Genomic DNA, 57,103 nt, shown 5'->3' with positions numbered 1-57,103 from the left:
GCAAAACACAACCGTTGATCGCAACACCGAACCGGGACCGCCGCAATCGCAGAACGGTAACTGAGGTTTCAGGTTTCGTTGACCGCAACCCGCAATTGCTGGACGGTAAATACGCCGAAGTAATTTACCGCGAATATGTCGAAAGCGCGACTTGGAAAAGTACGATTGAACAGGTTACAGCGACAGAGGGCGCTGACGCGGGTCAATAATACGCACGAAATGGGCGACATCGTCGCCCATTTCCCTACAATTGGTTCTTTTGCGCCCAATTCTCGCCCAACTTCAAAGCGATTTTGTGAACAATAGGGTGACCTGCGGCCAAATTTGACCGTATCGGGGCGACAGCACATCAAACTGGCGGATTTCGTTCATATGACATGCTGAGCCCTCACGACGAGGATAATGTTTATGACCAGCGCGACGCCGCAAGATGACAATACTGCAATTTTGGCCTGCACAATCAGCCGGGATGTCCAGAATTTCGATCTTTTGATCGAAGATATGGAAGCCATTTTAGGCGAACGATGGGGTGACCTGGGATTTGCAGAAGCATTGGCCTTTTTCAGCCAACCCGAGGCCGAAACACTTGAGTTTGTCGCGTTGGCGATCGATGGCGAAGATGAAGACAACCTCTCTTTGATGGGTGAGATCATCACTCAGGCCAAAGAGAAGAAAATCAAAGTTGTTCTAATCGCTGAAGACGTCACTCCCGCCTCGCTGCATCAATTGCTGCGCAAAGGCGCTGACGAGTTTGTCCCCTACCCCTTGCCTGAAGGCGAGTTGCAGGAAGCCATCGAGCGTATGAAGCAACCCGATCCGGTTGCCATGGCCCAGGCCGCTGCGGTCCCCCTTGCAAAAGGGGATTCGAAAGAAGGCGCTTTGTTTGTCGTTCAAGGACTGGCCGGCGGCGTCGGTTCTACCACCATGGCCGTCAATTTGGCCTGGGAACTTTCCTGTGTGTCCGACAAGGATGCCCCCACTGTCTGTTTGATCGACCTCGATCTGCAGTACGGTACTGTTTCCACGTATCTGGATCTGCCACGTCGCGAAACAGTGTTTGAAATGTTGTCGGACACCGATTCGATGGACAGCGAGGTGTTCTCGCAAGCCCTTCAAACATATGAAGAAAAGCTTCAAGTCCTGACATCGCCTTCCGACATGGTGCCGCTGGATCTTATCACACCTGAAGATATCCAGCGCGTCATCGACATGGCGCGCACGCATTTCGATTACGTCATTGTCGACATGCCCAAAACGCTGGTCCTGTGGTCCGAGACGGTCTTGCAGGCGGCGCACGTGTATTTCGCCATGATTGAGTTGGATATGCGATCTGCACAGAACGCTCTGCGCCTAAAGCGCGCGCTACAGGCCGAGGAACTGCCCTTCAACAAATTGCGTTTCGCGCTGAACCGGGCGCCAAAGTTCACCGACTTGAATGGAAAAAGCCGTGTAAAGCGAATGGGCGAAAGCTTGGGGATCTCAATCGACCTGCAATTGCCCGACGGGGGCAAGCCAGTCATGCAAAGTGGCGACCACGGTCTGCCATTGGCAAATTCTGCCGCCAAGAACCCGTTGCGCCGGGAAATCGCCAAGTTAGCGAAATCGCTTCACAGCCTTGGTAGCAGCAGCGCCGAAGAAGCAGCTTAACATCTTCGCAAAGGGGTACCTGCCGTGTTTTCAAGATATAAAAAACAGCCCGCTGCACAGCCGGTTAAAGCTCCGGCAAAAGCCACTGAACCGGCAGCGCCCGTCGCAGAGGCTGCGCCCACAACAACGGCAGTTGCACGCAAACCCCATAAGAAGAAAGTTGGCGAGTTCGCCGGATCTGACCGTGATCGCAAGCGTAAAGAGCGGCTGGGCGAGATCAAAATCGAACTCCACCGGGAATTGTTGGAAAACCTGAACCTTGCCGCTTTGGAAAACGCTGGCGAAGCTGAATTGCGTGCAGAAATTAGCGCAATCGCAAGCGAGGTTCTGGAAACAAGAAACATTGTCCTTAACCGAGAAGACCGGTCGCAGCTGAACAAAGAGCTGTATGATGAAGTGACCGGCCTCGGCCCGCTTGAAGCTCTGCTCCAGGACGATACGGTCAACGATATTCTTGTGAACGGCCCGCAACAGATCTTTGTGGAACGTGAAGGTAAGCTGGAACTCAGCGACATTACCTTCAAAGATGAAAAGCACCTGATGCGGATCATCGACAAGATCGTGTCTGCCGTGGGCCGTCGTGTTGATGAATCAAACCCTTATGTTGACGCCCGTCTGGCTGATGGGTCGCGTTTCAACGCCATGGTGCCCCCGGTTGCGGTTGACGGCTCTCTGGTTTCGATTCGTAAGTTCAAAAAGGACAAGCTGGGCATCGACGACCTGGTCAATTTCGGTGCGTTCACCGAAGAAATGGCCGCGTATTTGCAAGCGGCGGTCTCGACCCGTCTGAACGTGATCGTATCTGGCGGTACCGGTTCTGGTAAAACCACCACGCTTAACGCCCTGTCCAGCTTTATCGACGATGCCGAACGTATCCTGACCATCGAGGACACGGCGGAACTTCAGCTGCAACAGACCCACGTGGGTCGGATGGAAAGCCGCCCGCCCAACGTCGAAGGCAAAGGTGAAGTCAGCCCTCGCGACTGTTTGAAAAACGCCCTGCGTATGCGCCCCGACCGCATTATCGTGGGCGAGACGCGTGGCGCCGAGGTGATCGACATGTTGCAGGCCATGAACACGGGCCACGACGGTTCGATGACCACGATCCACGCCAACTCGGCGCGTGACGGGATTTCGCGTCTCGAGAACATGATCGCGATGGCCGGGATCGAAATGCCGATCAAAGCAGTGCGCAGTCAGATCTCGTCCGCTGTGAATCTGATCGTGCAGGCCAGCCGCTTGCAGGACGGTTCGCGCCGCATGACCTCAATCACCGAGATCACCGGCATGGAAGGCGACGTCATATCAATGCAGGAAATCTTTCGTTTTCAACGTGTCGGCCTGACACCGGACAACAAGATTATCGGACATTTCACAGCAACCGGCGTGCGCAGCCACTATTCGGAACGCTTCCGTCTGTGGGGCTTTGACCTGCCAGCGTCGATCTACGACCCAACCGCAATGTAGGAGAACCGGGTATGCAATTGCCTATGGAGGCGATCATCTATGTCGCCATCTTTGTGGGGGTCCTTGCCCTGGTTGAGGGCATCTATCTTGTTGCCTTCGGCAAATCCATCAGCCTGAACAGCCGGGTTAACCGACGTCTAGACATGCTGGAGAAGGGTGCCGGGCGCGAACAGGTGCTGGAGCAGCTGCGCAAGGAAATGCAGCAGCATATGAAATCGCAGAGCATCCCTCTGTATTCGCTGCTTGCTGACAAGGCGCAAAAGGCGGCAATTGCGTTCTCTCCGCGTCAACTGATCATGATTATGGCCCTAGTGTCTGGGATGGCCTTTGTCGGCCTAAGCATCGGCACCGCGACGGATACGACTCTGCGCATCGCAATTTCCATCGCTATCGGCATCGGTGGCGTCTACGCCTGGGTCAACCACAAAGCCAAGAAACGTATGGGCATGATTGAAGAACAGCTGCCTGATGCGGTTGAACTGATGGTACGCTCTCTGCGCGTCGGAAACCCGTTTGTTTCGACAATTCAAGTGGTTGCAAACGAAGTCCAAGACCCTTTGGGCACTGAGTTCGGCGTTATCGCCGACGAATGTGCCTATGGCCGCGAGGTCGGCGAGGCGCTGAAAGACATGGCTGAACGCCTGGACAATCAGGATTTGCGTTTCTTGGCCGTGGCTGTGGGCATTCAACAACAATCAGGCGGTAACCTAGCTGAGATTCTGGCAGGTTTGGCACAGGTGATCCGCGCGCGCTTCCGCCTGTTCCGCCGCGTGAAAGCCATCACTGCCGAAGCGCAGTGGTCAGGCAAGTTCCTGTCCGGCTTTCCTGTCGCCTGTTTGATTTTCATCTTGGTCAAAGACCCTGGATACTACGACGACGTTATGGACCACCCTTGGTTTATCCCCGCGTGTTTCGTCGTCGGCATACTTCTGACGCTGAACCTGATCGTCATGAAGATCATCACCAACATCAAGGTCTGAGGAAAGCCAATGGAATTTCTGACGCGCATCAATGACCTTTTGACCCAGAACCTGGGTGAATTCGGACCCCTCATAGCTGTAGGCGTCCTCGGCTTGCTTCTGATTATCGTGGCCGTGTTGCTGATGGTGAATCAGCCTGAAGACCCGCTGAAGAAGCTGCAGCGGTCGAACGCTGCCCCTAAAAGGCAGCCCAAGGACAAGAAAGAGCGTCTGCGCAATTCCGGCCGCAACGAACAGCTTGAGAAATTCGCGAACTTCCTTGAGCCCAAGAACGAGGAGGAGTATTCGGCGGTCGAGCTGAAGCTGCGTCAGGCCGGGTACCGATCAAAGGACTCGGTGCGTTTCTTTCATTTTGCGCAGTTTGCGCTTGGGATTGCTGGCATCATGGTTGGCATTCTCTTGATCACAGTTTTGGCCGGTGATCAGGAGTTCACCGGTCAACAGATGATGATCCGGGTTTTTGTTCCCGCCGCAATTGGCTATTTTGCGCCCAAGTACTGGATCACACGCCGCGTGGCCGAGCGGCAGGAAGCGATCACCGCAGGCTTTCCAGACACGCTTGACCTGATGTTGGTCTGCGTCGAAGCTGGACAATCTCTGGATCAGGCCATCGTGCGTGTCGCCAGCGAAATGAGTTCCTCTTACCCGGAAATTGCCCAGGAGTTCGAAATCGTCGCCCATGAAATGAAGGCTGGTAAGGACAAAGATAATGTTCTGCGGGACTTTGGCACGCGGTGCGGGGTGCAGGATGTGACCTCTTTTGTAACCGTTATGATCCAATCGGCCACATTCGGTACATCGATTGCCGAAGCTCTGCGGGTTTACGCCGGCGAGATGCGCGATAAACGGGTCATGCGCGCCGAAGAGGCTGCGAACAAGTTGCCGACCAAGATGACTCTTGTCACAATGATGCTGACAGTTCCGCCACTGCTGATCATTCTGGTCGGCCCGTCGGCAAACGTCATTTCGAGTTTTGGTCGCTAGGGCGGATAGAACCCTATGAAAGCTGAATTCTGGTGCTTCCCTGTGGGGTTTCGCCGTATCCTCAAAGCCACCATGGTTTGCGCCGTGGTGGCTTCCTGCACGGAAGGGGTGTCCCCCGATGCACTGGATGCGCCAGGCGTCGATAACAAGGGGCAAGCTGAAGACAGCATAACGGTCGGAAACAGGTTGATGGCCGCCGGGGAATACGAACTGGCATTGGAATCCTTTTCCCGCGCGGCACTGGATCAGGGTATGACAACGCAGGTCCTGACCTCTTTGGGAACAGCCAATCTTGGCTTGCGGCGCTTAGGCCAGGCCGAAAAACTCCTGCGACGCGCGGTCGAAGATGAGCCGGATTGGCCCGTCGCCTGGAACAATCTCGGCGTCCTGTTGATGGAAAAACAGGAATACCCCGAGGCCGCGCAGGTTTTTCAAAGGGCATTTGCACTGGACAATGGCGAAAGTGACGCAATCCGGGACAATCTGCGCTTAGCTCTCGCAAAAATGGAAAATCCTGTTAATACTGCTCCTCAAGAACAAGAATACACACTGGAACAGCAGGGCGACGGGCAATTTACGCTCCGCAAGATCCAGAATTGAGGAAAGAGCAGTAAAGGACGCAAAAAATGCGCCAGCAATTCTTGATTCCGACTGTCATTGTCAGCGGTCTGGTCCTTTCGGCCTGTGCAAAGGAAACCGAAGAGGAAAAGGTTGAACGCACCTTTCAAGAGGTGAACGTCATTGACGAAACCAATCTGAACGAAGTTCTGCTAAGCGCCGCCGACCCGAATGAGGCCGTGACCTATTTTCATGGGGCCGCGCTCAAGAATCCGGACCGGATCGATCTTCAGCGAGGGCTGGCCATTTCGCTGGGCCGAGCCAAACGGACGACCGAGGCCGCAGCCGCCTGGAAACGCGTGACAACGATGAAGGGCACGAATACCGCGGACAAGGTCGAGTATGCGGATGCGCTGGTGCGCAGTGGTGATTGGACGCAGGCAAAGACCGTTCTGGATTCAGTTCCTCCGACATTCGAGACCTTCAAACGCTATCGCCTTGAAGCAGTGGTCGCGGACTCCCGCAAAGATTGGAAGCGGGCCGATCATTTCTATGAAACAGCCATCGGTTTGACCACCCGTCCGGGCAGCGTGATGAACAATTGGGGTTATTCGAAGCTGACCCGGGGCCAATATGCCGAGGCCGAGCGCCTGTTCTCCGACGCTATTCGTCAGGACAATTCTCTGTTCACCGCCAAGAACAATCTGGTTCTGGCCCGTTCAGCGCAGGGCAACTATAACCTGCCCGTCGTTCCAATGACACAGGTCGAGCGTGCCCGCTTGCTGAATACGATGGCGATTTCTGCGGTCAAGCAGGGCGATGTCACAACCGCCAAGAACCTGTTCCGCGAAGCCATTTCCACCCACCCGCAGCATTTCGACGAGGCGGTGCGTTCGCTTCGCGCGCTTGAAGGGGCCTGATACATGCACATCCCCGCAGCCGCTGCGGCCTGGTTTCTGCCGTTCGTGCTGCCGATTTGCTTCTACGTTGCTTTCACCGATATGCGTGAAATGCGGATCAAGAACCATGCCGTCTATGCATTAGCATTGGTCTTTATTTTGGTCGGCCTGATTGCGATCCCGCCCTGGTCCACGGGCTGGCTGGGCGGTCATCTTGGTCCGTATTCCGTGTCGTTGCCTATTTATGTCTGGCAGCTGCTTCATATCGTTGTTGTCTTGCTTTTGGGCATCATCCTGAACGCGTCAGGTGCCATGGGTGCCGGCGACGCAAAGTTCATGGCCGCAGCATCAGCCTTTGTCTGGCTGGGTGATCTCAAGGTGATGGTAATGATCTTGACCGCCTGTATTCTGGCCGCTGTTATCACACACCGACTGGCCAAACACACCCCTCTCCGGGCCATCGCACCACATTGGGAAAGCTGGGATCGCGGCAAGCAGTTTCCAATGGGGCTGGCTCTGGCTGGAACACTGGCCATGTATTTGATTTTGGGTACTGTTCTCGGATCGTAAACTATCATCAGCACGCCTTGCCATTGCCTTTGTCCCGCCACAAAGCTGGGTCATTTTTCCTCCAAACCGCCCACTTTCGGGCATTTGGCGTGACATTTTGATGAACGAGCAACGCGCATGAATATGCAGACTTCCTCTGTTATGGCCCCCCCTACCCCCAAGGGATTGGGTGAAATGAGACTTCCGCTGGTAATGATGCGGGACATTCTGCTGAAGACCGTCTTCCGCAAAAACGCCAGCACCGTTTCCGAAATCGCAGAGGCAATCTGTCTGCCCGGTTCGGTCACGCAAGAGCTGGTCGACATCGCACGCGACCAGAAGCTGCTTGAGGCGACCGGGACACTGAATGCCAACAGCGGCAACGAGATGGGCTATCAGTTGACCGATGCAGGCAAAGCCCGCGCGTTGGACGCGTTGAGCCAGTCAGAGTACTTCGGCGCGATGCCCGTGCCGCTCGATGTTTACCGCGAACAAGTCAAACGCCAGTCGATCCGGAATATTCAGGTCACACGGGAACAACTGGTTGGTGCAATGGGTCATCTGGTTCTACCCGACAGCCTGCTGGACCATCTGGGCCCTGCGGTCAGCGCCGGCCGGTCGATTCTGATGTATGGCCCTCCGGGCAACGGTAAGTCCTCGATCTCGAACGGTATCCGCGACGCGCTGGGGGACAATGTCTATGTGCCTTACGCCATTGAATATGCGGGTCAGGTGATCACGGTCTATGACCCGATCGTGCACACCGCGATCGAACAGGAGCCCGATGATCCCAATAGCCTGCGCCGCCGCAAACGTTTCGATTCGCGTTATGTGCAATGTGAACGACCCACGGTTGTGACCGGTGGTGAACTGTCGCTGAGCATGCTGGATCTGGTCTACAACCCGACCGCCCGAACTTATCAGGCCCCGTTGCAGTTGAAGTCGACCGGCGGCATCTTCATCGTGGACGACCTTGGCCGTCAGGCCGAACCGCCGCAGGCTCTGGTCAACCGTTGGATCGTTCCGCTGGAAGAGAACAAGGATATCCTCGGTCTGCAATCGGGTGAAAAGTTCGAGGTGCCCTTCGACACGCTTGTTATCTTCTCGACCAACTTCCACCCGAACGAGATCTTCGACCAAGCCGCCCTGCGCCGGATCTTCTTCAAGATCAAGATCGACGGCCCAAACCAGGAAAACTTCCTGAAGATCTTTGCCATGGTGGCCCGCAAACGCGGAATGCCGCTGGATGAGGCAGCACTGGTGCACCTGCTGAAGGTCAAATACCCGACCATCAACAACATCTACGCCAACTATCAACCGATCTTCCTGATCGATCAGATGATCTCGATCTGCGAGTTCGAAGGCATCCCCTATCAGATGAGCCCCGACCTGATCGAGCGCGCTTGGGCCAACATGTTCGTAAAAGACGAGAAAATCGTCAAATAGCGCCCTGCCAATTCCTTCTTTGGGCGAGTAATCTGTGTTCATGACGCAGATTCCCGCTTCGATTGGCGCTTGGTTTTCCTCTAAAGGCTGGTCCTTCCACCCGCATCAACAAGAGATGTTCGACCGGGCGCATGACCAAGCGACCTTGCTGATCGCCCCGACCGGCGGCGGCAAGACTATGGCCGGGTTTCTGCCCTCTCTGGTGCAGCTGGCTGACGGTGCCCATAGCGGATTGCATACGATCTATGTTTCACCGCTTAAGGCGCTGGCGGCCGATATCAAACGTAACCTGCGTTCTCCGGTGGACGAGATCGGCCTGCCAATCCGGATCGAGGATCGCACCGGTGACACTTCGGCCACGCAAAAGAAACGTCAAAGGGTCGACCCGCCCCATATCCTGCTGACCACACCTGAAAGCCTCGCACTGCTGACTTCGTACGAAGATGCTTCACGTATGTTCGATGGTGTACAGCGGATCATTGTCGATGAAATCCATGCTCTGGCCGAAAGCAAACGCGGCGATCAGTTGATGCTGGCTTTGGCGCGACTGCAACACCTCAACCCCGATCTACGTCGCGTTGGCTTGTCGGCCACTGTAGAAGACCCTGATGCAATTGCCCGCTTTCTGGCCCGCCACCCGGATCCCTGCCAGATCGTGCAGGCAGATCCCGGCCCAGACCCGGATATCCGTATGTTGGAAACGGTCGAGATGCCGCCCTGGTCCGGCGGTGGCGCAGCTTATGCAATCCCGGCGGTGCTGGAGCAAATCCGGCAACACAAAACCACGCTGATTTTTCACAATACGCGCGCGCAAGCTGAGATTTTTTTTCACAACCTGTGGCTGGCCAATGAAGACGGCCTGCCCATTGGCATCCATCACGGCAGCCTCGACCGCCAGCAACGCGAACGGGTCGAGGCGGCGATGGTCCGGGGGGATTTGCGCGCCATCGTCTGCACCGGTTCTTTGGATCTGGGCATCGACTGGGGCGATGTGGATCTGGTAATCCAGATCGGAGCACCCAAGAATGTCAAACGTCTGGTGCAACGGATCGGGCGGGCCAACCACCGCTATAACGCGCCTTCCAAGGCGCTGCTGGTGCCTGCCAACCGATTTGAAGTGGTTGAATGCGTCGCCGCGCTTGAGGCCGCAAAGGCCCATGATCTTGACGGAGAACCCCGCGGCCCCGGCCCCCGAGACGTCTTGTGTCAGCACATCCTGATTGCCACCTGTGCCGGACCGTTTGACGCCGACGATCTGTACGTCGAAATGACAGCTGCGGGGCCTTATGCGCATCTGACCCGGCCCGAGTTTGACGCATGCGTCGATTTCTGTGCCACCGGCGGTTACGCCCTGAGGATATATGACCGCTGGCAACGGCTGCAAAGACGTGCGGATGGCAAGTGGCAGTTGCGCGATCCACGTGCAGCGTCGCGCATTCGTATGAATTTAGGAACGATTCAGGACACGGACGCCCTCAAGGTACGCCTGAAGCGCAGCCGGGGTGGCAAGCCGTTGGGAGAGGTCGAAGAAGCTTTTGCAGCCTCGCTGACGCCCGGCGACACTTTTTTGATCGGCGGGCAAATCGTGCGGTATGAAGGCCTGCGTGAAATGGTGGTTGAGGTCAGCCGTCGTGCCGATCGCAAGCCCAAGATCGCGACCTTCTCGGGCACGAAATTTGCGACTTCCACCCAGCTCAGCGACCGTATTCTGCGCATGTTTGCCCAAAAGGATTGGCCGCAATTGCCACCACATACCGCGGAATGGTTGGCCTTGCAGCGCCAGATCTCGCGCCTGCCTCAGCGCGACCGTCTGCTGATTGAGAGCTTTCAAAGCGACGGTCGGGAACATCTATGCGTATACGGTTTTGCCGGTCGCAACGCGCAGCAAACACTGGGTCTGCTACTGACCAAACGGATGGAGGATACCGGCCTGGCCCCGATGGGCTTTGTTGCGACAGATTACGCAACGCTTATCTGGGGGCTGGATGCGGTCACCGATCCTACACCATTGTTTCAACGCGACGCGCTGCGCGACGGGCTGGACACTTGGTTGGCTGGCAACGCCGTCATGAAACGCACATTTCGCGCCTCTGCCACCATAGCGGGTCTGATCGAACGCAACACGGCCGGGCAACGCAAAAGCGGGCGGCAGGCTACTTTTTCATCGGATATTCTGTACGATACCCTGCTGAAACACGACCCGGATCACTTGCTTATGCAGATCACCCGCGAAGAAGCCATGCGCGGACTGGTCGATTTTGGTCGGATTGAAACGATGCTGGACCGGATCGGCGACCGCATTGATCTGCTACGGCTGGATCGCATCTCACCCCTGTCCGCCCCACTGTTCCTTGAGGTCGGAAAAGTGCCGGTCAAAGGCGCGGCAGAGGAACGCTTGCTGGCCGAAGAAAGCGCGCGCCTGTTGCAGACAGCCGGGCTCGATCAGCTTTGATCCTCTTGCGTCGGGCATAAAAACACGCCAAGAACGGATCATGAACGTGTGCGAGTTTTCCTTTGCAGGTCAGCGCCTCGGCGCTTTACCTTCCGGTGCTCTGTGGTGGCCCGAGCGCCAGTTGCTTTGTATCTCAGACCTGCACTTGGGTAAATCCGAACGTATGGCGCGGCGCGGTGGGCCTGCATTGCCCCCCTACGACACCCGAGAGACGCTGAATCGGTTGGCGAGTGACTTGGAGCGCACCAACGCCGAAACTGTACTGTGTCTGGGTGACAGCTTTGACGACCTTGAAGCCGCGCAAGCGTTGCCTACAACCGAAAAGCTTCGGATCGCGGCCTTGCAGGCCGGACGCAAATGGATATGGATCGAAGGTAACCACGACCCCGGACCGATTGAGCTGGGCGGCACCCATCTATTCGAATGGCGCTGCGGTCCAATGGTCTTTCGCCATATCGCAGAGGACCAAGCGCAAGGAGAGGTTTCCGGCCATTATCATCCAAAAGCGCAGATCAGGGTAAAAGGGCGGCACATTTCACGACCCGCCTTTTTGTTAGATAAAAAACGGCTGATCCAGCCTGCCTACGGTGCTTTCACGGGTGGGTTGCGCAGTTCTGATCAAGTTCTAGCGGATCTCATGGACCAGAACGCCATGGCTATTCTGACCGGCCCGCACCCGCAGATGATACCGATGCCGCGCTAGCGTCAGATCAAACCGTCCTGTTCCAACATCGGTTTATACTTGCGGCTGACCGGAACCAGATCGCCGTTGACCAGCTTAAGAAAGGTCTTGCCGCCTGTTTTCTCGACACCCACGATCGCGGCGTCTGTCACCCAATGTGAGCGATGCGAACAATGGCCCGGAACCAGCTCCATCTCGGCAATGGCGTCCGTGAACCGCGACCGGAGTGTGAATATCCCATCCGAGGTCACTACATCCACGTTATGATCCCGCACGGTAAGGCGATAGATCTGACCGTCAAAGCCGGGTGGAAGGCGTCTGACAAGGCGTGGCTGCTCTGCCTTAGGCACGGCTGCTTTCGCAGTGGTTGGGTCATTGCGTTGCACAAAAACCAAGCCTGCGGCCAGCAGCGCCCCATAGACGGCAACCGTTTGCGCACCCGGAGCCATCTGCCCCCCAAACGTAAACAGAATCCAGGCCAACAACCACAGCGAGGGCGTAAACAACGCGAGGATCAACCCAGCGTAAGCCAGATCGCGAAGGGGAATTCTTAACAAAGCAGGATTGTTTTGCATGAGTTTTCGGGCCAGCCCCGTCACCGTAAGTGCAAGAACCATGACCCCGGTCCAAAACAGAAGCCGCAACCCAAAGCTCAGTTCAAACGCAAGAAAGGGCGGAAACGCATATGCCAGCAAGGGAAGGAATACCACGCCCGCTGTCACTCGATGCGGAGTACATGCACTTCGTATCGCACTTAGTTTTGACGTCATACTGCTTTTGAATGTGCTTAACCCAAGCGCGAACGGCACTAAGGCATTGTGACCTGTAAACAAACGAGAAAACAGGAATATCACGATTTTTCAAGCTGTAAAACCCTATCCGGGTTCGTGGCCACAACGTCTCTGGCCAGCCGGGCCAGTCATAGTGACCCCGCGCGCAGTGTCGGGCCGATTGGAACGGCCCGACCTGAGGTGTTTATGCCGTCAAGCCTTCAGGCTCTGGCAGGCCGTTTGAGCGGCAGCAGGCGGTCAATGTGTTGGCCAGCAGACATGCGATGGTCATCGGACCTACGCCACCTGGAACCGGAGTGATCGCACCCGCGCGCTCAGCCGCGCTGGCGTAATCCACGTCGCCGACCAGCTTGTTCTTGCCGTCGCGCTCGATGCGGTTAATACCCACGTCGATCACCGTGGCACCTTCCTTGATCCAGTCACCCGGCACCATCTCAGGACGGCCTACAGCGGCTACAACGATGTCAGCACGGCGCACGACGTCGGGCAAGTCCTTGGTGCGCGAGTGTGCGATGGTCACCGTGCAGCTGTCACCCAGCAAAAGCTGCGCCATTGGCTTGCCCACGATGTTCGAGCGGCCGATTACAACTGCGTCCATGCCCGACAGCGAGCCATTGTGGTCGCGCAGCATCATCAGACAGCCCAGCGGTGTGCAGGGCACCATCGATTTCTGGCCGGTGCCCAGCAGGCCCACGTTCGAGATGTGGAAGCCATCGACATCCTTGGCCGGGTCGATTGAGTTGATCACCAGATCTTCGTTCAGGTGCTTGGGCAGCGGCAGCTGAACCAGAATGCCATGAACGGCAGGGGCGTTGTTCAGTTTGTCGATCAACGCCAGCAGATCCTCTTCCGAGGTCTCCACATCCAGCTTGTGCTCGTATGAGTTCATACCGACTTCGACAGTCATCTTGCCCTTTGACCGGACATAGACTTGGCTGGCCGGGTCTTCGCCGACCAGAACCACGGCCAGGCCGGGGGTGATGCCGTTTTCTTCTTTCAGCTTTGCGACCTGATCGGCCACTTGCCCGCGTACTTTCGCGGCAAAGGCTTTACCGTCGATAACCTGAGCTACCATTCTTCGATCCCTTCTTTCAAAAAACAGATCGGGCGCACAAAGCGCCCGATCAGTCAGTCGATGCCAATCACGCGCTCTTCGCGCGCAATCGACCAGTCAATCAAAATACGCCACAGCTTTTCAGCCAGATCCGGGTCCATCCCCAGCGCGTCCGAGCTTGCGCGCACACGTTGCACCACCTCTTCGACGCGGGCCGGTATTCGGGCCGGAAGGCCCTCTCCCGGCTTAAGCTGGGACGCGCGGTCGATATAGCTGGCGCGTGTCACCAGCATCTCGATCAGTTGGCGATCCAGCTTGTCGATCTCAACCCGCAGGTCCTGCATCGTGTTACAGTGCTGGGGCGGTGTCAGAGTGGGCATTATCATCTCCTCATGGCCCGGGAATGAATCCCCGGACCACGAGATGGTTCAAAAAGCGGCTTAGAACAAGCCCTCGATCTCACCTGCGTCGTTAAGGCAGATGGTTTCAGCAGCCGGTTTGCGAGGCAGACCAGGCATGGTCATGATCTCACCGCAGACAACCACGATGAAACCGGCACCTGCGGACAGGCGAACCTCACGCACCGGAACCGAATGGCCGGTCGGTGCGCCGCGCAGGGTCGGGTCGGTCGAGAAGCTGTACTGCGTTTTCGCCATGCAGACCGGCAGATTGCCATAACCTGCTTCTTCCCACTCGCGCAGCTGGTTGCGGATCTTGTTGTCGGCCAGAACCTCGTCCGCGCGATAGATGCGCTTGGCGACAGTTTCGATCTTCTCGAACAGCGGCATGTCGTCGGGGTAGATCGGCGAGAAGTTGGCGCTGCCACCTTCAACGATTTCCACAACTTTCTCGGCCAGCGGAGCGGACCCTTCCGAGCCCAGTTCCCAGTGACGTGACAGAACCGCCTCGACGCCATGCTCGGCACAATACTCGCTGACTGCCTGCACCTCGGAATCGGTGTCGGTGACGAAGTGGTTGATGGCGACGACAACCGGTACACCGAAGGACTTCACGTTCTCGATGTGACGGCCCAGGTTGGCACAGCCCGACTTGACCGCGTCGACGTTTTCCGCACCCAGATCAGCCTTGGCAACGCCGCCGTTCATCTTCATCGCGCGTACGGTGGCGACCAGAACAACAGCCGACGGTGCGATGCCCGCCTTGCGGCATTTGATGTTCATGAACTTCTCGGCACCAAGGTCGGCACCAAAGCCAGCTTCGGTCACAACATAGTCAGCGACTTTCAGCGCGGTCTTGGTTGCGATAACCGAGTTACAGCCATGCGCGATGTTCGCGAAGGGCCCACCGTGGACAAACGCCGGGTTGTTTTCCAGCGTCTGCACCAGATTCGGCTGCATGGCATCTTTCAGCAGAACAGTCATCGCGCCTTCGGCCTTGATGTCGCGGCAATAGACCGGGGTTTTGTCCCGGCGATAAGCAACGATGATGTCGCCCAGACGCTTTTCCAGGTCTTTCAGGTCATTGGCCAGGCACAGGATCGCCATAACTTCCGACGCCACGGTGATGTCAAAGCCAGTCTCACGCGGGAAGCCGTTCGAAACACCACCCAGAGACGCCGTGATCTGACGCAGGGCGCGATCGTTCATGTCGACCACCCGACGCCATGCAACGCGGCGTACGTCGATCTCGGCTTCGTTGCCCCAATAGATGTGGTTGTCGATCATCGCCGACAGAAGCGAGTGAGCCGAGGTGATGGCGTGGAAGTCGCCGGTGAAGTGCAGGTTCATTTCTTCCATCGGAACAACCTGTGCGTAACCGCCACCTGCAGCGCCACCCTTCATGCCGAAGTTCGGGCCAAGCGAGGCTTCGCGGATACAGATCATCGCGTTCTTGCCGATGCGGTTCAGGCCGTCACCCAGACCAACGGTCGTGGTGGTTTTACCTTCACCTGCCGGGGTTGGGTTGATCGCGGTCACGAGGATCAGTTTGCCGTCTTCACGGTCCTGAACCGAGTTGATGAAGTCCTGGCTGACTTTGGCTTTGTCGTGGCCATAAGGCAGCAGATCCGCAGAGTCGATGCCGATCTTGGCACCGATTTCCTGAATCGGCTTTTTGTTCGCTTCACGAGCGATTTCGATGTCGGATTTGTAGCTCATTGGCCGGGGTCCTTGATTGAATACCGTGCATAGCCGACGCAGAACGCCGGCGCTGCGCATCCATACCCTTGTGTACAATCTCAATAGCCATGGATTCCGACATTCTGGTGTCGTGAAGCGTCGTAAGGCCGCTTCAGGGGTTTCTAATCGGAAACCAAAGCGGACAAAGGAGCCCAGTCGGGCTGATCGGGAACAAATAAATTCAACTGATCTCCCACCTGAACACGTCCGGGACGTTCGACCCAGCCGGTGATGCCCCGACGCCCAACCGCCGAAGGTTTGAACGCAACGCCGTGCCCGGGCTGATCCGCCTCGATTTCGCGCCCTGGCAAAACGCAAGGCGCGTTTTCCATGTCCACGGTTATCGTCAGACCACCGCTGACCTGCAAACGCGACGACGGGGGGATATGTGAAAAATCAGGAATACCCTTTAGTACGATTGACGCGCCGAGATATGAAGGGGCCAACACGTCCAGACCTATCTCTTGCGCGATCTGGTCAAGCTCTTCCGCTGACAGAACCGACAACTGACGTACGTTACGGATTTCCGTTCCTGTGGGATAGAGGTTCTTGACCCGCACGCAGGATGCTCGATTGAACCCCGCGTGCCGTTCTCCTGACGCTCCGTCAAAATCTAAATCCAATGCCTGGACCGATTCAGCCCGTAGCGACTGCCCGGCAAGGACATAACCCAGCCAGACCACTTCGCCTACGTATTCCGTTTCACGCAAAAATGGCATTCCCGCATCCCTTTTCCGCTGGAGTTCAATGGGCATAATGCCCAGCAAACGCCTGATGAAAAGAGAAAAGACCCGAGCCTTGGCTCGGGTCTTTGGTACCTATGTGGTCGGTTCAGGCTCCATCCCGCCGTCGGGCGGTGATTTCTTGGCCTTTGTCTTGGGAATGGCCGTGACACTGGGCGCGCTGCCCTCATCCGGTTTGTCGCCTTCGTCGTCGCCTTCGGTCGGCGATTCGCCATTCATGACGCGCTTGATCTCCTCACCGGTCAGAGTTTCATACTCCAGCAGGCCCTGTGCCAAACGCTCCCATTCCTCATTCTTTTCGGTGAGAATCTGATGCGCGCGCTCATATCCTTGCTGGATCAGGCGCTTAACCTCTTCCTCGATCATTTCCTTCGTGTTGGCGGAAACCGAGAATCCGGCGGTATTGCCTGAATAGCCCTCATGCGCCTCGGCATAGTCGATATTACCGACCTTGTCGGACATCCCCCAGCGCATCACCATGGCGCGCGACAGCTGGCTGGCCTGCATGATGTCACCAGCCGGACCGTTCGAAACGTGATCTTCACCGTATCTGATAACTTCGGCGGCCTTACCGGCCATCGTCATTGCCAGCTTTTGCTCGCACTCATCGCGGTGGTAGTTCAACTGATCCATCTCAGGCAGGCTGACAACCATGCCCAACGCACCGCCGCGCGGAATGATCGTCGCCTTGTAGACCGGATCGCACAGCGGCAGGGACATACCAACAACGGCATGGCCAGCTTCGTGATAGGCAGTCTTTTCTTTTTGGTCCTGTGTCAGAACCATCGAGCGCCGCTCGGCCCCCATCATCACCTTGTCTTTGGCGTTCTCGAAATCTTCCATGGTGACAAAGCGACGACCAACGCGGGCGGCCATCAGCGCGGCCTCGTTCACGAGGTTGGCCAGATCAGCACCCGAGAAGCCCGGCGTCCCGCGCGCGATGATGCGAAGGTCGACATCGGGACCAAGCGGTGTCTTGCGCGCATGCACGCCCAGGATCTTCTCACGACCTTTGATGTCCGGGTTACCAACAGTCACGTTGCGGTCGAATCGGCCCGGACGCAGCAGCGCGGGGTCCAGAACGTCCTTACGGTTGGTCGCGGCCAGAATGATCACACCTTCGTTGGCTTCGAACCCGTCCATTTCTACCAGCAACTGGTTGAGGGTCTGTTCGCGTTCATCGTTACCCCCGCCATAACCGGCACCACGATGGCGGCCCACGGCGTCGATCTCGTCGATAAAGACGATACAGGGCGCATTCTTCTTGGCCTGCTCGAACATGTCGCGCACTCGGCTCGCACCGACACCCACGAACATTTCAACAAAATCGGAACCCGAAATGGTGAAGAACGGCACACCCGCTTCACCCGCAATCGCGCGAGCCAGCAGCGTCTTACCGGTACCCGGAGGGCCAACCAGCAACGCGCCTTTTGGGATCTTGCCGCCAAGACGGCTGAACTTCTGCGGGTTGCGCAGGAATTCAACGATCTCTTCCAGTTCTTCCTTGGCCTCATCAATGCCGGCCACGTCATCAAACGTCACACGGCCATGCTTTTCGGTCAGCATCTTGGCCTTGGATTTGCCAAAGCCCATCGCGCCGCCTTTGCCGCCGCCCTGCATCCGGTTCATGAAATAAACCCAGACGCCAATCAGCAGCAGGAAGGGCAGAAGCGTGATCAGGAAGGATTGGAAGCCTGACTGCTGTTGCTTGACCGCTTGAACAGGGATGTTCTCGTCGATCAGCAGCTTTGTTACCTCGGCGTCGGTCGGTTTGATCGTGACATAAGTTGCACCGCTTTCAGTGGAGTAGCGAATCTGCTCGCCATCCAATGTCACGTTCTTGACTTCACCGCTTTGCACGGCGCTGACAAAGTCGGAGTAAGTTCTTTCGTTGCTCTGAAGCGTTCCGCCTGATCCACTGAACAGATTGAACAGTGCCAGAATAAGCAGAAACAGAACGACCCAAAACGCGATATTGCGAGCGTTGCCCAAGGAAAATCTCCCAAAAGTTCCGGCAGGTGAGAAGCTGCCAAGTTACTTCTTAAAATAGAGAGGATTGTGGTATGTTCAATGCGATAAAAAAGATGCGTAGAACTCAGGCCATTCCGGTGCAATGTCGGCCTGCCATCCGTTCGCCAGGCCCGCAAGCGGAGCAGCCAGCACCGATTCGCCCTTCCAGACAGCAGGCGTTGCGCTCAGAGCAAGTCGGGGGCGTCCCGTTTCGCGCCATTCCGGCACCTGTCGCAACCCGTCATCGCCCAAGGCTCGGATTTCAGCACCGACAGTTGCGGGCCCGCTGACGCTCCATTTTCCATCCCATACGTCGCCGGGTGCGATCATCTGGTCCTGCACGGCCTTAAATTCCCTGCAAATCCAAACACTCTCACCTTTTGGAACCAATAGACACCCAGCAACCGACCCGGCCCGTCCTTTCGCCAAAGCATCCATCGCTTGCCCGACCGCGGCCTGACGTGGGGGATATCCCTGTCCCGCGATCCAGGCGAGAATCCCAACCAGAACACGGCGGCGGATTTCTTTGGGCAGCGCGGAGAAACCGACCCTGTCCACCTTCACGTCACTTTGAACAACCTGCGCCACGTTCCGCGCGGATTCCTGCGCAAAAACCCCTAACGCCGCATGTGCCTGCGCCAGATTGTCCGCCACTCGAGACAATGAAAGCGCATCAATTCCCAAGGGTTCGAGGCCGCACAAGGCGTCACGCGCCTTGATCCGGTCGAAACGTGTGTCCTGATTCGAAGGATCTTCAACCCATGACGCGTTGTTCTCAATCAAGTAGGCACGCAGGGCGTCTCGGGTCATCCCCAGCATCGGACGCAGCAGTGTCAGGCCGTCCAGTTGACGACTTGCCGACATGCCGGACAGGCCCGTGACACCAGAGGATCGCCCCAAGCGCATCAGCAGAGTTTCCGCCTGATCATCTGCTGTATGCCCCAAGGCGATGGCACCAATTCCACGGTCTCTTGCCCAGTTGCTCATTAAGCTATACCGCGCCTGTCGCGCTTGATCCTGCATGTTGCCGGCCCCGTCCCAGCCCGCCCAACGCAACGTCTCGTGCGACAGACCCAAGGCAGAGGCCTGCCGAGATACACTCTCAGCCTCCTGTGCAGCCTCGGGCCGCAACCCATGATCAACGGTAACGATAAAAAGAGTAGTCATTTGGGTCTGTGCGACCTCATGCAACAGATGCATCAGGGCCACGGAATCCCCGCCGCCCGAGACCGCTACACCCAATTTGCGCGGCAAGTTTTCGGGCAACCGGGCGCGAAGTTCTTCAAGCAACTTGTCGGAGTGACGGCTCAAGAACACCCCAACGCGGACATCTCTTGCGTGGCATTGGCAAACGCCGGTGCAGAAGGAAAGCGCACACCAACTTCGTTGAGCGTGATGCAGGCCTGATCGGTCTGCCCCAGACGCCCCAGCGCTGCGCCCAGTTCATACAAGGCCTCTGGTGCAAATGCGCCCTCAGAATCGCCAGTGAAGCTGGCCAAAAACGCACGTGCCGCTTCGCGAGTATCGCCAAGACCTTCCAGCGCATGACCACGTTTCAGATTAGCCTCTGGGGCAAGGGGACTGCCGGGATAGGATGTTTCGAATTGCGCAAGCAGGTCAGCCGCAGTCTGAAAATCGCCATCATCCAAAGCTTTTGAGGCTGCGTCAAAATCCTCACGCTCACCAACGGCCAACTCACCCTGATCCGATGACGGGGGTGTTACAACGTTTACCGGACCTGTTTCCGTGGTCGCTGCATCACCACCCAGCGTTGAGGTCTCTTCCAGCGTCGACAAATCTCCGCCTTCCAATTCGACTAGCCGGAACTCCAGATCACCAATGCGGTTGGTGCCGTCGGTAACAATATTCTGCACCCGCTGGTTCAACTGTTCTGTTTGACGGGTCAGGCGCTGCAATTCGGCTTCAATGGCATCGACCCGTTCCAGGATCGAACTGCCGGACAGGTTCGGTGCGGGCGATCCCGTGGTGGAAAACTCGCGCTTCAGACGCTGAATCTCCACATGCAACACAGTCAGCTCCTGACGAATATCCGCCAGAGTCTGCTGATCCTGTGCCTGTGCAACACCAGCAGTCGTCATGACCGCCGCCAAAACCCATCCTGTAATACGCATCGTCTTACCCCAGAGTTGAACCGGTCAGCACAGTCACCGCGCGGCGGTTCTTGGAATAACATTCCTCAACGCTGCAAATCTCGATCGGACGTTCCTTGCCATAGCTGACAGTGTTGAGGCGGTTACCCGCAACTCCACGCGAAATCAGGTATTCGCGCGCGGCGTTCGCCCGGCGCGCACCCAGCGCCAGGTTATATTCCCGCGTGCCCTGCTCATCTGCGTGCCCTTCGATGGTGGCCACAAAGTCCGGATTGGCCAACAGCCATTCCGCCTGCCCTTGCAGCATGGTTTGCCCCTGCGGCGACAGGGTCGACTGATCAACAGCGAACAGAACACGGTCGCCAACAGTCTGCTGGAAATACGCGGGCGAACGCGGGTCGCTCGGCGAACCCGGTACGATTGCGCCGGTTCCACCTGCACCACCGCCCCCCAATGCGGAGGGGTCATTGTTTGCACAGGCAGCGATCACACTCAGCGCGCCCAGCGCCAGGACTTTGCTCAATACGTTCATTTCAAGTGCCTCGTGTTTTGATTATTGCCGCCTGTCTACCACAGGCGCGATTCGTTGTGAACTTTGCTGCGATCAATTCTGCAAGGGCCCCCATGACGGGTCGCTGCCACCATCCGGCGTGCGCACCGGGCGCAGGTTTCGACCCGATATATCCACAGAATACAGCGAGGCACGGCCGCTCGCCCCCTGCGTTTCGCGGGTGAACATGATGACGCGGCCATTGGGCGACCAGGTGGGGCCTTCGTCGAGGAACGATGCCGTCAATAACCGCTCTTCCGACCCGTCTGTTCGCATGACGCCAATATGGAACCGGCCTTTGTTCTGCTTGGTAAAGGCGATCAAGTCGCCGCGCGGTGACCAGACGGGTGTGCCATAGCGCCCCGCGCCAAAGCTGATCCGCGTCGCCTCACCCCCGTTTGCGGGCATCACATAAAGCTGCGGCGTGCCGGAACGGTCGCTCTCAAAAACAATCAGACTACCATCCGGGGAATAGCTGGGCGCTGTCTCGATCGCGGGAGTGTTGGTCAGGCGCGTGCTTTGACCCGAGGCCAGATCCATCTTCCACAGATCCGTGTTACCGCCCTGAATAAGCGAGTACACGATCGATCGCCCATCCGGCGAGAAGCGGGGCGAAAAGCTCATAGTGCCGTCCTGGGTTTTGAGTTCCTGCCGTTTGACGCGTCCTACATCCAGAACATAGATGCGTGGGCTACCGCTTTCGTAGCTGGTATAAAGCAGCCGGTCGCCTGTCGGCGAAAAGCGCGGTGCAAGCACGATGGCAGAACTGTCAGTCAGGTACTGCACATTCGCACCATCATAGTCCATGATTGCCAACCGCTTGAGGCGCTGATTCTTGGGGCCGCTTTCCGACACAAAGGCTACGCGGCTGTCGAAATAGCCACCTTCGCCCGTGATCCGGCTATAGACCTGATCAGCCACCTTATGCGCCATACGGCGCCAGCCTTCGGTCGTGCCTGCCAGTTGCAGGCCAGTGCCCAGTTCTTGCCCCGAGAACACATCCCAAACACGGAACCGGACCGTCAATCGCTTGCCCGAGACATTGACCGCTCCGGTGACCAGCGCATCGGCATTTATCGCTTTCCAATCGGCGAATTGAACCGGCGCCTCAAAACTGCTGACCCGACTGATGAACGCATCCGATGAGATTTCACGGAACAACCCCGTCCCGGTCAGGTCCTCCGCCACCACGCGCGAAATATCCTGCGCATATTGCGCGGCAGAGGGGCCATCGGGCACGAAATTGGGAACCGCAAAGGGCAAAGGTTCGATAATACCCTGATCCAGCTCCAGTCGCAGAGGGCTGTTCTGGGCATAAACCGGCGCGGACATCAGCGTCAGGCCGACAAAGAGGCTGGTCAGAAGTTTCATCATTTGATCCGCATCCTCTCGGGATTGAATGTAATCTCAACATCCTGCCACTGAGCGTATTTGTCAGCAGGCAGGTCATATCCTTTGGCCCCGCAGCGTAAAATTGCGCGCCGGGCGGCCTGATAAGCCTGATTGGCAGCACCAGAGGACCCGCCGGAACTGTCCAGCATCCGAATACTGCCATCTACAACTGTACCATCTCGGTTCAGCGAAAACGCGACAACAACCACCGTACTCAGCGCATCCGTAGACAGTGAACCCACGTTCCAGCACCTGGACACGGCCAGTCGCATTGCATCCTTCTCACCGCTGGTGAGCGGAGGGCCCGAGGGCTCGGTGCCAGCACCCAAAGCCTCAGCCAAGGCGTCGTTGATCGCGGTCTCATCAGCCTGCGCCTCAGGTTCCGGAGCCGCCTCGGGCGTTTCTGCAATTTCCGGTTCGGGTGGCGGACTGGGCCGGTTGGGGCGCGTGCGCGGGCGAGGCGAACTGAGCAGAGGCTCCTTAGTCTCTTCCGCTTCGGTTACAATCTCAGGCGCGGCCTCTTCCGGTGCAGTCTGGTCTTGCTGCTCCTGCTGCACCTCAGCACCCTCATCCAAGGACACAGGAGGTGATTCAAACTCATCCGGCTTTGCCTCGGGCGGTGCAGGAGCAATCGCTTCGGGCGCGACACGGTCAGCGGGACGTGGCTGCGCCTCGGGTTCTGGCTGCACGGGCTGTGCAACAGGTTCCACCTCCGGCTCGGTCAACGAGGGCGGTTCTTCCGGAAGCTCGGGCTCTGGCGGGGCTTCGACGATAACGGGCGCGGGTTCAGGGTCGGGTTCTGCAGGCACCACGGGTTCGGAGCGCGGCTGTTCCTCAACCACCGGCTCCGGCGGTCTGGTTTCGGCCTGCTCGGGCTCGGGCGGTTGTTGCAAAGCGGCCGGCACCTCGGAAACATCAGGCGCATCGCGCTGCGCAGTCATGGCTGCAAACTGTTCAGCGGTAATCACGGAGACATCCTGTACGGCCATCGGCAACGGCTCGGACCGAAAGGTACCACCCAAAAGTGCCACGCCAATCAGACTGACATGCGCAATCGCCGAAATCTTGGTGCCGGTATCCACCGCGCGACCTCACTCTCCACCTTCGTCCAGCGTTGGCCCGCCGGTATCGGTCACAAGGCCAACGTTGGAAAACCCGCCCGCGTTCAGCGCGCCCATGACCTGCATAACCTGCGCGTAGGGAATCGCGCCATCAGCACGCAGGAACACACGGTCACTGCTTCGCTCTGCCGCAATCGCCCGCAGCTTGCCAATCAACTCTTCGCGCAGCACATCAGTCGTCTGGATTTGTACCCGGCCCTCTGCGGTCAGGGTCACAGTCAAAGGTTCTTCGTTGTCACCAGGCAATGCGCTGGCTGCGGTCTTGGGCAAATCGACTGGGACACCAACCGTCAGCAAAGGTGCCGCGACCATGAAGATGATCAGCAACACCAGCATGACGTCCACAAACGGCGTCACGTTGATCTCGGCCATCGGCTGCGCGCGACCACGCCGCCGCCCGCGTCTGCGCCCGTTTCCACCTGACGACTGCTGAACCGCGGCCCCCATCGTCAGCTGTCCAACTGGCGTGACAGGATGGTGGCGAACTCATCGGCAAACGCCTCGTACCCGCCTACAATCCGGTCACTATCGGCGCTGAGCTTGTTATAGAAAATGACGGCCGGAATAGCAGCCAACAAACCCAACCCCGTAGCCAGAAGCGCTTCGGCAATACCGGGGGCGACAACGGCCAGATTGGTATTCTGCTGCTCGGCAATCTCGATGAAGGCGTTCATGATGCCCCAGACGGTCCCGAACAGGCCAATGAATGGTGCGGTCGAGCCCACCGTGGCCAAAATGGGCAACCCTTTCTGCAAGGTTTCGGCCTCTTTCGCGATGGCTACATCCATCGAGCGATCGATCCTCGCGGTTGCTCCGGCGATCAGTCCACCATCATTTCGGTGTGACCTGCGCCACTCGATCATGCCTGCGGCAAAAATCTTTTCCGAGCTGCCGTCCGGTTGTGTTCCGGTCTGATCGAACAGTTCATCCAAAGGGTTGCCCGACCAGAAACTTTCATCAAACACCAGCGCCTCACGCCGTGCGGCCCGATAGTTGATCAGCTTTTGGATGATGATCCCCCAGGACCAGATGGAGGCGCCGATCAGCATCAGCATCACCAATTTGACCACAAAGGTCGCGCGGGCATACAGCCCCCACATGGAGAAATCGATCTCCTGCGCCAGCGCCAGCGTTTCAGCTTCCATGAACCTGCTCTTTGTTTTTGCCTGACGGCCGTTCGTTTGGCCTTGTTTTGCCAAACGCTAACGCAGTTGGGGTTGAAATGCCAACAGAACCACCTCTGGCCTGCAAATTGTTACATCAATGCGCGAATCTCTGCCGGAAGACGGATCGGCTTGCCGTCCTTGTTGATGCACACAGCCGTGACCGAAGCGCGGAATATTTCGGTCTCACCACGTCGCACCAGTTGCGCCATCGTCAGGCGTACACCAGAGATTTCAGTCACTTCGGTTTCGACGATCAACTCGTCATCGAACTTGGCAGGCGAAAGGTATTCGGCTTCTACCCTCCTGACGACCCACACAACTCCCTCTTCCCGCATTGCGTTCTGATCATTGCCCAGATTGCGCACCCAGTCCGAACGCGCGCGTTCGATATACCGCAGGTAATTCGCGTGATAGACAACACCGCCCATGTCGGTGTCTTCGTAATAAACACGAACCGGGTATATGTGTTTCATTGCGGAGGCTCCAGCCGGGCAAACAACCTGAGCGCATGAGACGCATCCTGCGCCGCCCCCGGCAAGACCGGATCATATGCAGCCCGGATCAGAGCGGCAATGTCGGGGCGCAGGATCGTCGTCTCACCCGCGACAGCCAGCGGCGATTGCGTCCGAAAGGCTGTATCGGACCAAAGCAGAACAGTCTGCACCACCTGGCTCAACGCAAGTGTTTCCGCCGGAACTTTGGACAATTCCCGATCCATTCGCAGAAACACAAAGGCCGCGCGGATTGCGCCATCTTCTTCGAACCGGAATATGCGGTACTGATTGGCATCTACTGCCACCAGACGCTCGACCAAAGGCTCAAGATCCGGGACCAACCGATCCAGATCCGGCACTTCCAGCAGTTCCTGCCAGTCCCGGAAAAAGAAGACCATGCAATTGGCGCCAAGCTCGGGATCGGTCTCGGCCATCTTATGTCCGGCCAGAGTGACAACGGCCTCAAATGCGCCTTTCACCGTGGCCATCGTCTTGTCTTCGACGCCAAACACGATCGGCACGATGGGCCGCGCCCAACGGGCAATCAGAAACTCGCCGCTCTCGCGCGTGAACAGCGCCTCGATCTCATCCGGTGTCACGCCCAGCCCTTCATCTTTTCAAAAATACTCTCGCCGAAGGCTTAGAATCTCTGGACGCAGGCTTCAACCAAACAGATCGCTCTGCCGTTTGGGCGCGGCCATGCCCAAATGCGTCCATGCCTTCTGCGCCAACATCCGTCCACGCGGGGTTCGCTGAATCAATCCCTGCTGCAAAAGATAGGGTTCGATCACTTCTTCCAGCGAGTCGCGGCTTTCAGACAAGGCGGCCGACATCGTTTCGATCCCGACGGGACCACCACCGTAATTCTCGGCGATCAACTTCAGATACCGGCGGTCCGCCCCATCCAGCCCCAGATGGTCCACACCCAGCCGCGTCAAGGCTCCGTCAGCCAGTTCCCGGGTAATCCGACCGTCGCCTTCAACGATAGCGAAATCCACCACACGCCGCAGCAACCGCCCTGCAATCCGGGGTGTTCCGCGTGACCGGCGCGCAATCTCGCGCGCGCCGTCAGTATCCGCAGGCGCGCCCAGCTTCCGCGCGTTGCGGGTGACGATCTCGTGCAATTCATCCACGGTGTAGAACAGCAATCGAGTGGGAATACCGAACCGGTCGCGCAGGGGCGTTGTCAGCAATCCCATCCGCGTGGTGGCCCCCACCAGCGTGAACGGCTGCAATTCAATCCGCACGGTTCTGGCCGCAGGTCCTTCGCCGATCACCAGATCCAGCTCGAAATCCTCCATCGCGGGATAAAGCACCTCTTCCACCGCCGGGTTCAAACGGTGGATTTCATCGATGAAAAGCACATCGCGCTCTTCCAGATTGGTCAGGATTGCCGCCAGATCGCCCGCCTTGGCCAGAACCGGACCAGAGGTCATGCGGAAATTCACCCCCAACTCGCGCGCCATGATCTGCGCCAGGGTCGTCTTGCCCAATCCCGGAGGACCATGGAACAAGGCGTGGTCCATCGCTTCACCACGTTGCCTGGCGGATTGGATGAATATGCGCAGGTTGGCCCGGGCCTCGGCCTGACCGATGAACTCGTCCAGCCCCTGCGGACGCAAGGCGCGGTCGTTGTCCTCGGGCAAAGGGTCCGGGCGCAGCGTGGGATCAGCATCTACCATTCACTTACCCTTTCGGAGCCAGAAGTCTGAGCGCGGCTCGGATCAGATCAGTCTCGCCTGCCTCTGGTTGGCTGGCAGCCGCCTCGGCCACAGCTGCTGCTGCGTCAGACGGCCCATATCCAAGATTGGCCAAAGCCGACAAAGCCCCGGCAGATGCGGCAGCCGCGCCGGATGGCGGTTTCGCAGACCGTTTTGGCGCAGACGAGGGTTCGGCCAGTTCCACAACCTCAAGCTCGGGGCCATCCATCGCCTCAGTCACAGTGCCGCCCATGGCCATGACCCCCGGCGCCTTGTCCTTGAGGTCCAACACGATCCGCTGCGCCGTTTTAGGCCCCACACCTTTGGCCGCCTTGACCGCTCCCCAATCCCCCAAAGCGATTGCGCGGCTAACGCCATCCGGCCCCAAGGCACTGAGGATTGCCAAAGATACCTTTGCACCGACGCCCTGGACCGAGCACAAAAGGCGATGCCATTCTTTCTCGACCAGGGAGAGAAAGCCATAAAGCTGCATCAGGTCTTCCCGCACAACCATGTCGGTGTAGATCGAGACCGCCTCGCCCACGCCCGGCAGCGCCGCCATCGTCCTGTTGGAACAATAGACGATATAACCCACGCCCCGGACATCGATCAGAACATGATCCGCCGCGCGGTAATCGAGCCGTCCTGTCAATTTGCCGATCATGCCCGCACCTCTTTCACACGCGCCTGTTGCACCTTTCCGTAATAGGCATGGCAGATCGCAATCGCCAGCGCATCTGCGGCATCGGCCCCTTTTGGCGAACAGCCCGGCAGTTGCAGTTTGACCATATGGATGACCTGCTCTTTCTCGGCGTGGCCGACGCCGACTACGGTCTTCTTCACTCGGTTGGGCGCGTATTCCCCCACCGGCAATCCAGCCTGCGCCAGTGTCAACAACGCGACCCCCCGCGCCTGGCCCAGCTTGAGCGTACCCGCCCCGTCCTTGTTCACAAATGTCTGTTCAATGGCGGCCTGATCCGGTTTGTGATCGGCGATCACCTCGACAATCTGGTTGTGCAGAGACAGCAGGCGCTCACCCAGATCGTCACCATCCGACTTGCACAATCCATTGGCCACATGGCTCAGGCGGCTGCCATTTGATTCGATGACGCCCCATCCCAGGGTCCTAAGCCCCGGATCGATGCCCAGAATTCGCATGTTTTGCCTCGGCCTGCTCGGGTTTTGTGATCTTTTTTCAACGCCTAGCACGAAGCGTGAACATTTTCCAAGCGAATTGACGCGAAGTCTGAAAACGACACACCTGTCCTTAGCGCGACTCCGGAGCACATTTGCGACCTCAGAAATGTCTGAAAGCGGCACCTACATTAAGGCATTTTTACCAATTATTTAGGGGGATTTCAGCTTCGTGAAGCATTGCAAAAAATGCATAGGACAATTGCAAAAAAATGAACTTGTACAAGCGAAATGGCGGCACTAGATGGCGGTCAGATCGCAAGATTGCAAAGTGAACACAAACCAGAAGGAAACAGGATATGGCTGCACTGGACACTACCCGCATCGCTACCACCGGCTCGTTTGGCCTCGTTGGCCGTATCGGCGCTTTTTTCGTATCGGCGGTAAACGCCGCAATCGAATGGAATGACGCCCGCGTAACCCGCAACGCGCTGACCGATCTGACCGATCGCGAGCTTGAGGATATCGGTCTGTGCCGTGGCGACATTGATGTCATCGCTCAGGGTCGGTTCTAAAACCAACCACTACTCACATCTGCCCCTTCCTCCTCCCTTGAGGGGCAAAACAGAAACACCGCGCGCCTCAAGGCACGCGGTGTTTTTTTACTTCAAAAGCTTGTTCAGTAGAGAAGCTTGTTCATCTGAATGGACAGCGCCTGCGATACCGGGTCGATCTGCATGACCCAAGCACCGGCTTTCTCAACTGATGTGCCCTCGTTCAGACTGTCGATTCGATATTTGTATCCTGTTGGCCCCAGGTGGGACAAAAGAAACGCTTTGAATGCAAAAAAGGCCAGAAGCGTCAGCAGCAACACCTTTACAGGCACAGCCGAACTGACACGCTGCGGCCGCATTACCACCAGACCATCCTTACGCAATGTGGCGCGATAGCCCCGGCTCATCTTCTGATGCTTCTTGTTCAGGCGATTTACGCGCTGATCGAACTCCAGTTGTTTTCCCGTCATGGCAGCCTCCAAAAACCGCCCCCCTCGACTTTGATCAGAAAACGGTAAATAGAGATTGCGACAAAAGCGTGGCAAAATTCCACAAAACTCCTGTAAATGGCCTAATTTACGCCCTGTTTGGTTAAGATTAGGGTCGTCCATTCACCAATCTCACCCTTATGAGCAAGATTGAACTCGTTCTGAGAGTAAACTGAAACCACGTCATCAGCTTGTTCGTTAAGGATTCCCGACAGGATCGCACACCCTCCCGGACGCAGATTCGCAGCGATTTCGGGTGACAACGCCACCAAGGGGCCTTTCAGGATATTGGCAAAGATCAGATCGTAAGGGGTGTGCGCCTTTAGGTCGGGATGGTCGAAACCTGCGGCTTCAACACACTGAACCGCACCGGACATACCGTTGGCTTTCAGGTTGGCCTCGGCCACATCGACGGCCACTTCGTCGATATCACTAGCAATGACATCGCCGTCCCAGACGCGCGCCGCCGCCATGGCCAGAACAGCGGTACCGCAACCAATATCGGCCACTTTCGACGCGGTGAAGCCGTCGTCCAGCAATCGGTCCAGTGCTTTGAGACAGCCGAGCGTCGTGCCGTGATGTCCGGTACCAAAGGCCATTGCGGCCTCGATCAGCAATGGAATGCGGCCGTCTGGCAGCTTGTCGGCATCATGACTGCCGTAGACAAAGAACCGGCCTGCTTCGACGGGCGCAAGCTCGCGCCGAACATGCGCAACCCAGTCGGTTTCAGGCAGTTCTGAGACGACAAATGGCTTCGCCTCGAACGCCGCGGCAAGAACAGCCAGTGCGGTCTCGTCCGGGGCTTCGGTAAAATAGCCGCCCACTTCCCAAAGGCCCGAGCCGTCTTCGACCTCGAATACGCCAACGCCTGTGGGCTCCGGCTCCAAACGCTCCATCGCTTCGCCCAGACCTTCGGCGGCCTTTTTACCTGTCAACGTAGTCAGCGCGGTGAATGTGGGCATCGGGGCCTCCTGTCTCAGTTGGCACAGCGCCTAGGACGCGGCGCCGCGAAGGTCAAGCCGCCCGGCCTATTCCGCAGGGGCCGGAGCGTACTTGGTCAGGACGGTCTCATTGCCCGGCTCGGGATGGCGTGGGATCAACAACGATAACAGCAGCGAAACAATTGCCATCGCCGCAGCCAAACCAAACACTGCGCCCGGCGAAACGACCCAAAGCAGGCCCAGCAGTGCAGGCAGGAAGACAGCTGCAATGTGGTTGATCGTGAATGCAACCGCAGCTGTCGGTGCGATGTCTGCGGGGTCGGCGATTTTCTGAAAGTAAGTCTTCAAGGCCAACGCCAGAGCAAACAGCACATGGTCGATCACGTAGAGAATCGCTGCCAGCAGAACGCCCCAGCCGAACCAGTAGATCCCACCATAAGCCGCGAACACGATTGCCAGACCCGTGTATTCAAAAATCAGCGTCCGTCGTTCACCAAACTTTGCCACAGCTTTTCCCAGCAAAGGGGCGGCCATAATGTTGATCATCAGGTTGATCAGATAGAGGCTGGTCAACTCATGCACTTCAAAGCCGAACTTTTCGACCATCATGAACCCGGCAAAGACGACAAAGATCTGCCGCCGCGCGCCCGCCATGAATTGCAACGCGTAATACAGCCAATACCGGCGACGCAGGATCAGTTTCTTGGTCTGCGGTGTGGGCGCATCGAATTGCGGATAGGCAAACAAGCAGAACAAGGCCAGCAACGCGGTTACACCACCCGCAGCCATGAAGACAAAGTTGTAGGACAGCTCGAACCGATCCCAGGTCAGAACGATCAGCCCGTAGACCACCATTGTCGCCGCCGATCCCATTGCGACCAGCCACCCCAAAACCTGCGGCGCACGGTCCTTGGGCAGCCACTGCAATTGAAGCGACTGGTTTACGGTCTCGTAGTAGTGAAACCCGATCGAGCTGAACAGGGTTACGAACAGCAACCCGCCAAGGCTGGGAAACCACGCGGTCACAGCCGTGGCGACCCCAAGCATCACCAGCGAGATCATCGCCAGCACTTGTTCGCGCATGAACATAATGACGGCAATCACGCCAACCGCCAGAAAACCCGGGATCTCGCGCACCGTGTGCAGAAGCCCGATATCTGCTCCGTCAAAATTCGCCACTTCGATGACGAAATTGTTCAACAGAGCGCTCCACGCGTTGAACGCGATCGGCATGATCATGGCCATCATGAACAAGAGCGTGATGGGACGGCGCCAGAACGGAAGGCTCTGCGCCTCGTTAAGGGGCATGGGTTTCAGCATATTGGTCCTCTACGCCCATTTCAGCGCTTTGGCGAGAGGGAAGCCGTTAGCGCACAGCCACCCTGCGCTGATGCAGAGATCAATAAAAACTCTGCGGGTCGATATCGACAGTCAGACGGATGTCACCTTTCAGACGCAAAGGCGCGATCCAGCGGACAATGGCGTCCTGAATCGGCGCGCCTTTCGGGGCTTTGACCAAAAGGCGTACCCGGTGCCGCCCGCGAATACGTGCAATCGGCGCTGGTGCAGGTCCGAAGACTTGTCCCCCTACATCTCGCACGGGTGCATCATTACGCGCCATCGCGGTGCCTATGTCAAAGACCGGGCCAACCTCTGGACCCGACAGTACGATCCCGGCCATGCGACCATAGGGGGGGACCCCGGCCGCTTGCCGCCCGGCGGCTTCGGCTTTCCAGAACCCTTCCTCATCGCCGGACAGGATGGCCCGGATCACCGGGTGTTCCGGTTGGAACGTCTGTAACAACGCCTGCCCCGGCTTATCTGCCCTGCCAGCGCGCCCTGCCACTTGGCGCATCAGTTGAAACGTCCGCTCTGCTGCGCGCAGATCAGCGCCATGCAATGACAAGTCAGCATCAATCACGCCGACCAATGTGAGTTTGGGAAAGTTATGCCCTTTAGCGACCAACTGAGTGCCGATAACAATGTCGGCATCCCCGGAAGCGATTTCTTCAATCTTTGCTTTTAAAGCCCGCGCTGAACCAAAAAGATCAGAGCTGAGCATAGCGATGTTAGCGTCCGGGAAAATTGTCTCGGCCTCTTCGGCTAGCCGCTCAATTCCTGGCCCAACCGGAGCCAATTTACCCTCAACCCCGCAGGACGGGCAGGTGTCGGGCATCGGCTTTGTCTCGCCGCATTGGTGGCACATCAGCCGTTTCAGAAACCGATGTTCAACCATCCGCGCGTCGCAATGATCGCAAGCGATCTGTTCGCCACAAGCCCGGCATAAGGTGACGGGCGCATAGCCGCGGCGATTTATGAACAGCAGCGACTGTTCGCCCTTCTCGACCCTCTGCAGCACCGCCTGTCGCAAGGACGGAGAAATCCATGTCCCGGGCTGCATCTGCTCGGCCCGCATATCGATGGGTTTCATCTCGGGCAGCACCGCCACGCCGAAGCGCGAGTTCAGGTCTACCCGTTCATACTTGCCCGCTTCGGCATTGGCCCAGCTCTCCAGCGAGGGTGTTGCACTGGCCAGAATCACCCGCGCGCCACAAATGGCCGAGCGCAGAACTGCCATATCGCGCGCACTGTAATGCACGCCGTCTTCCTGCTTGTAAGAGGTGTCGTGCTCTTCATCGACCACCACCAGCCCCAAGTCGCGGAACGGCAGAAACAGCGCGGACCGCGCTCCCACGACCAGTTGCGCATCCCCCTGCCCGACCATCCGCCAAACCCGGCGGCGTTCCGTCATGGTCGCGCCCGAGTGCCACTCGGCTGGCCGCGCACCGAACCGCGCCTCGACCCGGGTCAGGAATTCAGCAGTCAGCGCAATTTCAGGCAGCAAGACCAATGCCTGACGTCCCATCCGCAGCGCCTCGGCGACGGCTTCCAGATACACTTCGGTCTTGCCCGAACCCGTCACACCTTTCAGAAGTGTTGTGCCGTAGCGACCTGTCTGCTGTCCAACCTGCAACCGTTCCACAGCCTCCGCCTGATCTTCGGTCAGATCTTTGCCCGGCAGGTTCGGATCAAGTTGCGGGTACGGCAGATCACGCGGACTGTCCTCTTCCCGCACTGCGCCTTGTTTGACCAACCCTTTGACAACAGACGAAGTCACGCCTGCCTGCTCGGCGAGCTCTTTCAATGTAAAGGCGAGCCCACCATAATCGCGCAAAACCTCCAGCACACGGGATCGCGCATCGGTCATCCGGTCCGGCTCACCGCTGCCAAGGCGATAAACCTTACGCATCGACGGCGGGTCGCCCAACCCCGGCGCACGGGTTGCCAAACGCAGCATCGCTGGCATCGGCGTCAGCGTGTAGTCGGCCACCTTTCCTAGAAACACGCGCATTTCTTCACGCATCGGCGCGACCTCAAGCACCCGGATCACAGACCGCGCCTTATTCAGATCAAAGCCACCCTGCCCGGCCCCCCAAACCACGCCCAGCACCTTGCGCGGCCCCAACGGCACTTCGACAAACGCACCCAGAAAGCACCCACCTTCGGGCGCCTTATAGTCCAGCGTCCGGTCCAATGGCTGGGTGGTGAGCACTGCCACCAGCTCACCTTGGTCGAAATACTCCTGAGTGCTCACCACATGTCCTTTGCAGGGGGTTTCAGCATGTCTCTCTTTGGGGTAAAGCCATCCGCGACCAAGGCCAACCCATCAAAGGACTGCCCTCATGAAATTCTTCGTAGACACCGCCGAGATCGACGCCATCGCCGAACTGAACGATCTGGGCATGGTGGACGGCGTAACCACCAACCCTTCGCTGATCCTGAAATCGGGCCGCGACATTCTGGAAGTGACCAAAGAGATCTGTGATCTGGTCGATGGTCCGGTATCGGCAGAGGTTGTTGCAACCGAAGCTGACGACATGATCGCCGAAGGCCGCAAGCTGGCCAAGATCGCGCCGAATATCGCCGTAAAAGTCCCACTGACCTGGGCCGGCCTGAAAACCTGCAAAACGCTCAGCGACGAAGGTCAGATGGTAAATGTGACCCTGTGCTTTTCGACCAATCAGGCATTGCTGGCCGCAAAGGCAGGCGCAACATTCATCTCGCCCTTCATCGGCCGCCTGGACGACATCAACCTCGACGGTATGGATCTGATCGCCGACATCCGTCAGGTTTACGACAACTATGGTTTTGAGACCGAAATCTTGGCCGCGTCGATCCGCACGGTGAACCACGTGACCGACAGCGCTCGCATCGGTGCCGATGTCATCACCGCCCCGCCTGCCGTCATCAAAAAGCTGGCCGATCACCCCCTGACAGACAAAGGTCTGGAAACCTTCCTGGCCGATTGGGCCAAGACCGGTCAGAAGATCCTCTGATCCCGTGCAAGACCGCGCGGTGCCGTCAGGCACCGCGCCCGGCCCAACGGCCCTGTGCCTGATTTGTGATCAGGCATCGCGGGCGGGAGCCTCTTCGCCACAGCACTCAAGGAAATCCACCTTTGCGTGCATTTTTCCCAAGGCAAAACCGGTCCGGCATGTTATAAGCCGCTCAACAAAAAAAGACCGGACGGGACATGAGCAGCAACCCCAAACTCGAGGATAACCTCCGCGCGGCGATTCTGGCCGAGCCTGACGTCGTGCTGGACGACAAGGATCTGATGCAGGCGCTGGTAAGTGCCAATGAGCGCGCACGCGGCGACAATGTGATCGATCTGCGTGGCATCGCCATGCAACGGCTTGAGGCGCGGTTGGACCGGTTGGAAGATACCCACCGGTCTGTGATTGCGGCGGCTTACGAAAACCTGGCAGGCACAAACCAGGTGCATCGCGCCATTCTGCGCCTGCTGGAGCCGGTTGAGTTCGAAGATTTCCTGCGCGCGCTTGGCTCGGACGTAGCCGATATTTTGCGCGTTGATCACATCACTTTGGTTCTTGAAACTACCGTGGTTCAGGACGACCCTGCGGTCGACAAACTGGGCGGCGTTCTGACAATTGCGGAACCCGGCTTCATCGACCAATACCTGACCATTGATCGTGGCGGCCCGGCCCGCGACGTCACCCTGCGCGAGGTTCATCATCCGAACCGGCGTATTTTTGGCGCGCTTGCAGATCAGTTGCGGTCCGAAGCGTGTCTGAAGCTTGACCTTGGCCCCGGTCGTTTACCGGGAATGATCGTCATGGGCGCTCGGAATCCGCGGCATTTCACGCCGCAGTTGGGCACCGATCTTCTGAGCTTTTTCGCTGGCGTGTTCGAACGCTCGATGCGCCACTGGCTGTCGTGAGCTTGATCTCACCCGCCTGCCGCGACGCGCTGCAGCATTGGCTGGACAGCCTGGGTGCGCTGGCGGGACGGTCCGAGAATACGCAGACCGCTTATCGCGGCGATGTGACCGAGTTCCTGTCGTTCATGACACTGCACCATGCCGAACGGCAGGGTTTGAAAGCACTGGAACGGATCACCGTATCAGACATGCGCGCCTGGATGGCAGATCAACGCAGCGCGGATGTCAGTGCGCGATCACTGGCACGCAAGCTTTCAGCCGTCAAAAGCTTCTACCGCTGGCTGGCTGAACGCGAAGGCTTTGAACCCACCGCGGTCCTGTCCACGCGCGCGCCGAAATTCACCAAGAAACTGCCGCGCCCTTTGGCCGAAGACGCCGCCCGCGCCATGATCGATACGGTCGAGCTGCAATCCCTCTCGGATTGGGTTGCCGCGCGGGATGTGGCGGTGGTCACGTTGCTTTACGGGTGCGGATTGCGCATATCCGAAGCGCTGTCGCTGACTGGCGCGGACGCACCTTTGCCCGCCAGCTTGCGTATCATCGGCAAAGGCGACAAAGAGCGGATCGTACCAGTGCTTCCTGCCGCCCGTGAAGCCGTCGACCGGTACGTGCAACTTTGCCCTCACCCGCAGGAACAGTGCGCGCCCTTGTTCCGCGGTGTCCGCGGCGGGGCGTTGAACCCACGTGCGATACAGGGCGTCATGGCCAAAGCCCGAATGCAATTGGGCCTGCCCGCAACCGCAACGCCCCACGCCATGCGGCACAGCTTTGCTACGCATCTGCTTTCGGCCGGAGGAGACCTGCGCGCCATTCAGGAACTTCTGGGCCACGCATCGCTTTCAACCACCCAAGCCTATACCGCCGTGGATACTGCACGGTTGATGGAGGTCTACAATAGCGCGCATCCCAAAGCTTGATGCAAACATCGGTCAGAAACGCGGGGCTTTTGGTTTGCATCTCTGGTGTGCATCCGTCATGACGCTTGTATGACACTCAGATTCAAAGCTCTTTCCGTCCATCTCTTCACTGCAACAGGCGCCGTGTTTGCCATGCTCGCAATGCTGGCCGCCGTCGAAGAGAAATGGAGCCTTATGTATCTTTGGCTGGTTGTCTCATTCGTTGTGGACGGCATCGACGGCCCTCTGGCGCGTCATTATCACGTAAAGCACAACGCGCCCGAATTTGACGGTGTGCTGCTGGATCTGATTATCGACTACCTGACTTATGTGTTCATACCCGCCTTTGCCCTCTTCAAGTCGGGGCTGATGGACGGTTGGACCGGATGGTTTGCGATCATCGTCATAACTTTTGCCAGTGCGATGTATTTCGCGGACACCCGGATGAAGACTAAGGACAACTCCTTTTCCGGTTTTCCGGGATGCTGGAACATGTTTGTTATCGTGATCTTCGCGCTCGAACCGAATTTCTGGATAATTCTGCTGCTGGTCACACTGCTTTCACTCGCAATGTTCTTGCCGTTGAAGTTTGTCCATCCCGTGCGCACCGAACGCTGGCGCAGTCTGACCCTGCCCATGGCACTGGCGTGGACGTTCTTTGCCGGCTGGGCGGCCTGGGTGAATTTTCACCCGGAAAGCTGGGCGCACTGGGGTCTGGTGATTACCAGTCTGTATCTGACCTTTGCAGGCATCGCGCAGCAGATCATACCACAGCGCCGCGTCTGACGCAGCGCCGCCAGCAATCCAGTTACATGACGTCCTGCACCTCGAACTCGGTGCCGTTATGGGTAAAGACATCGCCCTCTTGCAAGCCCACCATGGCCAGATAAATCGGGCTTTGGGTTGAAATGCCCATATAGGTCATTCCATCCGCCTCGAACCGGGTGGTCGAAACGCACACGACAAATCTGCGATTGTTGAACTTGATCACTGCGCCGGGCTGAACCGTGTCAGTCAGGCTGAAATCGGTGTTTTCAATCACATCGATCTTGGCGTGATGCGCGTGCACGGGTGCGTCAAACGCAGCCGCAAGGTCAGCGTTCTCGCGCGAAGCGGCGAGGTCATCCTTGTCGTGACCTTCCCGGTCGTCCAGTTGAGCATCTTTCAGAAACGCATCGTAATGCGCCTGCGCTGTTGCAAGCTCTTGCGCTTCAAGTGACATCAGCCTGTCAATGACAGCCTTCTTTCGGGCGGTGCGATCTTGATCAGTGGTCATTCAATGCGGTCCTTCAAATTCAACAACACATATATGGTGTGCCCACCGCTGACGGATTGCAACCGAATTTCACGGATCAGATCAAAAGGCCGGCAGCCCCTTCATGACGCAACAGGGCCACTTTGGTCTCGACCCCACCTGCGCCGGAAAAGCCACCCAAGCCCGTCGCGGACAGTACTCTGTGACACGGGATGATCACCGGAATCGGGTTTGCGCCGCAAGCCTGCCCGACTGGTTGCGCGGGTTGTCCCAACTCTTTTGCGATATCGCCGTATGTCCGGGTTTCGCCAAGCGGAATGGCATACATCAGGTCGCAAACCTGTTTCTGAAACATCGACCCGTGGACGCGATACGGCAAGTCGAACCTGTCGAGGCGTCCGTCGTCATAAGCCTTCAACTGCGCGACAGCTTCGCGCAACAGATCTGTCGGCTCTCCCACGTCCTGGCCATCCCAGACTAGACGTGTGAGGGCTCCGTCCGTTTCTTCGACACCCAGACGTCCAAATTTGGTTTCTACGGCAATCATTGACATAGGCGCAGCGTTTCAGATCGCTAAAGCTGTTGCAAGTCAGGAAAGAAAAACCCCCAGCCGATGGGCTGGGGGTAAAAGTTAGCCGAGTGCTTCGTTGCAGCGGCTACACACACCCGGATGGGTGTGGCGGCCAACGTCGGGCAGGATTTTCCAGCAGCGCTGACATTTCTCGCCTTCGGCTTTTTCAAAGACCACCGCAACGCCTTCGATTTCCGGTACGCGGAACGCCTCGGCCGGGGCCGGATCGCCGGTCACAGTCAGACCTGAGGTGATGCACATGTCGTCCACGTCGAACGTGGCCAGCAGATCACGGGTATCACCATCTTCGACATGCACAATCGGTGCCGCCTCGAGGCTGGAACCGATGACCTTATCCTGACGCTGGATTTCAAGCGCGGCAGTTACCGCACGGCGCACGCGGCGCACCTTGGCCATGTTGGTTTCCAGTTCAGCATCGCGCCAGTCGGCGGGTGTTTCCGGGAAATCCACCAGGTGGACCGAGCTGTCATCTCCCGGGAAGCGTTCCAGCCAGACCTCTTCCATCGTGAACACCAATACCGGGGCCAGCCAGGTGGTCAGGCGGTGGAACAGGATGTCCAGAACGGTGCGCGACGCACGTCGGCGCAGACTGTCGCCATCGCAATACAGCGCATCTTTGCGAACATCGAAATAGAAAGACGACAGATCGACCGTGGCAAACGTAAACACGGCACTGAACACGCCCTGGAAGTCGAAGGACGCATAGCCTTTGCGCACTTGCTCATCCAGTTCGGCCAGACGGCTGAGCACCCAGCGTTCCAAACGCGGCATATCCTCGGGTGCAATCCGGTCCGCCTCGGTGAAATCGGCCAATGATCCCAGCATGAACCGCATGGTATTGCGCAGACGGCGATAGCTGTCGGCGGTGCCCTTCAGGATCTCAGGTCCGATCCGTTGGTCAGCGGTATAGTCGGTCTGCGCCACCCACAGGCGCAGAATGTCAGCGCCATATTGCTTGATGACCTCTTCCGGCACGATGGTATTGCCCAACGATTTGGACATCTTGTTACCTTTGGCATCCAGCGTGAACCCGTGGGTTACAACGTTACGGTAAGGGGCACGACCTTTAGTGCCGCAAGCCTGCAGCATGGACGAATGGAACCAACCGCGGTGCTGGTCGGTGCCTTCCATGTAGACATCGGCAATACCGTCCTCGGTGCCGTCCACTCGATCGCGCAGAACGAACGCGTGGGTCGACCCAGAGTCAAACCAAACGTCCAACACGTCGAACACCTGATCGTAGTCAACCGGATCTGCGATACCGTCGAGGATCTTCTCCTTGAAGCCGTCGGTGTACCAGATGTCTGCGCCATCCTGCTCGAACGCAGTCTTGATGCGGGCGTTGAGCTCTTCATTGCGCAGAAGGTAATCCGCGTCGGTGGGCAGAGCGCCCTTCTTGGTAAAGCAGGTCAGCGGCACGCCCCAGGCGCGCTGGCGGGACAGAACCCAATCCGGTCGCGCCTCGATCATCGAATACAGACGGTTACGACCGGTCTGCGGCGTCCATTTGACCAGCTCGTCGATAGACCGCAAAGCGCGTTCGCGGATGGTGTCACCCATTTCGCCCATGCCGTCGTCCAGCTTGCGGTCAACGGATGCAAACCACTGCGGTGTATTGCGGTAGATGATCGGAGCCTTTGAGCGCCACGAATGCGGATAGCTGTGCTTGATCTTGCCGCGCGCCAGCAGTCCGCCGACCTCGACCAGCTTGTCGATGACGGCTTTGTTCGCATCACCTTCGCCGCCCTTGCGGGACAGGATGTATTTGCCGCCAAAGAACGGCAGATCGGCGCGGAACGAGCCATCGTCCATCACATTGTAGGTGATGACCTGCTCGAGCATGCCCAGATCGCGGTAAAGCTCGAATTCCTCCATACCGTGCGACGGCGCACAGTGGACGAAGCCGGTGCCTTCGGTGTCGGTCACAAACTCGGCGGCGCGGAAATCGCGGATGTCGTCCCATTCGCCATTGCCGCCCTCGGCCCCGGCCAGCGGGTGGGTCAATTGGACGCCTTCCAGCTCATCGGCAGTCACATCACGAACACGGGTCCACTGGTCGTCGTTCAGACGCGCACGGCCCAACACATCGGCGGCCAGATTGTCGGCCAGCAGGAACTTGTCTCCGACGCTAGCCCAGCATTCTTCTGGTGCTCCGGTGACTTCGTAGAGGCCGTAAGAGACATCCTTACCGTACACGACCGCCTTGTTTGACGGCATGGTCCACGGAGTCGTGGTCCAGATCACTACAAAGGCTCCAGATAGGTCTTTCGCGGCTTTCCTCGTGACTTCTCCGAGCGATTTCCCAACGTACGCCCGTTCGTCCAAGACCTTGAACTTCACCCAGATGGTGAAACTTTCCTTGTCGTGATACTCGACCTCGGCCTCAGCCAGCGCAGTCTTTTCGATCGGCGACCACATCACGGGCTTCGAGCCCTGATAAAGCGTGCCATTCATCAGGAACTTCATGAACTCGTCAGCGATCACAGCCTCGGCGTGATAGTCCATGGTGATGTAGGGATCAGGCCAGTTGCCGGTGATGCCCAGTCGCTTGAACTCTTCGCGCTGGATGTCGATCCAGCCCTCGGCGAACTTGCGGCATTCCTGACGGAAGTCGACGATGTTCACCTCGTCCTTGTTCTTGCCCTTCTTGCGATACTGTTCCTCGATCTTCCATTCGATCGGCAGGCCGTGGCAGTCCCAGCCGGGTACATAGCGCGCGTCATGACCCATCATCTGATGGCCGCGTACGATCATGTCCTTGATGGTCTTGTTCAGCGCGTGGCCGATATGCAGGTGACCGTTCGCATAGGGCGGGCCGTCATGCAGGGTAAAGGGCGTGCGGCCCTCTTTCTCGCGCAGACGGTCATAGACGCCGATCTCTTCCCAGCGTTCCAGCCATGCGGGTTCGCGCTTAGGCAGGCCGGCGCGCATGGGGAATTCCGTTTTGGGCAGGTTCAGCGTGTCTTTGTAATCAGGTGTTTGGGTCGTGTCGGCGCACATTGGGGGCGTCCTCAGGATGATCTTGTCGTGTATGGATCGAAGCGGTCAGTGCGAATTCTCAAGCACCTTTGCCCGGCGTCTCGCGATATCAGAGCGCCGGGGATATAATTCGAATAATGATGGCCAGACGGTCATGCATGCGGGGCTTATAAGACGCCCGTGCCTAATGGTCCAGAGGTTCTGCCCCGTGCGGCGAATGGCGCAGTTTGGCCCAGCGGTTCAACCACGCCAGACCAGCCAGAGCAAAGCCCAGCGCCAGCAACGAGAACACCCGGATCAACCCGCCAAGACCGGCAATGTCGATCAGAAAGACCTTGGCCACGGCCAGCCCGATCACGACAAGCCCTGCCTTCCGCATCAAATCCGATCCACGGGCCAGGGATTGATAGAACAGCGCAGCTCCGATCAGCAGGAGAACCAGCGTATAGGTGTAAAGCTCGGGCTGCGTGACTCCGTTGCCTTCAAACATGCCCGCAGCGCCCTGCCAGACATGGCGGATTGTCAGACCTAACCACATGGCCGCAAGGCCCCCCGCCACAACGTAGCTTGTCATCGAGATCTGCTTGGGCATGTCCTTGATCCGCCAGACGGAACCAGCGATGACCAGCGCAGGCAGCAGATACGCAATAGCCAGCGTGTTGAGAACCGGCAGGCCGAGCACCGGATCGGCGTTTGGATTCAACAGCGGGTTTTGCTCTGACACTGCAAGCGTCAGATGGAACAGGCCATGCGCCACAAAAAACGCCGCCAACACGTAACGCGCATAGTTCAGCTTGCCACCCAACCCGAATCTCTGAACTTGAGCAAAGGCCAGCAGCAGCCAGATGACCGCCAGCAGACCCAGACCCCAATGGCTGTTGTCGGCACCGCCTTCTCCAAACCCTTCAAGCCAGCGCAGCAGCAACAGGGACAGCAGAATGCCGCCCGTCGCCCAAGCTGCGCTTTCCAACAGCAATGACGCCACCGGGCGTTGCAAGGGGCGCAACACCCACCAGCCCGCCACAAATCCCAGCGTGGCCGAGCCGTAAACAAGTGTCATCTCGGGCACCGGGGCCGAATTTGCCCAATCCAGTCCCGGATCAAGCACCAGTCGAACGGTAACGGTGAAGACACCGGCCCAGATGAACCAGCTCATCGGGGGTAAAGTGAACCTGCGGTCCAAAGCCGCCGCCACAACAACACTGGCAACCAACGCCACCGTCAGCGCCGCCGCGCTGAGCACGATAACGCAGGCAAAGACCAGACAGGACAACGCAGACAAAGTGGCCAGCGCCGCACGCATCCGGTCCTCTCCGTCGACACGTGCAAAACGTTCCGCAAGAACCACCATCAAGATGGCCAGCGCGACTGCGTGCAAAGCCCAGGGGTATGCTCCGATCACAGAGGCCGGGTGCCAGCCGACCTCCAACCCGATGGCCATTATGGGGGCATACAGAGCGGCCCCTCCGGCCCAGATCGCGCGAAACTGGCTTGCTTTCGCAGACCGCCACGCCATCAGCATTGAGATAAATGCCCCTAACGCGACCAGCACCGTGATGACCATCGGATAATCAGCCTCAGCCGTTTCCGCATAGGTGGCGGCAAAACTGCGAAAAGCTGCGCCGTGATCAAGCCCATGCACGAGGACGTAGAACACAAGCCCAACCGCGGGCAGGACGGTCAAGTCCTGAAGCGCGGGTGCATCCCTGGCCCAAAGCAGCAGGGCCAGCACAAGTGCAGTCAGCAAGGTAACGCCCAGCCAGAACTCGGCTGCCGAATCCGCCCAATGCCAGGCTAAAATCGCCGAACTTACTGCGATGGCTCCGGCGGCCAGTCTGGTTGGAAAATCCGGCCATGGGCGCGCTTTTGGATGGCGGATCATCTGAGAGATCATAGGGCCCGAATGATCCGGCCAGGTGCGCCGCGTAGGAATGGCGGTCACCAACAGCGCCAGTATCAAGGCGGCGATCAGATAACCCGGTTCCGTGTTGGGAGCGCCCATTACCAACAACAAATTCGCTGAATAGGTCCCGAATACAGTCAGAACCGACACCCACGCCCAACGCCGCACCGTATCGATGCCCAGCCCCAAGACGGCAACCAGAAGGAAATAGGCATAAAGCCACGAGGGGTCTTCGGACGAACCGCCGACCATGAAGGGGGCAGCTAATGCTCCGATCAGACCAACCGCCGCCAATAGCGGGCCATGGAACCACCCCAGAACAAGTCCAACCAAAGCGACTGCAACCATCCCAACCATCGCCGCCTCAGCACCGATCAGATCGTACAGTTGGCGCGCGGCCAGAATGGCTCCGAAGAGGGTGACTAGCCCGGCCCCGGAAAAGACAGAGGGCAAATAGGCAGTTGTCGCGTCCTCGTCATCGCCAAATTTTCGACGCAAGATTTCACCTGCCACGATCAGAAGCGACCCGAACCCAAGCGCCGCGAATACGCGAGCCACCGGAGGCAGTAATCCGTTTTCAACGCCGTATTGCACAAGAAAGATTCCGGCCAAGGCCAGCGACAAGGCTGAGACCACATAAAACCAGTTCTCGCGCAACCAAACGCCTAGTGCTACAAAACGGTCATGATTGAATACGTAGGCAGGTGAAGACACATCCGTCGTTTCAACTGAAGCTTCATCTTCCTGCCGTTTGGGCGCGGCCCATGGGGCGGGCCTGCGGGCTTCCTTCTCTGCTTCAGACTGAGGATCGGATGCCTTTTCTACCGGGCCCTCAGTGACTTCCGTATCACCTGAAGACAGGGCTGAGATCTGCGCTTCCAACTCTGCCACGCGACGACGCAACCGGGTCTGCCCAATCATCAGCACAACCAGAGTCACCGGGATTGCCAGAACAATCAGCCCAACAAGAACAAGTAGCGATTCCAACACGGTCTCCGATCTTTGTCTTGTGGCAAGGCTATCTTTAGGCGGTCACCAATAATAGTCAGGAAAGCTTCCACCCGGCTTAAATCACTGAAATGGCCGGACGCGCGACCATCAACCATAGGATGGTCAGCACTGCGAGAATGGCAGGCACCCCGCAGGCGAACCAAAATCGAAACAGACGGTGGTAGTCTGGCGGTAACGGTGTCCCCTGTTCCATGGCGGTTCGGGCATAATCTCGCATCCTGAATTGCACCCACACCACCGGCAACCAGAACAGGCCGGTCAGCACGTAAAGCACCAGAGACAGTATAATCCACCCTTCACTCAACAACCACCCAATGCGCCAGGCCAACAGAGCGCCGGTTATGGGTTGCAGTATCACCGCCGTTGTCGTGAACAGAAGGTCAGCCAGCGCAACAATGCCTGCCGTATGCGCGACGATCTTCGGGTCGTTGCTGCGATGCGCCATCAGCATGAAAAAGGCGATCCCCGCCCCCGTACCCAGCAGGACACAGGCACCAATGACATGCAGCCAGCGCAGGATCAGGTCGGGATCCATCATCGACTGGCCAGCATGGGCAGCGCAACAAGCGACAAGATCATCGCAGGCAGGATTTTTACCAAGGGACCCAGCGGGTCAGACCACAAGTCGGGTGCAGTGATTGAGGCGGCCATCAGATAGAACAAGGCCACACCAAACTGCGCCAAACAGGCCCGCGCAGCCCAGGGACGCCACAGGACGGCCAAGCCCAGCGCAATGTCTACCAAAGACCAGAACACAACGCTTGTCATGGCCATAGGTGCTGACCACCCTGCTCCGGTCAGAACCTCCGAGGCAGTGGACAAGCCCGTCAATCCAAACAATCCCGACAACAGCCAGAACAGGCTGAGCGTCGCCACCACCAGTGGCATCAATAAGGCCATCCGCGCGCTCAACCGGTGTTCACGCGCGCAGGGAATCGCGGCGTAAATATCGGGCAAAGAAGCAAACCCGCGCCCTGTTGCTGCCCGATAAGGGGCGGAGTCCCCGGTCACGCCATCTGCCATGACGGTCATCGCAGTGCTGCGCAGCGGGGACCGCCACCCAAACCAGGCCAGCCCATCTGCCAGCCTCGCAACTGCATACGTCATGACGGGCGGCACGGTAAAACCGATCCGCGCAGCAGGAAACCCAAGCCACTGCCGCGTATTCTGAACCACGTCTGACAATCTGTGGGGTGTATCCTCGACCAAATCATAACGGCCTTGAGGCAAGCGCCCGTCAACAGCAGAGATCACAACGTCGCACAGATCAGGCATCCCAATGCTCTGAACCGGTGTATCAGGATAAGCCAGTGGCTGCACCCATGGAACAGCAGCCAACATACGCAACAACGCTGTCCCACCATAATCCGTCTGCCCGATGACTAGCCCCGGCTTCAGCACCCAAAGCGGAACGCCTGACGCACGCAAAGCGGCATCTCCGGCCGCCTTGCTGCGCAGGAAATGGGTGCTTGCGTCCGGTTCTGCTCCGATGGCGGAAACCTGGACAACGCCGATACCTCTTTCTGCGCAGGCCTTTGCCAAGGCTGAAATTGCGGTGTGGTGAACTGCTTCAAGATCGTCGCTTGCGTTATCCTGCAACGCGCCCGCGCAATTCACCACGACATCCACGCCGACAAGCAAGCCCTGCCAATCTTTCTTGTGAACGAGCGTGCGAAGATCACCCTTTGTTAGCGGCACGCCCGGCAATACCTTTGCCCCTAACGCAAGATTGCGCACCATGCCTTGAACACGGGCACCTTCGGCCTGCAAAGCCCGCGTGACTTCAGCGCCAATGAAGCCATAAGAACCCAAAACTAAAACGTTTTTTTCAGAAATATCGTGACCTGCCATCGGCCTTTCACCTGTTTTAAACCTATCTATCTGACTGGGTGGCAATGGCCAGTTGTGATCCGCAGACTGCGACAATTAAGGATGAAACAGTGACCCTACCAGATAAGCGATCAACGCGGCCAGCCCGCCGATCAACAGCGTCTCCATCCCTGACCGCCACCACGGGGCCAGCGACCATCGGCTTTTGAGCGCGCCTATCGCAAAAAATACCCCCATGGTCATCCATGCAGACATCGCAAATGCACTCGGGACCGATGCCAAAAACGGCAGCAGGGGGATCATCCCGGCCACGAGAAATGCAAAAAACGTAGCCAGCGCAGCCTTCATCGGATGTGGATCAACGCTGCCCAATCCATATTCGCCCTCAATCATCAGGTTGATCCAGTTTTCACGGCTCGATGTAATCTCTGCCGTAGCTTCGTTCAAAACGATTCCCGACAGCCCTTTTTGCGCAAGAATCTCTCGCACTTCTTCCCGCTCGCCATCCGGGTACAACGCTATGTGGCTTTCCTCAATCGCCCGAATGCGTCGAATGTTGTCCAGTTCGGCCTTGGTACCTGAATAATTGCCGGCGGCCATGGAAAATCCGTCAGCCAGCACATTCGCCAGTCCCAACGCCACGATGACAAACGGGGAAAGACCCGCCCCAGCAACGCCAGCCACGATGGCAAAAGTGGTGACGGACCCGTCGATGCCGCCATATACAACATCGCGCAACACACCTCGGCCGGGCGGTGCATTGATCCGTTCGGCGATTTCCTGCGGGCTGTGACCGTGATCCGTCATGGCTGGCTCCTCCGACATACTCAGTGTGCCGAAGGGTGGGTAATGACGCTTTGCTTTGGATCAACCCTTGGAAAACAGGCCCTGCAGGGCACGTTTGATGATGCCCCGCGTTGACGGTTTGTGCCTGTCCGAGAACGGCAGCGGGCGGCAAACCTCCATCGCGGCCACGCCCACGCGGGCGCTGAGGGCGCCGTTGACCAGACCCTCTCCAAAACGCCGTGACAACTTGCTGAGGACGGATCCGCCCAAAACGGGTTCAAGCAGATCGTCGCCAACGGCCACCGCCCCTGTGGCGACCAGATGTACAAAAACGGCACGGGTCAGACGCCAACTGCCCAGCGTGCCGGCGCGACCGCCATAGATTTCCGCAACGCGGCGGATCATCCTAAGCGATGCGGCCAGCGCTGTCACAACATCTGCCAAAGCCAATGGTACTAATGCGGTCACGGTGGCGACCTGCCGCGCGGCGGCCTCGACTTCACGACTGGCGGCTTCGTCGAGTGGGGCCAGCAGTTCATGTTCGGCAAGGCTCAGCAACGCCGAGGCATCAAATTGATCGCCCATACGCTCTGCCAGTCGGTCGCGACCCCAGCGGGTCTCTTCCCGCCCTTTGTAAAAAGTGATCAGACGATTGGTGACAACGCGTGCCTGGGCCAGATCGCCGTCTGCCAAGGCCGTATCCGCCGCGCGGCGCATTCCATCGACCCTCGACAAGCGCCCCAAAGCCGCCAGTTCGCGCAGGGCTATGATCAGCGTCACCAGAACCAGTGCGGCCAGCAAGCCGGTGATGATCCACCCCAGAACGGGCGTCCGCGCCACCAGCGAGGTCGCAAAATCCCACGCGGCGACAGAAACGGCCGCGCCAATAACAGCCAAGGCCAAGCCCCAGAACCAACGCGCAAGCGCCGACGGTTTGCGGGACGCAAGCCGCACCGCGCTCTGCATCGCTTGCCCCTGAGGTTGCGCGATATCCGGTACCGGCGGGGCCTGCGCGACATCGGCGGCGGGTTCATCCGTTTCAAGATCGATCAGAACCGGACCTTTAGCCATGAGTCATACCTTTGCTGTGCCAGACAAATCTTATGTCCGGCAGGTTTTCGTCGTTTTCCGCGCCATCCCTGCGCCCCACTTCGGCAAAGCCATTGCGTTCATAAAACTTGCAGGCGCGTGTGTTTGCCTGAAATGCATACAAGCTAAGCTGGGATTGTCGCGATTTCGCATGATCCAGCAGTTGCTGCCCGATTCCTTGCCCCCTCGCCTGCGCATCCAGATAGAGCGAATGGATTTCCGTGCCGTTGAACGCAAGAAACCCGACCACACCATATTCGGTTTCGGCCACAGTGACCCAATTCTGGTCAATCATCCGACCACAAAAGGCGATGGTTTCGGCGCAGCTGTGCAGCGCGGGCATCCAGTCGTTTTCCAAGGTAAAACCATGCAGGATTGTCCCGATGGTACCGGCATCTGTTGTCCGTGCAGAGCGCAGGGCCACAGTCACAGCCTGTCTCCGATCAGGAATTGGACCGCGCGATCCAGACGGATATGCGGGGGGCCATCGCCGGGTTTCAGGGTCAGATGCGCCGGGGCAAATGCCATGAATCCATAATCCTCATCCAACCAGCTGTCCGCCCCGTTTCGCGCCGGGCCCAAAAGATGCGCTGGATCCTCGGGCAATTCGCCCGGATAAAAAGCGGCCTGCTTCCCGCTCTCTAACAAAGTGCCCCTTACACATGGCAACTCTACCCCATTGTGACTGCGCAGTTCTTCCGTCGTCGCGCGCAGCGAGGCCAAGGACAGGGCCGCCGTCTGGGCTCCTGCAAAATTTGCCCGGTCTCGTGCCTCGCGCGTCAGGGCTTCGATGATTGCAGTCATGCGGGGGTGTTGCGTGTGGTGCAGATGGTCGGCTTTTGTCGCCGCAAACAGGATGCGTTCGACCCGTTTGCCTAATAACAGCTGGCTGAGCCACGCGTTCCGGCCCGGACGAAAGGCCGACAGGATATCGGCCATCGCGCGGCGCATATCCTCGACCGCCTGCGGACCTTTGTGGATTGCCCCCAGGGCATCAACCAGAACTACTTGCCGGTCGATCCGCGAAAAGTGGTCGCGAAAAAAGGGTTTCACCACCTGGGATTTATAGGCCTCAAACCGCCGTTCCATCTCGCGGTGAAGAGTTTTGCGGCGCGACTGTCCGGACAGTGCCAAAGGCGCAAAAGTCAGAACCGGCGAGCCCGCCAGGTCACCCGGCAACAGGAAACGCCCCGGCGTGCAGTCATAAAAACCGACGTCACGTGCCTGATTGAGATAGGTGGTAAACGACGACGCCAGCGCCTGCGCCGTTGGCTCGTCATGCGCACCGGACGGGTCAGTTGCATTTACCTGCGCCAGATACTCAGCTGCTTCAGCACGTGTCTCCATGCGTGTCAGGGTTTCTTGCGACCAGTCTTCGAAGGATTTGTCCAGTAAAGCCAAATCCAGCAGCCACTCACCTGGATAGTCTACGATATCCAGATGTATCGTACGCGGCCCCTGCAACCCGGCAAGCAGCCCGGCGGGTCGCGCTTTGAAGGACAGGCGCAATTCCGACACGGCCCGGGTGCTGTCCGGCCAATGGGGCGCAGGACCTGTCAGGGCGGACAAATGCGATTCATAGTCGAAACGCGGCACAGTATCGTCCGGCTGCGGTTGCAGATAGGCGGCATTGATCCGGCCTTCCTGCTGCGCGGCCAACCCGGTCATGCGCCCCCGGTCCAGCAGGTTTGCCACCAGCGAGGTGATGAAAACCGTCTTGCCCGACCGTGCCAGCCCGGTGACACCCAGACGGATGACCGGCTCGAAAAACGTTTCGGACACGCTGTCGCCGATAGTTTCGACACCGCGCACAAGACTGTCTGCCAGTGATGAGATGACCAATCTGCCGCCCCGCAATTTTCGTTTCACCCAAGATAGGTAGAGGGTGCAGCACATACCAGCGCTTTCGCCCCCTTGCCCGTTTCCGCATCGCGCGGTACCAGCGGCACATGCCCAGATACGCGTTGAAAGTTGAATACCAAGGTGAGCCGTTTGCCGGATGGCAGCGGCAAAAGGATCAGCCGTCGGTACAGGGAGCCATTGAACAGGCCCTGTCTCGCATCCAACCAGGTGCGCATACAATTGCCGCCGCAGGGCGCACCGACGCCGGGGTCCACGCATTAGGGCAAGTTGCCCATTGCGATATGGCCAAGGACTGGGATCCGTTCCGCCTGTCCGAGGCGCTGAACTATCACCTCAAACCGCAGCCGGTGGCGATTGTGAAGGCCGCACGGGTCGATGAGGATTGGCACGCCCGGTTTTCAGCGGTCGAACGGCAATATCTGTTCCGCATTCTGATGCGCCGTGCACCGGCCACCCATGACCGGGGGCAGGTCTGGCAGATCAATCACCAATTGGATGTCGACGCCATGCAGGACGGGGCAAACATGCTGCTGGGGCGGCATGATTTCACCACTTTCCGATCCTCGATCTGTCAGGCGGCCAGCCCGGTCAAAACCTTGGATGAGCTGCGGGTCGAGCAGGTACAGGGCTTTTCGGGCCCCGAGGTTCATTTCCACGTGCGCGCCCGATCCTTCCTGCACAATCAGGTACGCAGCTTCGTCGGCACTCTGGAGCGTGTCGGTGCCGGAGCTTGGACACCTGAAGACGTCCGTAGCGCGCTGAAAGTTGCCGACCGTGCGGCCTGTGGCCCGGTGTGCCCGCCACAAGGGCTGTATCTGGCGCGGGTTGGCTACCCGGAACCGGTGTTCGACTAAATCGCCCGCATCAGCAAACCACCGGCAATCACCGCGATGACAAGACCAGCGACCAGTTCGATGGTCGGGGCAAGAACCGAGGCAAAGCGCGTGGCCGAGGCAGAGGCCAACAGCCCTCCGCGCAGACCGAAGGATGTCCAGCCGACCAGCGTTGTTACCGTGGCCGTGCCCAGCGCCATTGCAAATGCGCCGGCGATACCTACCATCGCAATGCCCATCTGCCAGGTCAGGATCAACACAAACAAAGCACCTGTACAGGGCCGCGCTGCAATGCCTGCGATCAGGATCAGGGCTTCGCGCAGAGTGCCCACATTTGCGACCTCTTCCGCTGTTGGTCCATGCCGATGGCCACAATCCGAGCAGACACCGTCATCATGGTGATGTGTGTGATCATGGTGATCATGATGGTGACTGTGAGGATGGTGATGATCATGCGCAGACTGGCTTTTTTTACGCCGCGCAAAACTGCGCAAGGCCCGGAAGACCAACCAAAGCCCGATCAACGCAATCGCGCCATAGCTTATGGGGGCCATGACCTGCTCGGTCGCGCCAACAAGGCTTTGACGGGACATCTGAAACACCAGCACCCCGGCATAGACCAAAACGACGGCCGTCACAGCCTGTCCCAGGCTGGACAATACGCTGATCGCTGACAGCCGCCAAAATGCCACGCGTCGACCCAGCCCATACCCGCCGATCAACACCTTGCCGTGGCCGGGGCCGATGGCGTGAAAGAAGCCATAGGCGAAACACACCGTCAACAGCGTGGCTACTGCTTCGGGCTGCTCTGCGCGTGCGGCACGCAACGCGCGAGCGATCTGGTTCTGGAATTCGCGTTGCTCGCCTGCGGCCCAAGCCGCAAGGGAGTCAAACCCGCCGCTTCCCCAGAACCAGAGCAGCAGACCACACGCAAGAGCGACCGGAACAATCAGGTAGCGGGACATGAAATGCGAATCTCGGTGGCAAAGTTTTCACCGACCATGGGAATGTCGTTTTCCTCAAGATCGTAATCTGCGTCCAACGTCAGCAGGAACGCCTGCATCTGAGCCAATTGGCCATCGATATCCGGGTCAAAACGCTCTATTTGGCAGACAGCAGGGCCTGTCACGACAACTGGGCGCGTCACTTCGTAGGCCGTGTAATAGGTCTCATCAAACGCCTTTGCCGACAAGGCGCTGGCGGGGACTGAACCACCTTCGACCGCGCGCAAATGCGTAGTGACGATGCGGCCATCCTCGGTTGTGGCACTTGGGGAGAGGGGGGCAGACAGGGCAACCGGCACTCCTGCGGCAGTCACAATCAGATCGCCATTATATCCTTCAATCCATTGCGCGTCGAACCCGGTCAGAAACTCTTCCTCGTTTTGGGTCAGCACACCGTCACCGTCCTGATCCAACCGCATATCCTCCAGTTGCAACAGCGAAAACAGCTCATCATAGGCCCATGTCACGCGGACATGGGTCAGTTGGCCATTTTCATCCACGATGAACTCCAGCCCAGTGTCGATAAACACATGCGGGTGGGCCATGGCCGGGATCGGCAGGCAGCAGGAAATGACTGAGAGTAACCAGCGCATGACCGCAAGATAGGTCCCGCGGTCCACGGCGGCAACGGCTTTTGCCGTCACACCGCAAAAACCGGCCGAGTGTCAGCCCGGTGGAAACAGCACCAGCGTCTGCAACGCGGTTCCTACGGGGCCTTCCGTATCGTAAAGCACCGATTGTGACATCCCGATGCCGGACGGCTGCCAATGCGAGATCGAGTCAGCGGCCAACCAGTCCGAAACCGGCTCGCGGTGTATATTCACGGTCAGGTCGGTGTTCATGAAACCCATTTCCGAGGTCGGCGCGTTCCACGAGATGCCATTGCCGCAATCGGCCAACGGGCACAGGGCTTGAATTGGCGATTGAACCTCACCCTGCAAAAGCTGCGGGGTCCGCATCCACACCGTTTTGGGCCCGGCCCCCTGCTTACCGCCTTTCGGATACCGAATGTCGCTGTAATGGGCAAAACCGGGCAGGTCATGACGAATCTCTCCAATTGGAAACGGGCCGTCGGCTGCATCCTCGATCCGGGGCGCGATGGTTTTGACATTTGCAACCGGCCCTAGATCACGACGCACCAGATGCATAGTCGAGGCCGTCGCACAAAGCGTGTCGTTCAGGTCGTGGACCGTAACACGTGTGGTGGCCAGCGTCTTGGTGTGGCGCGTGGTTTCTGCTGCAACCCGCAGACCGGCCAGCGGCAGAGGGCGCAACAGGTCGACAGTCAAACGTGTCAGCATCTTTTCCGGACCAACCTCGGTTTCCGCCGCCCGCACGATCAGTCCACTCACTGGCCCCGCATGGCAGTGCTCGGCAGACCACGGACCGCGCGCGGGATCATTGCCGACAAATGCCCCGTCTTCCTGTTGATGAAAATAGGCTTTGCCGGCGAAATCGAGCGCTGCTGCCATTGGCCCCTCAGATCTTTTCTTGCGTGTATTTCTTCAACTCGGTCCGTGCCACCTGACGGCGATGCACCGCATCCGGCCCATCGGCCAGTCGCAGGGTCCGCACATGAGTCCAGGCCGTCGCAAGCGGTGTGTCCTGACTGATACCTTGCGCCCCGAACATCTGCACCGCTTCGTCAATAACCTTTAGCGCAACCCGTGGTGCGATGACCTTGATCTGGCTGATCCACGGCGCGGCGGCCCGCGCATCGCTCTGATCCATGTACCAAGCGGCCTTCAGGCACAGCAGGCGGGCCATCTCGATCTCCATCCGGCATTCAGCAATAATGTCGTAGTTGGCCCCAAGCTGCGCCAGCTTCTTGCCAAACGCCTCGCGTTGCAGCGACCGTTTGCACATCTGCTCCAGCGCGATTTCGGCCTGCCCTATCGCGCGCATACAATGGTGGATTCGGCCCGGCCCAAGGCGACCCTGCGCAATCTCAAATCCGCGCCCTTCGCCCAGCAGGATGTTTTGGGCCGGCACGCGCACGTTGGTGAACCGGATATGCATGTGACCGTGCGGTGCATCATCGTGGCCATAAACCTGCATGGGTCGCAGGACCTCAATGCCTTTTGTGTCGGCAGGCACCACGATCATCGATTGCCGCTTGTGCTTGGGTTGTTCGTCGCCGCCGGTTTTGACCATGACGATATAGACCTTGCACCGCGGGTCGCCTGCGCCAGAGGACCACCATTTCTCACCGTTCAGAACATAGTCATCCCCGTCCCGAACGCAGGACATCGACACGTTGGTTGCATCAGACGAGGCCACATCAGGCTCGGTCATTAGATAGGCAGACCGGATTTCACCTTCGAGCAGGCGCTTCAGCCATTGCTCTTTCATCATCTCGGACCCGTAGCGTTCGAAAACTTCCATATTGCCGGTGTCCGGGGCAGAGCAATTGAACACTTCGGCCCCAAGGGGGGTCTTGCCCATTTCTTCAGCGAAATAAGCATATTCCACGGTGGTCAGCCCAAATCCTTTGTCACTGTCGGTCAACCAGAAATTCCACAGCCCCGCCGCTTTGGCCTTGGCCTTAAGCCCCTCAAGAATTTCGGCCTGCCGTTTGGTATATTGCCAGCGGTCACCCTTGTTGATTTCGGCGTGGTATTCTTCTTCCAGCGGCATGATCTCATCCCGGATCATATCGGCAACACGTTGCAGAAGAACGCGGTTTTCCTCGCGCAGGGTAAATGACATATTCACGGACGCATCCTCCTGAGGCATCGAAACCGGACTGTACTTTCGCGGCAAGGATGGCTTAATTGCCCCAAGCCTGTCCACCACAGTGACGGGACGTCACCACTTCAAAAGCTAAGCAGGAGCCGCGCATGGCGTTGTTGATCGATACCGGGCTGTCCGATTGGATAGGCGACAGTGAAATAGCCGCCAAATTGCGGGCCACAGCGCCTGATGCCGATATCCGCACTCCGGAAACGCTTGGGAATCCCGAAGACATCACGATGCTGGCCCTGGTCAACATGCAAAGCGACCATCCTGCGCGTCTGCCGAACCTGGAACTGGTTCAGAAGTTGGGGGCGGGCGTGGAAACCATTGTCAGCCATCCTGATCTTCCGACCCGTATCCGGGTTGCGCGTTTGAAACCGGATGCACCGGCGCAAGGTATTGCCGAATGGTTTTTGGCTTACATCCTGCGCACTCAAAGGCACATGGCGTTTCATGAGGCTGCCCAAACCCGAGCGGAATGGTCGCCGCGTGAGCCGATCTTTACACCTGATACGGTCGTTGGCGTTCTGGGTCTGGGTCACATCGGGGCTCGCACCGCCCTGATGCTGCGGACCATCGGATTTCAGGTCATGGGTTGGAGCCGCACGCCCAAAACCATTGAAGGTGTGACCTGTCTGCATGGGCAGGACACCCTGCCGCAGCTTTTGGGTCAGTGCGATCATGTGTGTGCCATTCTGCCTTCGACACCACAGACCGTTGGTTTGTTCGATGCAAAAACACTGGCGATGATGAAACCCGGCAGCCAACTGTTGAACGCCGGGCGTGGTGATCTGATTGACGAAGACGCCCTGATCGCCGCCCTTGATAACGGCACTCCGGGTCATGCCGTGCTGGACGTTACATCACAGGAACCGCTGCCTCAGGACAGCCCGTTGTGGGCCCATCCCGCTGTAACGATCACACCGCATATCTCGGGTTGGCATCTGGGCGATGCGCTCTCTGACGTTGCCGAGAACTTTCGACGCCTCAGCTCTGGCGCACCCTTGCTGCATGAAGTGGATCGGGAACAGGGCTATTGAGGTCCGCACCTAAGATCAGGGCGTGAGAATCCAGTTGCCATTGCCGTCATTGCATCGGCGGGTTCTGATCTCGCGGCTCTGATCCCCACCTTCCGGCTGAATGACGTGCTGAAGGCTGACGCAATTTCCCTGCACATTCTGCACCCGGATCGTGCCTTTCGATCCGGTATCGTCGTTATTCCAGGCCCGTTCCTGACCCACAGACGGTGTCCCACTGGTCAGCAATGTGTTCGCGGTTGCGTTGACCACTTCGAAATCCGCAGGCGACAAGCCCATTTCAGCAATGATTCGCGACAGCGGCTTGGCGTCAGCCAAACCGGCCATGAAAAGAACGCCACAAGCGGCGATTGCAGGCAAAAACTGGGCTTTCATAGCGGCCTCACAGAACTGAAATCATTTGTGTCCAACGATATACCTCCGGCGCGGCAGGGCCAAGCCCTAGACGCCGACCTTCAAAATATCCCGAACAAACCTATCGCGCAGGTGGACCTTTCTGCTCCAAACCTTTGTGCCCATATTGCCTTACAAACGACCCCGAGGCTCATAATGACCAAACCATCCTATTTCGCCCCAATCGGGGGCCACCCCGGTCAGGACCAACTGTTGACCGACCGCGCCATGTTCACGGATGCTTATGCGGTCATCCCCAAAGGCACGATGCGTGACATCGTCACCAGCTCCCTGCCCTTCTGGGAAGGCACACGCCTTTGGGTTCTGTCGCGCCCGCTCAGCGGATTTGCCGAGACATTCTCGCAATACATCATGGAGGTGCAGCCCGGCGGCGGCAGTGACCGGCCCGAGATCGAGGCGCAGGCACAAGCCGTTCTGTTCGTGGTCGAGGGGACCGTTACCCTGATCCTGAACGCAGAAAAACATGTTTTAGAAACAGGCGGTTATGCCTATATTCCCCCGGGAAGTGACTGGACATTGCACAACACGGGTGACGCAGTCGCCCGGTTCCACTGGGTCCGCAAAGCCTATCAGTCGGTGCCTGGGCTGCCCTTACCCGATCCGATCATTACCAACGAGCGCGACGTGACACCGGTTGAAATGCCGGGAACCGAGGGCCGCTGGTCCACCACGCGGTTTGCCGACCCTCAGGACCTGCGCCATGACATGCATGTGAACATCGTCAATTTCGAACCCGGCGGGGTCATCCCGTTTGCCGAGACCCATGTGATGGAACACGGGCTCTATGTGCTGGAAGGTAAAGCTGTCTATCGTCTCAATCAGGATTGGGTCGAGATTGAAGCAGGCGATTACATGTGGCTGCGCGCCTTCTGCCCACAAGCCTGTTATGCAGGCGGTCCGGGGCGGTTCCGGTATCTGCTTTACAAGGATGTCAACCGGCACATGCCCTTGTCTCCACCCCTCCGGTAAACAGGTTGCTCGCGGGGCCGCTCAGTGAATTTATGGTTTCAGGGCTTCACACGCGCGCCGGAATTTGCTGAAATCCAAGCAAATTCTGATTTTGAGCATTGGAGATTGTTCCATGAAACTGCGCCCTGCCCTGCTGGCCATTGCCGCACTCGCCGCGTCTGCGGCTTTGTACACGTCACCCATTTCGGCCAAGGAAGAGACTAAGTCCGTCTTCGTCATGAGCCGCACCTGGGCGGTGACACAGATCTCTGACACGCCAGTCATTTACCGCGCCACGCGCGACAACAACAACCTCAACCCGTTTGGCCCCCCGCCGCGTTTGCGCACGATTCAAGCCATCGCCGCGATTCAGCAGGCAACCGGGTGTAAACCGATTGTGGCGAGCATGTATCAGAACATCTCGGGGCAGTTCTTCTCGCAGGTCAGCTGCAACTGACAATGCGTCAGTTAAGGCATTGAGGTCGCCCGACCGGCCTGCCATAGCTTGCGCATGAAACTCGCGATTAACGGATTCGGCCGCATCGGCCGCACGATCCTGCGGCAGGTTCTGGCCCTGCCGGAAGGGTCAGATATCGAGCTGGTGCTGATCAACGACATCGCACCGCTCGAAACC

General features: G+C 58.3%; 58 protein-coding genes (2 of these 58 running past the window's edge). 21 read left to right on the top strand and 37 right to left on the bottom strand.

The genetic code is table 11. The features are described from left to right. From ALB80_RS06285 to pdeM, 11 genes are all read left to right on the top strand, one after another. On the top strand, positions 1–209 hold the 3' end of the coding sequence (locus tag ALB80_RS06285; RefSeq protein ID WP_050603186.1) for an OmpA family protein. It extends 424 nt beyond the left edge of the window; only the last 209 of its 633 coding nucleotides appear in the window; its start codon lies off the left edge, out of view; it ends in the stop codon at positions 207–209. Positions 210–408: 199 nt separating this feature from the next. Beyond that, a complete protein-coding gene (locus ALB80_RS06280; protein ID WP_050603357.1) occupies positions 409–1,647 on the top strand; it encodes an AAA family ATPase in 1,239 nt (412 codons plus the stop codon). A 24-nt stretch (positions 1,648–1,671) separates the two neighbouring features. Next, positions 1,672–3,114, top strand: coding sequence for a CpaF family protein (locus ALB80_RS06275; RefSeq protein WP_050603185.1), 1,443 nt, complete (start codon positions 1,672–1,674; stop codon positions 3,112–3,114). 11 nt (positions 3,115–3,125) lie between these two features. Further along, on the top strand, positions 3,126–4,094 hold the full coding sequence (locus tag ALB80_RS06270; RefSeq protein WP_050603184.1) for a type II secretion system F family protein: 969 nt from the start codon (positions 3,126–3,128) through the stop codon (positions 4,092–4,094). Between the two features lie 9 nt (positions 4,095–4,103). Further along, entirely contained in the window at positions 4,104–5,078 is a 975-nt protein-coding gene (locus ALB80_RS06265) for a type II secretion system F family protein (protein WP_050603183.1), read from the top strand. A gap of 15 nt (positions 5,079–5,093) precedes the next feature. Further along, the gene (locus ALB80_RS06260) at positions 5,094–5,678 is read left to right on the top strand and encodes a tetratricopeptide repeat protein (protein WP_371255957.1); all 585 of its coding nucleotides are present in this window, start codon (positions 5,094–5,096) and stop codon (positions 5,676–5,678) included. Positions 5,679–5,704: 26 nt separating this feature from the next. Continuing rightward, positions 5,705–6,556 (top strand): lipopolysaccharide assembly protein LapB, encoded by an 852-nt coding sequence (locus ALB80_RS06255; protein ID WP_050603182.1) that lies wholly within the window; start codon positions 5,705–5,707, stop codon positions 6,554–6,556. A 3-nt stretch (positions 6,557–6,559) separates the two neighbouring features. After that, positions 6,560–7,105, top strand: coding sequence for a prepilin peptidase (locus tag ALB80_RS06250; RefSeq protein WP_050603181.1), 546 nt, complete (start codon positions 6,560–6,562; stop codon positions 7,103–7,105). A 117-nt stretch (positions 7,106–7,222) separates the two neighbouring features. After that, a complete protein-coding gene (locus tag ALB80_RS06245; RefSeq protein ID WP_050603180.1) occupies positions 7,223–8,530 on the top strand; it encodes an ATPase in 1,308 nt (435 codons plus the stop codon). A gap of 40 nt (positions 8,531–8,570) precedes the next feature. Further along, a complete protein-coding gene (locus ALB80_RS06240; protein WP_050603179.1) occupies positions 8,571–10,982 on the top strand; it encodes a ligase-associated DNA damage response DEXH box helicase in 2,412 nt (803 codons plus the stop codon). Between the two features lie 40 nt (positions 10,983–11,022). Beyond that, positions 11,023–11,685, top strand: a complete 663-nt coding sequence (pdeM, locus tag ALB80_RS06235; protein WP_050603178.1) for a ligase-associated DNA damage response endonuclease PdeM — start codon at positions 11,023–11,025, stop codon at positions 11,683–11,685. Between the two features lie 2 nt (positions 11,686–11,687). On the opposite strand, the gene ALB80_RS06230 is transcribed toward pdeM, so the two are convergent. From ALB80_RS06230 to ruvC, 18 genes are all read right to left on the bottom strand, one after another. Continuing rightward, positions 11,688–12,374, bottom strand: a complete 687-nt coding sequence (locus tag ALB80_RS06230) for a LytTR family DNA-binding domain-containing protein (RefSeq protein ID WP_253276828.1) — start codon at positions 12,372–12,374, stop codon at positions 11,688–11,690. Positions 12,375–12,639: 265 nt separating this feature from the next. After that, entirely contained in the window at positions 12,640–13,530 is an 891-nt protein-coding gene (folD, locus tag ALB80_RS06225) for a bifunctional methylenetetrahydrofolate dehydrogenase/methenyltetrahydrofolate cyclohydrolase FolD (protein WP_050603176.1), read from the bottom strand. Between the two features lie 53 nt (positions 13,531–13,583). Further along, on the bottom strand, positions 13,584–13,889 hold the full coding sequence (locus ALB80_RS06220; protein WP_050603175.1) for a chorismate mutase: 306 nt from the start codon (positions 13,887–13,889) through the stop codon (positions 13,584–13,586). Positions 13,890–13,949: 60 nt separating this feature from the next. Next, the gene (locus tag ALB80_RS06215) at positions 13,950–15,626 is read right to left on the bottom strand and encodes a formate--tetrahydrofolate ligase (protein ID WP_050603174.1); all 1,677 of its coding nucleotides are present in this window, start codon (positions 15,624–15,626) and stop codon (positions 13,950–13,952) included. A gap of 143 nt (positions 15,627–15,769) precedes the next feature. Beyond that, complete coding sequence (locus tag ALB80_RS06210) at positions 15,770–16,366, bottom strand: MOSC domain-containing protein (protein ID WP_050603173.1); 597 nt, start codon at positions 16,364–16,366, stop codon at positions 15,770–15,772. Positions 16,367–16,465: 99 nt separating this feature from the next. Continuing rightward, positions 16,466–18,382 (bottom strand): ATP-dependent zinc metalloprotease FtsH, encoded by a 1,917-nt coding sequence (ftsH, locus tag ALB80_RS06205; protein ID WP_050603172.1) that lies wholly within the window; start codon positions 18,380–18,382, stop codon positions 16,466–16,468. A gap of 75 nt (positions 18,383–18,457) precedes the next feature. Continuing rightward, a complete protein-coding gene (gene tilS, locus ALB80_RS06200) occupies positions 18,458–19,717 on the bottom strand; it encodes a tRNA lysidine(34) synthetase TilS (RefSeq protein ID WP_253276827.1) in 1,260 nt (419 codons plus the stop codon). Further along, the gene (ybgF, locus tag ALB80_RS06195) at positions 19,708–20,532 is read right to left on the bottom strand and encodes a tol-pal system protein YbgF (RefSeq protein WP_050603170.1); all 825 of its coding nucleotides are present in this window, start codon (positions 20,530–20,532) and stop codon (positions 19,708–19,710) included. Before ybgF ends, tilS begins: the two co-directional genes overlap by 10 nt. Positions 20,533–20,536: 4 nt before the next feature. Beyond that, positions 20,537–21,043: a peptidoglycan-associated lipoprotein Pal gene (gene pal, locus ALB80_RS06190; protein ID WP_050603169.1), complete on the bottom strand. Its 507-nt coding sequence runs from the start codon at positions 21,041–21,043 to the stop codon at positions 20,537–20,539. Between the two features lie 72 nt (positions 21,044–21,115). Next, a complete protein-coding gene (gene tolB, locus ALB80_RS06185; RefSeq protein WP_050603168.1) occupies positions 21,116–22,435 on the bottom strand; it encodes a Tol-Pal system beta propeller repeat protein TolB in 1,320 nt (439 codons plus the stop codon). Continuing rightward, on the bottom strand, positions 22,432–23,535 hold the full coding sequence (locus ALB80_RS06180; protein ID WP_050603167.1) for an energy transducer TonB: 1,104 nt from the start codon (positions 23,533–23,535) through the stop codon (positions 22,432–22,434). The genes tolB and ALB80_RS06180 overlap by 4 nt, the downstream gene beginning before the upstream one ends. 9 nt (positions 23,536–23,544) lie before the next feature. After that, positions 23,545–24,021 (bottom strand): protein TolR, encoded by a 477-nt coding sequence (gene tolR, locus ALB80_RS06175; protein WP_050603166.1) that lies wholly within the window; start codon positions 24,019–24,021, stop codon positions 23,545–23,547. A gap of 2 nt (positions 24,022–24,023) precedes the next feature. Then, positions 24,024–24,719, bottom strand: coding sequence for a protein TolQ (gene tolQ, locus ALB80_RS06170; RefSeq protein WP_050603165.1), 696 nt, complete (start codon positions 24,717–24,719; stop codon positions 24,024–24,026). A gap of 110 nt (positions 24,720–24,829) precedes the next feature. Further along, a complete protein-coding gene (ybgC, locus tag ALB80_RS06165) occupies positions 24,830–25,213 on the bottom strand; it encodes a tol-pal system-associated acyl-CoA thioesterase (protein WP_050603164.1) in 384 nt (127 codons plus the stop codon). Further along, positions 25,210–25,833, bottom strand: a complete 624-nt coding sequence (locus ALB80_RS06160) for a hypothetical protein (protein WP_050603163.1) — start codon at positions 25,831–25,833, stop codon at positions 25,210–25,212. Before ALB80_RS06160 ends, ybgC begins: the two co-directional genes overlap by 4 nt. 63 nt (positions 25,834–25,896) lie before the next feature. Beyond that, a complete protein-coding gene (gene ruvB / locus ALB80_RS06155) occupies positions 25,897–26,916 on the bottom strand; it encodes a Holliday junction branch migration DNA helicase RuvB (protein WP_050603162.1) in 1,020 nt (339 codons plus the stop codon). A 4-nt stretch (positions 26,917–26,920) separates the two neighbouring features. Then, complete coding sequence (gene ruvA, locus ALB80_RS06150; RefSeq protein WP_050603161.1) at positions 26,921–27,598, bottom strand: Holliday junction branch migration protein RuvA; 678 nt, start codon at positions 27,596–27,598, stop codon at positions 26,921–26,923. Further along, positions 27,595–28,092: a crossover junction endodeoxyribonuclease RuvC gene (ruvC, locus tag ALB80_RS06145; protein ID WP_050603160.1), complete on the bottom strand. Its 498-nt coding sequence runs from the start codon at positions 28,090–28,092 to the stop codon at positions 27,595–27,597. The genes ruvA and ruvC overlap by 4 nt, the downstream gene beginning before the upstream one ends. Positions 28,093–28,427: 335 nt before the next feature. Between ruvC and ALB80_RS06140 the strand changes: the two genes are divergently transcribed. Continuing rightward, positions 28,428–28,643, top strand: coding sequence for a DUF1127 domain-containing protein (locus ALB80_RS06140; protein ID WP_050603159.1), 216 nt, complete (start codon positions 28,428–28,430; stop codon positions 28,641–28,643). 104 nt (positions 28,644–28,747) lie between these two features. Here the strand turns inward: ALB80_RS06140 and ALB80_RS06135 are convergent, their stop codons facing one another. The 4 genes from ALB80_RS06135 to ALB80_RS06120 form a co-directional block, all read right to left on the bottom strand. Next, a complete protein-coding gene (locus ALB80_RS06135; protein WP_050603158.1) occupies positions 28,748–29,092 on the bottom strand; it encodes a hypothetical protein in 345 nt (114 codons plus the stop codon). 101 nt (positions 29,093–29,193) lie between these two features. Beyond that, positions 29,194–30,072 (bottom strand): 50S ribosomal protein L11 methyltransferase, encoded by an 879-nt coding sequence (locus tag ALB80_RS06130; protein ID WP_050603157.1) that lies wholly within the window; start codon positions 30,070–30,072, stop codon positions 29,194–29,196. Positions 30,073–30,138: 66 nt separating this feature from the next. Continuing rightward, the gene (locus tag ALB80_RS06125) at positions 30,139–31,371 is read right to left on the bottom strand and encodes an MFS transporter (protein ID WP_050603156.1); all 1,233 of its coding nucleotides are present in this window, start codon (positions 31,369–31,371) and stop codon (positions 30,139–30,141) included. 79 nt (positions 31,372–31,450) lie between these two features. Next, positions 31,451–33,646, bottom strand: coding sequence for a primosomal protein N' (locus tag ALB80_RS06120; RefSeq protein ID WP_050603355.1), 2,196 nt, complete (start codon positions 33,644–33,646; stop codon positions 31,451–31,453). Between the two features lie 88 nt (positions 33,647–33,734). Between ALB80_RS06120 and fsa the strand changes: the two genes are divergently transcribed. The 4 genes from fsa (at position 33,735) to ALB80_RS06100 (ending at position 36,975) form a co-directional block, all read left to right on the top strand. Beyond that, the gene (gene fsa, locus ALB80_RS06115) at positions 33,735–34,388 is read left to right on the top strand and encodes a fructose-6-phosphate aldolase (RefSeq protein WP_050603155.1); all 654 of its coding nucleotides are present in this window, start codon (positions 33,735–33,737) and stop codon (positions 34,386–34,388) included. A 197-nt stretch (positions 34,389–34,585) separates the two neighbouring features. Next, on the top strand, positions 34,586–35,293 hold the full coding sequence (locus tag ALB80_RS06110) for a DUF484 family protein (protein WP_050603154.1): 708 nt from the start codon (positions 34,586–34,588) through the stop codon (positions 35,291–35,293). Beyond that, positions 35,290–36,210 carry a tyrosine recombinase XerC gene (locus ALB80_RS06105; protein WP_050603153.1) on the top strand — a complete coding sequence of 307 codons (921 nt, stop codon included), beginning with the start codon at positions 35,290–35,292 and terminating at the stop codon, positions 36,208–36,210. The genes ALB80_RS06110 and ALB80_RS06105 overlap by 4 nt, the downstream gene beginning before the upstream one ends. A gap of 69 nt (positions 36,211–36,279) precedes the next feature. After that, the gene (locus ALB80_RS06100; protein WP_050603152.1) at positions 36,280–36,975 is read left to right on the top strand and encodes a phosphatidylcholine/phosphatidylserine synthase; all 696 of its coding nucleotides are present in this window, start codon (positions 36,280–36,282) and stop codon (positions 36,973–36,975) included. Positions 36,976–36,997: 22 nt separating this feature from the next. Here the strand turns inward: ALB80_RS06100 and ALB80_RS06095 are convergent, their stop codons facing one another. From ALB80_RS06095 to ALB80_RS06050, 10 genes are all read right to left on the bottom strand, one after another. Beyond that, positions 36,998–37,465 (bottom strand): hypothetical protein, encoded by a 468-nt coding sequence (locus tag ALB80_RS06095; protein ID WP_050603151.1) that lies wholly within the window; start codon positions 37,463–37,465, stop codon positions 36,998–37,000. Positions 37,466–37,541: 76 nt separating this feature from the next. After that, on the bottom strand, positions 37,542–37,997 hold the full coding sequence (locus ALB80_RS06090) for a methylated-DNA--[protein]-cysteine S-methyltransferase (RefSeq protein ID WP_050603150.1): 456 nt from the start codon (positions 37,995–37,997) through the stop codon (positions 37,542–37,544). A 78-nt stretch (positions 37,998–38,075) separates the two neighbouring features. Then, positions 38,076–41,036, bottom strand: coding sequence for an isoleucine--tRNA ligase (gene ileS, locus ALB80_RS06085; RefSeq protein WP_050603149.1), 2,961 nt, complete (start codon positions 41,034–41,036; stop codon positions 38,076–38,078). A gap of 163 nt (positions 41,037–41,199) precedes the next feature. After that, positions 41,200–43,905: a DUF2339 domain-containing protein gene (locus tag ALB80_RS06080; RefSeq protein WP_050603148.1), complete on the bottom strand. Its 2,706-nt coding sequence runs from the start codon at positions 43,903–43,905 to the stop codon at positions 41,200–41,202. A gap of 79 nt (positions 43,906–43,984) precedes the next feature. Next, a complete protein-coding gene (locus ALB80_RS06075; protein WP_050603147.1) occupies positions 43,985–44,464 on the bottom strand; it encodes a DUF2269 domain-containing protein in 480 nt (159 codons plus the stop codon). Beyond that, the gene (locus ALB80_RS06070) at positions 44,464–45,780 is read right to left on the bottom strand and encodes an SDR family oxidoreductase (RefSeq protein ID WP_050603146.1); all 1,317 of its coding nucleotides are present in this window, start codon (positions 45,778–45,780) and stop codon (positions 44,464–44,466) included. Before ALB80_RS06070 ends, ALB80_RS06075 begins: the two co-directional genes overlap by 1 nt. Before the next feature lie 75 nt (positions 45,781–45,855). After that, positions 45,856–46,566 carry a VIT1/CCC1 transporter family protein gene (locus ALB80_RS06065; RefSeq protein WP_050603145.1) on the bottom strand — a complete coding sequence of 237 codons (711 nt, stop codon included), beginning with the start codon at positions 46,564–46,566 and terminating at the stop codon, positions 45,856–45,858. A 60-nt stretch (positions 46,567–46,626) separates the two neighbouring features. After that, complete coding sequence (locus ALB80_RS06060) at positions 46,627–47,616, bottom strand: YcjF family protein (RefSeq protein ID WP_050603144.1); 990 nt, start codon at positions 47,614–47,616, stop codon at positions 46,627–46,629. Next, positions 47,609–48,064 carry a GNAT family N-acetyltransferase gene (locus ALB80_RS06055; RefSeq protein WP_050603143.1) on the bottom strand — a complete coding sequence of 152 codons (456 nt, stop codon included), beginning with the start codon at positions 48,062–48,064 and terminating at the stop codon, positions 47,609–47,611. Before ALB80_RS06055 ends, ALB80_RS06060 begins: the two co-directional genes overlap by 8 nt. Continuing rightward, a complete protein-coding gene (locus ALB80_RS06050; protein ID WP_050603354.1) occupies positions 48,061–49,476 on the bottom strand; it encodes a YcjX family protein in 1,416 nt (471 codons plus the stop codon). The genes ALB80_RS06055 and ALB80_RS06050 overlap by 4 nt, the downstream gene beginning before the upstream one ends. 107 nt (positions 49,477–49,583) lie before the next feature. On the opposite strand from ALB80_RS06050, the gene truA reads away from it, so the two are divergent. Further along, on the top strand, positions 49,584–50,351 hold the full coding sequence (gene truA / locus ALB80_RS06045; protein ID WP_050603142.1) for a tRNA pseudouridine(38-40) synthase TruA: 768 nt from the start codon (positions 49,584–49,586) through the stop codon (positions 50,349–50,351). Here the strand turns inward: truA and ALB80_RS06040 are convergent. Genes ALB80_RS06040 through ALB80_RS06025 form a run of 4 tightly spaced genes read right to left on the bottom strand, consistent with a single transcriptional unit; the run spans position 50,348 to position 54,043 of the window. Beyond that, positions 50,348–51,295 (bottom strand): nickel/cobalt transporter, encoded by a 948-nt coding sequence (locus ALB80_RS06040; RefSeq protein WP_050603141.1) that lies wholly within the window; start codon positions 51,293–51,295, stop codon positions 50,348–50,350. The two genes, truA and ALB80_RS06040, sit on opposite strands and share 4 nt — an antisense overlap. Next, positions 51,280–51,978, bottom strand: a complete 699-nt coding sequence (locus ALB80_RS06035) for a DUF1007 family protein (protein WP_253276825.1) — start codon at positions 51,976–51,978, stop codon at positions 51,280–51,282. Before ALB80_RS06035 ends, ALB80_RS06040 begins: the two co-directional genes overlap by 16 nt. Positions 51,979–51,999: 21 nt before the next feature. Continuing rightward, the gene (locus tag ALB80_RS06030; protein ID WP_050603140.1) at positions 52,000–52,806 is read right to left on the bottom strand and encodes a thioesterase family protein; all 807 of its coding nucleotides are present in this window, start codon (positions 52,804–52,806) and stop codon (positions 52,000–52,002) included. 7 nt (positions 52,807–52,813) lie between these two features. Next, positions 52,814–54,043, bottom strand: a complete 1,230-nt coding sequence (locus ALB80_RS06025; protein WP_371255959.1) for an acyl-CoA dehydrogenase family protein — start codon at positions 54,041–54,043, stop codon at positions 52,814–52,816. Between the two features lie 131 nt (positions 54,044–54,174). Here ALB80_RS06025 and ALB80_RS06020 point away from each other — a divergent pair, with 131 nt between their 5' ends. Then, positions 54,175–55,110 carry a glyoxylate/hydroxypyruvate reductase A gene (locus ALB80_RS06020; protein ID WP_050603138.1) on the top strand — a complete coding sequence of 312 codons (936 nt, stop codon included), beginning with the start codon at positions 54,175–54,177 and terminating at the stop codon, positions 55,108–55,110. A 15-nt stretch (positions 55,111–55,125) separates the two neighbouring features. On the opposite strand, the gene ALB80_RS06015 is transcribed toward ALB80_RS06020, so the two are convergent. Beyond that, positions 55,126–55,482 (bottom strand): hypothetical protein, encoded by a 357-nt coding sequence (locus ALB80_RS06015; protein ID WP_050603137.1) that lies wholly within the window; start codon positions 55,480–55,482, stop codon positions 55,126–55,128. Positions 55,483–55,656: 174 nt separating this feature from the next. On the opposite strand from ALB80_RS06015, the gene ALB80_RS06010 reads away from it, so the two are divergent. The 3 genes from ALB80_RS06010 to ALB80_RS06000 all read left to right on the top strand — a co-directional run. Next, positions 55,657–56,490, top strand: coding sequence for a bifunctional allantoicase/(S)-ureidoglycine aminohydrolase (locus ALB80_RS06010; RefSeq protein WP_050603136.1), 834 nt, complete (start codon positions 55,657–55,659; stop codon positions 56,488–56,490). Between the two features lie 112 nt (positions 56,491–56,602). Further along, positions 56,603–56,926 (top strand): hypothetical protein, encoded by a 324-nt coding sequence (locus ALB80_RS06005; protein ID WP_050603135.1) that lies wholly within the window; start codon positions 56,603–56,605, stop codon positions 56,924–56,926. Positions 56,927–56,980: 54 nt separating this feature from the next. Further along, positions 56,981–57,103: the 5' end (the start) of a type I glyceraldehyde-3-phosphate dehydrogenase gene (locus tag ALB80_RS06000; protein WP_083445213.1), read on the top strand. 864 nt of this gene lie beyond the right edge of the window; the window shows 123 of its 987 coding nt (coding positions 1–123); its start codon is at positions 56,981–56,983; its stop codon lies beyond the right edge, outside the window.

It is taken from the genome of Ruegeria sp. 6PALISEP08, from assembly GCF_001238295.1.
Lineage (GTDB): Bacteria > Pseudomonadota > Alphaproteobacteria > Rhodobacterales > Rhodobacteraceae > Ruegeria.
The sequence above is the reverse complement of the archived record's forward strand: the minus strand, read 5'-3'. Positions and strand labels throughout refer to the sequence as shown.

Coding starts and splice junctions, on each gene's coding strand:
- ALB80_RS06280 (WP_050603357.1), top strand. CDS start 409: ATGACCAGCGCGACGCCGCAAGATGACAATACTGCAATTTTGGCCTGC.
- ALB80_RS06270 (WP_050603184.1), top strand. CDS start 3,126: ATGCAATTGCCTATGGAGGCGATCATCTATGTCGCCATCTTTGTGGGG.
- ALB80_RS06265 (WP_050603183.1), top strand. CDS start 4,104: ATGGAATTTCTGACGCGCATCAATGACCTTTTGACCCAGAACCTGGGT.
- ALB80_RS06260 (WP_371255957.1), top strand. CDS start 5,094: ATGAAAGCTGAATTCTGGTGCTTCCCTGTGGGGTTTCGCCGTATCCTC.
- ALB80_RS06255 (WP_050603182.1), top strand. CDS start 5,705: ATGCGCCAGCAATTCTTGATTCCGACTGTCATTGTCAGCGGTCTGGTC.
- ALB80_RS06250 (WP_050603181.1), top strand. CDS start 6,560: ATGCACATCCCCGCAGCCGCTGCGGCCTGGTTTCTGCCGTTCGTGCTG.
- ALB80_RS06245 (WP_050603180.1), top strand. CDS start 7,223: ATGAATATGCAGACTTCCTCTGTTATGGCCCCCCCTACCCCCAAGGGA.
- ALB80_RS06240 (WP_050603179.1), top strand. CDS start 8,571: ATGACGCAGATTCCCGCTTCGATTGGCGCTTGGTTTTCCTCTAAAGGC.
- pdeM (WP_050603178.1), top strand. CDS start 11,023: ATGAACGTGTGCGAGTTTTCCTTTGCAGGTCAGCGCCTCGGCGCTTTA.
- folD (WP_050603176.1), bottom strand. CDS start 13,530: ATGGTAGCTCAGGTTATCGACGGTAAAGCCTTTGCCGCGAAAGTACGC.
- ALB80_RS06220 (WP_050603175.1), bottom strand. CDS start 13,889: ATGCCCACTCTGACACCGCCCCAGCACTGTAACACGATGCAGGACCTG.
- ALB80_RS06215 (WP_050603174.1), bottom strand. CDS start 15,626: ATGAGCTACAAATCCGACATCGAAATCGCTCGTGAAGCGAACAAAAAG.
- ALB80_RS06210 (WP_050603173.1), bottom strand. CDS start 16,366: ATGCCATTTTTGCGTGAAACGGAATACGTAGGCGAAGTGGTCTGGCTG.
- ybgF (WP_050603170.1), bottom strand. CDS start 20,532: ATGCGTATTACAGGATGGGTTTTGGCGGCGGTCATGACGACTGCTGGT.
- pal (WP_050603169.1), bottom strand. CDS start 21,043: ATGAACGTATTGAGCAAAGTCCTGGCGCTGGGCGCGCTGAGTGTGATC.
- tolB (WP_050603168.1), bottom strand. CDS start 22,435: ATGATGAAACTTCTGACCAGCCTCTTTGTCGGCCTGACGCTGATGTCC.
- tolR (WP_050603166.1), bottom strand. CDS start 24,021: ATGGGGGCCGCGGTTCAGCAGTCGTCAGGTGGAAACGGGCGCAGACGC.
- tolQ (WP_050603165.1), bottom strand. CDS start 24,719: ATGGAAGCTGAAACGCTGGCGCTGGCGCAGGAGATCGATTTCTCCATG.
- ybgC (WP_050603164.1), bottom strand. CDS start 25,213: ATGAAACACATATACCCGGTTCGTGTTTATTACGAAGACACCGACATG.
- ruvB (WP_050603162.1), bottom strand. CDS start 26,916: ATGGTAGATGCTGATCCCACGCTGCGCCCGGACCCTTTGCCCGAGGAC.
- ruvA (WP_050603161.1), bottom strand. CDS start 27,598: ATGATCGGCAAATTGACAGGACGGCTCGATTACCGCGCGGCGGATCAT.
- ruvC (WP_050603160.1), bottom strand. CDS start 28,092: ATGCGAATTCTGGGCATCGATCCGGGGCTTAGGACCCTGGGATGGGGC.
- ALB80_RS06140 (WP_050603159.1), top strand. CDS start 28,428: ATGGCTGCACTGGACACTACCCGCATCGCTACCACCGGCTCGTTTGGC.
- ALB80_RS06135 (WP_050603158.1), bottom strand. CDS start 29,092: ATGACGGGAAAACAACTGGAGTTCGATCAGCGCGTAAATCGCCTGAAC.
- ALB80_RS06130 (WP_050603157.1), bottom strand. CDS start 30,072: ATGCCCACATTCACCGCGCTGACTACGTTGACAGGTAAAAAGGCCGCC.
- ALB80_RS06125 (WP_050603156.1), bottom strand. CDS start 31,371: ATGCTGAAACCCATGCCCCTTAACGAGGCGCAGAGCCTTCCGTTCTGG.
- fsa (WP_050603155.1), top strand. CDS start 33,735: ATGAAATTCTTCGTAGACACCGCCGAGATCGACGCCATCGCCGAACTG.
- ALB80_RS06110 (WP_050603154.1), top strand. CDS start 34,586: ATGAGCAGCAACCCCAAACTCGAGGATAACCTCCGCGCGGCGATTCTG.
- ALB80_RS06100 (WP_050603152.1), top strand. CDS start 36,280: ATGACACTCAGATTCAAAGCTCTTTCCGTCCATCTCTTCACTGCAACA.
- ALB80_RS06095 (WP_050603151.1), bottom strand. CDS start 37,465: ATGACCACTGATCAAGATCGCACCGCCCGAAAGAAGGCTGTCATTGAC.
- ALB80_RS06090 (WP_050603150.1), bottom strand. CDS start 37,997: ATGTCAATGATTGCCGTAGAAACCAAATTTGGACGTCTGGGTGTCGAA.
- ileS (WP_050603149.1), bottom strand. CDS start 41,036: ATGTGCGCCGACACGACCCAAACACCTGATTACAAAGACACGCTGAAC.
- ALB80_RS06075 (WP_050603147.1), bottom strand. CDS start 44,464: ATGGATCCCGACCTGATCCTGCGCTGGCTGCATGTCATTGGTGCCTGT.
- ALB80_RS06070 (WP_050603146.1), bottom strand. CDS start 45,780: ATGGCAGGTCACGATATTTCTGAAAAAAACGTTTTAGTTTTGGGTTCT.
- ALB80_RS06065 (WP_050603145.1), bottom strand. CDS start 46,566: ATGACGGATCACGGTCACAGCCCGCAGGAAATCGCCGAACGGATCAAT.
- ALB80_RS06060 (WP_050603144.1), bottom strand. CDS start 47,616: ATGGCTAAAGGTCCGGTTCTGATCGATCTTGAAACGGATGAACCCGCC.
- truA (WP_050603142.1), top strand. CDS start 49,584: ATGCCCAGATACGCGTTGAAAGTTGAATACCAAGGTGAGCCGTTTGCC.
- ALB80_RS06040 (WP_050603141.1), bottom strand. CDS start 51,295: ATGTCCCGCTACCTGATTGTTCCGGTCGCTCTTGCGTGTGGTCTGCTG.
- ALB80_RS06030 (WP_050603140.1), bottom strand. CDS start 52,806: ATGGCAGCAGCGCTCGATTTCGCCGGCAAAGCCTATTTTCATCAACAG.
- ALB80_RS06025 (WP_371255959.1), bottom strand. CDS start 54,043: ATGTCATTTACCCTGCGCGAGGAAAACCGCGTTCTTCTGCAACGTGTT.
- ALB80_RS06020 (WP_050603138.1), top strand. CDS start 54,175: ATGGCGTTGTTGATCGATACCGGGCTGTCCGATTGGATAGGCGACAGT.
- ALB80_RS06015 (WP_050603137.1), bottom strand. CDS start 55,482: ATGAAAGCCCAGTTTTTGCCTGCAATCGCCGCTTGTGGCGTTCTTTTC.
- ALB80_RS06010 (WP_050603136.1), top strand. CDS start 55,657: ATGACCAAACCATCCTATTTCGCCCCAATCGGGGGCCACCCCGGTCAG.
- ALB80_RS06005 (WP_050603135.1), top strand. CDS start 56,603: ATGAAACTGCGCCCTGCCCTGCTGGCCATTGCCGCACTCGCCGCGTCT.